Source organism: Streptomyces mabaensis (genome assembly GCF_053763515.1).
Map to the genome: position 1 here is coordinate 1 of NZ_JBSOPZ010000009.1, position 57,671 is coordinate 57,671.

General features: G+C 71.3%; 42 protein-coding genes, 3 tRNA genes and 3 pseudogenes (1 of these 48 running past the window's edge). 23 read left to right on the forward strand and 25 right to left on the reverse strand.

From position 1 onward, the window contains the following. Positions 1–86: 86 nt before the first annotated feature. The 4 genes from ACWV17_RS09820 to ACWV17_RS09835 all read right to left on the reverse strand — a co-directional run bounded on the left by ACWV17_RS09820 (position 87) and on the right by ACWV17_RS09835 (position 3,272). A complete protein-coding gene (locus tag ACWV17_RS09820; RefSeq protein ID WP_455357339.1) occupies positions 87–524 on the reverse strand; it encodes a Fur family transcriptional regulator in 438 nt (145 codons plus the stop codon). A gap of 62 nt (positions 525–586) precedes the next feature. Continuing rightward, the gene (locus ACWV17_RS09825) at positions 587–1,471 is read right to left on the reverse strand and encodes a metal ABC transporter permease (RefSeq protein ID WP_455359328.1); all 885 of its coding nucleotides are present in this window, start codon (positions 1,469–1,471) and stop codon (positions 587–589) included. Beyond that, the gene (locus ACWV17_RS09830) at positions 1,471–2,247 is read right to left on the reverse strand and encodes a metal ABC transporter ATP-binding protein (RefSeq protein WP_455359329.1); all 777 of its coding nucleotides are present in this window, start codon (positions 2,245–2,247) and stop codon (positions 1,471–1,473) included. The genes ACWV17_RS09825 and ACWV17_RS09830 overlap by 1 nt, the downstream gene beginning before the upstream one ends. 41 nt (positions 2,248–2,288) lie before the next feature. Continuing rightward, entirely contained in the window at positions 2,289–3,272 is a 984-nt protein-coding gene (locus ACWV17_RS09835) for a metal ABC transporter substrate-binding protein (protein WP_455359330.1), read from the reverse strand. A gap of 154 nt (positions 3,273–3,426) precedes the next feature. Here ACWV17_RS09835 and ACWV17_RS09840 point away from each other — a divergent pair, with 154 nt between their 5' ends. From ACWV17_RS09840 to ACWV17_RS09850, 3 genes are all read left to right on the forward strand, one after another. Beyond that, entirely contained in the window at positions 3,427–4,809 is a 1,383-nt protein-coding gene (locus tag ACWV17_RS09840; protein ID WP_455357343.1) for a glycine--tRNA ligase, read from the forward strand. A 180-nt stretch (positions 4,810–4,989) separates the two neighbouring features. After that, positions 4,990–5,190 carry a hypothetical protein gene (locus ACWV17_RS09845; RefSeq protein WP_455357344.1) on the forward strand — a complete coding sequence of 67 codons (201 nt, stop codon included), beginning with the start codon at positions 4,990–4,992 and terminating at the stop codon, positions 5,188–5,190. A gap of 145 nt (positions 5,191–5,335) precedes the next feature. Beyond that, complete coding sequence (locus ACWV17_RS09850; protein WP_455357345.1) at positions 5,336–5,542, forward strand: DUF6243 family protein; 207 nt, start codon at positions 5,336–5,338, stop codon at positions 5,540–5,542. Positions 5,543–5,661: 119 nt separating this feature from the next. Here the strand turns inward: ACWV17_RS09850 and ACWV17_RS09855 are convergent, their stop codons facing one another. After that, positions 5,662–7,128, reverse strand: a complete 1,467-nt coding sequence (locus ACWV17_RS09855; RefSeq protein ID WP_455359331.1) for an MFS transporter — start codon at positions 7,126–7,128, stop codon at positions 5,662–5,664. 52 nt (positions 7,129–7,180) lie between these two features. Here ACWV17_RS09855 and dusB point away from each other — a divergent pair, with 52 nt between their 5' ends. The 3 genes from dusB to ACWV17_RS09870 all read left to right on the forward strand — a co-directional run bounded on the left by dusB (position 7,181) and on the right by ACWV17_RS09870 (position 12,867). Further along, a complete protein-coding gene (gene dusB, locus ACWV17_RS09860) occupies positions 7,181–8,332 on the forward strand; it encodes a tRNA dihydrouridine synthase DusB (RefSeq protein WP_455357347.1) in 1,152 nt (383 codons plus the stop codon). A 389-nt stretch (positions 8,333–8,721) separates the two neighbouring features. After that, positions 8,722–11,457 (forward strand): pyruvate, phosphate dikinase, encoded by a 2,736-nt coding sequence (gene ppdK, locus ACWV17_RS09865; RefSeq protein WP_455359332.1) that lies wholly within the window; start codon positions 8,722–8,724, stop codon positions 11,455–11,457. A 429-nt stretch (positions 11,458–11,886) separates the two neighbouring features. Continuing rightward, a complete protein-coding gene (locus tag ACWV17_RS09870) occupies positions 11,887–12,867 on the forward strand; it encodes an ArsR/SmtB family transcription factor (protein ID WP_455359333.1) in 981 nt (326 codons plus the stop codon). A gap of 10 nt (positions 12,868–12,877) precedes the next feature. Here the strand turns inward: ACWV17_RS09870 and ACWV17_RS09875 are convergent, their stop codons facing one another. After that, positions 12,878–14,032, reverse strand: a complete 1,155-nt coding sequence (locus ACWV17_RS09875) for an alkaline phosphatase PhoX (protein ID WP_455359334.1) — start codon at positions 14,030–14,032, stop codon at positions 12,878–12,880. 1,165 nt (positions 14,033–15,197) lie between these two features. Between ACWV17_RS09875 and ACWV17_RS09880 the strand changes: the two genes are divergently transcribed. Next, complete coding sequence (locus ACWV17_RS09880) at positions 15,198–15,608, forward strand: VOC family protein (RefSeq protein ID WP_455359335.1); 411 nt, start codon at positions 15,198–15,200, stop codon at positions 15,606–15,608. A gap of 85 nt (positions 15,609–15,693) precedes the next feature. On the opposite strand, the gene nirD is transcribed toward ACWV17_RS09880, so the two are convergent. From nirD to ACWV17_RS09895, 3 genes are read right to left on the reverse strand one after another with little or no spacing between them, the layout of a single operon-like run. Beyond that, positions 15,694–16,023, reverse strand: coding sequence for a nitrite reductase small subunit NirD (gene nirD / locus ACWV17_RS09885; protein ID WP_455357352.1), 330 nt, complete (start codon positions 16,021–16,023; stop codon positions 15,694–15,696). Beyond that, the gene (nirB, locus tag ACWV17_RS09890) at positions 16,020–18,734 is read right to left on the reverse strand and encodes a nitrite reductase large subunit NirB (protein ID WP_455359336.1); all 2,715 of its coding nucleotides are present in this window, start codon (positions 18,732–18,734) and stop codon (positions 16,020–16,022) included. The genes nirD and nirB overlap by 4 nt, the downstream gene beginning before the upstream one ends. Then, positions 18,734–20,002: an NAD(P)/FAD-dependent oxidoreductase gene (locus ACWV17_RS09895; RefSeq protein ID WP_455357354.1), complete on the reverse strand. Its 1,269-nt coding sequence runs from the start codon at positions 20,000–20,002 to the stop codon at positions 18,734–18,736. The genes nirB and ACWV17_RS09895 overlap by 1 nt, the downstream gene beginning before the upstream one ends. 211 nt (positions 20,003–20,213) lie before the next feature. Here ACWV17_RS09895 and ACWV17_RS09900 point away from each other — a divergent pair, with 211 nt between their 5' ends. Next, the gene (locus ACWV17_RS09900) at positions 20,214–20,993 is read left to right on the forward strand and encodes a sulfite exporter TauE/SafE family protein (protein ID WP_455357355.1); all 780 of its coding nucleotides are present in this window, start codon (positions 20,214–20,216) and stop codon (positions 20,991–20,993) included. A 140-nt stretch (positions 20,994–21,133) separates the two neighbouring features. On the opposite strand, the gene ACWV17_RS09905 is transcribed toward ACWV17_RS09900, so the two are convergent. After that, positions 21,134–21,271, reverse strand: a complete 138-nt coding sequence (locus tag ACWV17_RS09905) for a hypothetical protein (RefSeq protein ID WP_455357356.1) — start codon at positions 21,269–21,271, stop codon at positions 21,134–21,136. Positions 21,272–21,617: 346 nt separating this feature from the next. Here ACWV17_RS09905 and cutA point away from each other — a divergent pair, with 346 nt between their 5' ends. Next, positions 21,618–21,923, forward strand: a complete 306-nt coding sequence (cutA, locus tag ACWV17_RS09910; RefSeq protein ID WP_455357361.1) for a divalent-cation tolerance protein CutA — start codon at positions 21,618–21,620, stop codon at positions 21,921–21,923. Beyond that, positions 21,899–22,357: pseudogene (locus ACWV17_RS09915) on the forward strand (gamma-glutamylcyclotransferase family protein); the annotation flags it as partial. The gene cutA and the pseudogene ACWV17_RS09915, both read left to right, overlap by 25 nt. Here the strand turns inward: ACWV17_RS09915 and ACWV17_RS09920 are convergent. The 3 genes from ACWV17_RS09920 to ACWV17_RS09930 all read right to left on the reverse strand — a co-directional run bounded on the left by ACWV17_RS09920 (position 22,347) and on the right by ACWV17_RS09930 (position 26,343). Further along, positions 22,347–24,596, reverse strand: coding sequence for a molybdopterin oxidoreductase family protein (locus ACWV17_RS09920; protein WP_455359337.1), 2,250 nt, complete (start codon positions 24,594–24,596; stop codon positions 22,347–22,349). The pseudogene ACWV17_RS09915 and the gene ACWV17_RS09920 sit on opposite strands and share 11 nt — an antisense overlap. Positions 24,597–24,739: 143 nt before the next feature. Continuing rightward, on the reverse strand, positions 24,740–25,510 hold the full coding sequence (locus ACWV17_RS09925; protein ID WP_455357359.1) for a glucose 1-dehydrogenase: 771 nt from the start codon (positions 25,508–25,510) through the stop codon (positions 24,740–24,742). A 107-nt stretch (positions 25,511–25,617) separates the two neighbouring features. Next, positions 25,618–26,343, reverse strand: a complete 726-nt coding sequence (locus ACWV17_RS09930; RefSeq protein WP_455359338.1) for a SanA/YdcF family protein — start codon at positions 26,341–26,343, stop codon at positions 25,618–25,620. Between the two features lie 1,523 nt (positions 26,344–27,866). Between ACWV17_RS09930 and ACWV17_RS09935 the strand changes: the two genes are divergently transcribed. Both ACWV17_RS09935 and ACWV17_RS09940 read left to right on the forward strand, forming a co-directional pair. After that, positions 27,867–28,763: a sirohydrochlorin chelatase gene (locus tag ACWV17_RS09935; protein ID WP_455359339.1), complete on the forward strand. Its 897-nt coding sequence runs from the start codon at positions 27,867–27,869 to the stop codon at positions 28,761–28,763. A gap of 37 nt (positions 28,764–28,800) precedes the next feature. Continuing rightward, complete coding sequence (locus tag ACWV17_RS09940) at positions 28,801–30,108, forward strand: deoxyguanosinetriphosphate triphosphohydrolase (protein ID WP_455359340.1); 1,308 nt, start codon at positions 28,801–28,803, stop codon at positions 30,106–30,108. Here ACWV17_RS09940 and ACWV17_RS09945 read toward each other — a convergent pair. After that, positions 30,065–31,051 carry an ArsR/SmtB family transcription factor gene (locus tag ACWV17_RS09945; RefSeq protein ID WP_455359341.1) on the reverse strand — a complete coding sequence of 329 codons (987 nt, stop codon included), beginning with the start codon at positions 31,049–31,051 and terminating at the stop codon, positions 30,065–30,067. The genes ACWV17_RS09940 and ACWV17_RS09945 overlap by 44 nt on opposite strands. A 374-nt stretch (positions 31,052–31,425) precedes the next feature. On the opposite strand from ACWV17_RS09945, the gene ACWV17_RS09950 reads away from it, so the two are divergent. From ACWV17_RS09950 to ACWV17_RS09960, 3 genes are all read left to right on the forward strand, one after another. Continuing rightward, positions 31,426–32,688: an NAD(P)/FAD-dependent oxidoreductase gene (locus ACWV17_RS09950; protein WP_455359342.1), complete on the forward strand. Its 1,263-nt coding sequence runs from the start codon at positions 31,426–31,428 to the stop codon at positions 32,686–32,688. A gap of 43 nt (positions 32,689–32,731) precedes the next feature. After that, a complete protein-coding gene (dnaG, locus tag ACWV17_RS09955; RefSeq protein WP_455359343.1) occupies positions 32,732–34,633 on the forward strand; it encodes a DNA primase in 1,902 nt (633 codons plus the stop codon). 98 nt (positions 34,634–34,731) lie between these two features. Continuing rightward, entirely contained in the window at positions 34,732–35,919 is a 1,188-nt protein-coding gene (locus tag ACWV17_RS09960) for a sigma-70 family RNA polymerase sigma factor (RefSeq protein ID WP_455359344.1), read from the forward strand. A 28-nt stretch (positions 35,920–35,947) separates the two neighbouring features. Here ACWV17_RS09960 and ACWV17_RS09965 read toward each other — a convergent pair whose 3' ends face one another. Then, on the reverse strand, positions 35,948–36,862 hold the full coding sequence (locus ACWV17_RS09965; protein WP_455359345.1) for a hypothetical protein: 915 nt from the start codon (positions 36,860–36,862) through the stop codon (positions 35,948–35,950). A 298-nt stretch (positions 36,863–37,160) separates the two neighbouring features. Beyond that, complete coding sequence (locus ACWV17_RS09970; protein WP_455359346.1) at positions 37,161–38,285, reverse strand: S1 family peptidase; 1,125 nt, start codon at positions 38,283–38,285, stop codon at positions 37,161–37,163. 403 nt (positions 38,286–38,688) lie between these two features. Between ACWV17_RS09970 and ACWV17_RS09975 the strand changes: the two are divergent. Further along, positions 38,689–39,146: pseudogene (locus ACWV17_RS09975) on the forward strand (cupin domain-containing protein); the annotation flags it as partial. Positions 39,147–39,419: 273 nt separating this feature from the next. On the opposite strand, the gene ACWV17_RS09980 reads toward ACWV17_RS09975, so the two are convergent. After that, entirely contained in the window at positions 39,420–40,376 is a 957-nt protein-coding gene (locus ACWV17_RS09980) for an XRE family transcriptional regulator (RefSeq protein ID WP_455359347.1), read from the reverse strand. On the opposite strand from ACWV17_RS09980, the gene ACWV17_RS09985 reads away from it, so the two are divergent. Then, positions 40,329–40,550: a DUF7848 domain-containing protein gene (locus ACWV17_RS09985; RefSeq protein ID WP_455359348.1), complete on the forward strand. Its 222-nt coding sequence runs from the start codon at positions 40,329–40,331 to the stop codon at positions 40,548–40,550. The two genes, ACWV17_RS09980 and ACWV17_RS09985, sit on opposite strands and share 48 nt — an antisense overlap. Positions 40,551–40,772: 222 nt before the next feature. Here the strand turns inward: ACWV17_RS09985 and ACWV17_RS09990 are convergent, their stop codons facing one another. From ACWV17_RS09990 to ACWV17_RS10005, 4 genes are all read right to left on the reverse strand, one after another. Then, entirely contained in the window at positions 40,773–42,728 is a 1,956-nt protein-coding gene (locus tag ACWV17_RS09990; RefSeq protein ID WP_455359349.1) for an ABC transporter ATP-binding protein, read from the reverse strand. Then, positions 42,725–44,458, reverse strand: coding sequence for an ABC transporter ATP-binding protein (locus ACWV17_RS09995; RefSeq protein ID WP_455359350.1), 1,734 nt, complete (start codon positions 44,456–44,458; stop codon positions 42,725–42,727). The genes ACWV17_RS09990 and ACWV17_RS09995 overlap by 4 nt, the downstream gene beginning before the upstream one ends. Before the next feature lie 131 nt (positions 44,459–44,589). Next, complete coding sequence (locus ACWV17_RS10000; protein WP_455359351.1) at positions 44,590–46,044, reverse strand: FGGY family carbohydrate kinase; 1,455 nt, start codon at positions 46,042–46,044, stop codon at positions 44,590–44,592. A gap of 46 nt (positions 46,045–46,090) precedes the next feature. Beyond that, the gene (locus ACWV17_RS10005; protein WP_455356234.1) at positions 46,091–46,390 is read right to left on the reverse strand and encodes a YtxH domain-containing protein; all 300 of its coding nucleotides are present in this window, start codon (positions 46,388–46,390) and stop codon (positions 46,091–46,093) included. 173 nt (positions 46,391–46,563) lie between these two features. Here ACWV17_RS10005 and ACWV17_RS10010 point away from each other — a divergent pair. The 4 genes from ACWV17_RS10010 (at position 46,564) to ACWV17_RS10025 (ending at position 47,657) form a co-directional block, all read left to right on the forward strand. Then, positions 46,564–46,636, forward strand: a tRNA-Asn gene (locus ACWV17_RS10010). 5 nt (positions 46,637–46,641) lie between these two features. Next, a tRNA-Asn gene (locus ACWV17_RS10015) sits at positions 46,642–46,714 on the forward strand. Between the two features lie 222 nt (positions 46,715–46,936). Then, positions 46,937–47,010, forward strand: a tRNA-Ile gene (locus ACWV17_RS10020). A gap of 140 nt (positions 47,011–47,150) precedes the next feature. Further along, on the forward strand, positions 47,151–47,657 hold the full coding sequence (locus ACWV17_RS10025; protein ID WP_455359352.1) for an N-acetyltransferase family protein: 507 nt from the start codon (positions 47,151–47,153) through the stop codon (positions 47,655–47,657). 23 nt (positions 47,658–47,680) lie between these two features. Here the strand turns inward: ACWV17_RS10025 and ACWV17_RS10030 are convergent, their stop codons facing one another. The 4 genes from ACWV17_RS10030 to ACWV17_RS10045 all read right to left on the reverse strand — a co-directional run bounded on the left by ACWV17_RS10030 (position 47,681) and on the right by ACWV17_RS10045 (position 55,717). Next, a complete protein-coding gene (locus ACWV17_RS10030) occupies positions 47,681–48,550 on the reverse strand; it encodes a serine peptidase (protein ID WP_455359353.1) in 870 nt (289 codons plus the stop codon). Positions 48,551–48,598: 48 nt separating this feature from the next. Continuing rightward, the gene (locus ACWV17_RS10035; RefSeq protein WP_455359354.1) at positions 48,599–53,902 is read right to left on the reverse strand and encodes an AAA family ATPase; all 5,304 of its coding nucleotides are present in this window, start codon (positions 53,900–53,902) and stop codon (positions 48,599–48,601) included. 159 nt (positions 53,903–54,061) lie between these two features. Continuing rightward, a complete protein-coding gene (locus ACWV17_RS10040) occupies positions 54,062–55,456 on the reverse strand; it encodes a S1 family peptidase (protein ID WP_455359355.1) in 1,395 nt (464 codons plus the stop codon). 108 nt (positions 55,457–55,564) lie between these two features. After that, positions 55,565–55,717 carry a hypothetical protein gene (locus ACWV17_RS10045; protein WP_455356239.1) on the reverse strand — a complete coding sequence of 51 codons (153 nt, stop codon included), beginning with the start codon at positions 55,715–55,717 and terminating at the stop codon, positions 55,565–55,567. Positions 55,718–55,901: 184 nt separating this feature from the next. On the opposite strand from ACWV17_RS10045, the gene ACWV17_RS10050 reads away from it, so the two are divergent. After that, positions 55,902–56,780, forward strand: coding sequence for a lytic polysaccharide monooxygenase auxiliary activity family 9 protein (locus ACWV17_RS10050; protein ID WP_455359356.1), 879 nt, complete (start codon positions 55,902–55,904; stop codon positions 56,778–56,780). 120 nt (positions 56,781–56,900) lie between these two features. Next, a pseudogene (locus ACWV17_RS10055) lies at positions 56,901–57,671 on the forward strand (pyridoxal phosphate-dependent aminotransferase) (its annotated part continues 324 nt past the right edge of the window); the annotation flags it as partial.

Genomic DNA, 57,671 nt, shown 5'->3' on the forward strand with positions numbered 1-57,671 from the left:
CCCCCCCCCCCCCCCCCCCCCCCCCCCCCCCCCCCCCCCCCCCCCCCCCCCCCCCCCCCCCCCCCCCCCGGGCCCGTCGCGTGTGGTCAGTTCTTCGCGGCCGCCGCCGCGCAGTCCGCGCAGGTGCCGAAGACCTCCACCGTGTGCGCGACGTTCACGAAGCCGTGGTCCGCCGCAATCGCCTCGGCCCAACTCTCCACCGCGGGGCCCTCGACCTCGACCGCCTTGCCGCACATCCGGCACACCAGGTGGTGATGGTGCTCACCCGACGAGCAGCGCCGGTAGACGGCCTCGCCGTCGCTGGTGCGCAGTACGTCGACCTCGCCCGCGTCGGCGAGGGACTGGAGCGTCCGGTAGACCGTGGTCAGGCCCACCGAGTCGCCGCGGTGCTTGAGCATGTCGTGCAGCTCCTGGGCACTGCGGAACTCGTCCACCTCGTCGAGCGCCGCCGCCACAGCGGCACGCTGCCGGGTCGATCGTCCTCGTACTGGCGCTGTGTTCATTTCGCCAGGCGCAGTCGCCACAGGTGCCTCCTCACATCAGCTGTCGGGTCATTGTGCCAGGCGGCACGGACCCGATGCCGTGCTCAGACCCTCACATCGTCGTGCGGACGACGTGAACCGGGCATGTCCAGGGTGCATTCCGCCTCCGCGGCCCGGGCGCGTTTTCCGGCCAGCGGCGCCGCGGCCACCGACAGCACCAGGAAGACACCGATGGCCATCAGCACGATGGCGGCGCCGGACGGGGCGTCCACGTAGAACGTCGTCACCGTTCCGCTCACGGCGACGGCGACGCCGATCCCCATGGAGAGGCCGAGTGTCGCGGCGAAGCCGCGGGTGACCCGCTGGGCCGCCGCGACCGGTATCACCATCATCGCGCTGACCAGCAGCAGACCCACAATGCGCATCGCGACGGTGACCGTCACCGCGGCGGTCACGGCCATGAGCAGATTGAGCAGCCGGACCGGCAGACCGGTGACCCGGGCGAACTCCTCGTCCTGGCAGACGGCGAACAGCTGCTTGCGCAGCCCGAGCGTGACGGCGATCACGAACACGGCGAGGACGACCACGGCCGTGAGGTCCTCCTGCGACACCGTGGTGATCGAACCGAAGAGGTAGCTGGTGAGGTTCGCGGTGGAGCCGCCCGGTGCCAGGTTGATGATCATGACGCCGCCGGCCAGGCCGCCGTAGAAGAGCATGGCGAGCGCGATGTCACCGCTGGTCTTCCCGCGTGAGCGGATGACCTCCATGCCGACCGCGCCGAGCACGGCGACCAGCGTGGCCATCCACACCGGGCTGGTGCTCAGCAGGAAGCCGAGGGCGACACCGGTCATCGCGACATGGCCGATTCCGTCGCCCATGACCGCCTGGCGGCGCTGGACGAGATACGTGCCGATGGCGGGGGCGGTGAGGCCGACCAGCAGGGCGGCGAGCAGCGCCCGCTGCATGAAGTCGTAGGTCAGGATGTCCATCAGGTCAGCAGCCCCGTCCGGATCGGCTCGGCGTGGTGCGCCTCGTGCGGGTGTACGTGGTCGTGGCCGGGCAGCGCGTGCTGGCCGACGGCCTCCGGGGGCGGCCCGTCATGGACGACGCAGCCGTCCCGCAGCACCACCGCGCGGTCGATGAGCGGTTCGAGCGCACCGAGCTCGTGCAGCACGAGCAACACGGTGACGCCGGCCGCGACCTGCTCGCGCAGGGTGCCCGCGAGCACCTCCTGGCTGGCCAGGTCGACTCCCGCCATCGGCTCGTCCATGATCAGCAGCTCGGGCTCGACCGCGAGCGCCCGGGCTATCAGCACCCGCTGGTGCTGCCCGCCGGAGAGGGCGTTCACGGAGTCCCGGGCGCGGTCCTGCATGCCGACCAGAACCAGCGCCCGGTCGACGGCGGCCCGGTCGGCCTTCCGCAGGAACCCGAGCTTCGTCCGGGCGAGCCGCCCGGCGGAGACGACCTCGCGCACGGTCGCGGGCACGCCGCTCGCGGCGGTGGTGCGCTGCGGTACGTAACCGATGCGCGACCAGTCCCGGAAGCGCCGGTGATCCGTACCGAAGAGGGACAGCTCGCCGCCGGAGAGCGGGACCTGGCCGACCACGGCGCGTACGGCGGTGGACTTGCCGGAGCCGTTGGCGCCGAGCAGCGCGACGACCTCGCCCTGGCGCACGGTGAGGTCGACCCCGCGCAGCACGGGACGCGAGCCGAGCGAGGCGGTGGCCTCGCGCAGGGATATGACGGGCTGGTCCTCGGGACTCATGGCTGCCATCGTTCGCGCCTCCGCTGCTGCTGTCACTGAACTCACTTCGCGCCGAGCGCCTTCTGCAGGTTCTTCAGGTTGGCCCGCATGACTTCGAAGTAGTCATCGCCCTGGGACTTGTCGGTAATTCCCTCGAGGGGGTCGAGCACGTCCGTCTTCAGGCCGGTGTCCGTGGCGAGCGTCCGGGCCGTCTTGTCGCTGGCGAGGGTCTCGAAGAAGACCGTGCTGACCTTCTCCTGCTTCGCGATCTTCTGGAGCTCCTTCATCCGGGCCGGGCTCGGCTCGGACTCGGGGTCGAGACCGGAGATTCCCTCCTGGTCCAGCCCGTAGCGCTCGGCGAGGTAGCCAAAGGCGGAGTGGGTGGTGATGAAGGTCTTCGTGGTGGTGTTCTTCAGGCCGTCCTTGAACTCGGTGTCCAGGGCGGTGAGCTTGCCGACCAGCGCGTCGGTGTTCTTCTTGTAGTCCGCGGCGTGGTCCGGGTCGGCCTTCTCCATGGCCTTGCCGACGCCCTGGGCGACCTCGGCGTACTTCGCCGGGTCCAGCCAGATGTGCGGGTCGCCGCCGGCCTCCTCGTGCCCGTGGCCGTCGTCCTCGGCGTGCTCCTCCTCGGAGTGGCCCTCCTCCGCGTGCCCGGCGCCGGGCTCTTCGAGCTTCGTGAGCGTCACGGCGTCGAGAGTGTTCTTCACTGCGGCCTGGCCGACGGCCTTGTCGACCGCGGGCTGGAGACCCTTCAGGTAGAGGACCATGTCGGCCTCGCCGAGCTGCGCGGTCTGCTGCGGGGTGATCTCGAGGTCGTGCGGCTCGACACCCGGCTTGGTGAGGCTGCTCACCGCGACATGGTCACCGCCGATCTCCTCGGCCAGGAACTGCATCGGGTAGAACGACGTCACGACGTCGAACTTGCCGCTGTCCTTGCCCGTCGCGCCGCCCGTCGCGCTGGAGGAGGAGCAGGCGGAGAGGGCCACCAGGCCGAGGGTCACGGAACCGGCGAGGGCGGAGGCGGGTATCAGACGGCGTACGTTCATGACACTCATTTTCAACAAAACTGGAAACGATTGTCAACAAACGCCCGACTCGGCACCGCCCCTGCGGCCCGGAGGCGGACCGATTTGATAAGGGGGGTGCGGGCGCCGGTAATCTGAAGCATTCGCCGTTCGCCGTCGTTATGAAGAGAGCACCGTGGCCGCCGACAAGATCGAGACCATCGTCAGCCTGAGCAAGCGCCGTGGCTTCGTCTACCCGTGCAGCGAGATCTACGGCGGTCAGCGTGCCGCCTGGGACTACGGACCGCTGGGTGTAGAGCTCAAGGAGAACATCAAGCGCCAGTGGTGGCGTGCCATGGTCACGTCGCGCGAGGACGTGGTCGGTCTTGACTCGTCGGTGATCCTGGCTCCCGAGGTGTGGGAGGCCTCCGGCCACGTCGCGACCTTCTCGGACCCGCTGACGGAGTGCACCGCGTGCCACAAGCGCCACCGCGCGGACCACCTGATCGAGGCGTACGAGGCCAAGCACGGCCGGGAGCCCGCCAACGGCCTCGCCGACATCAACTGCCCGCACTGCGGCACCAAGGGCCAGTTCACCGAGCCCAAGCAGTTCTCCGGCATGCTCGAGACGCACCTCGGCCCGACCCAGGACACCGGTTCCAAGGCGTACCTGCGTCCCGAGACCGCGCAGGGCATCTTCACCAACTTCGCCGCCGTGCAGCAGACTTCGCGCAAGAAGCCGCCGTTCGGTATCGCGCAGATGGGCAAGTCCTTCCGGAACGAGATCACGCCCGGCAACTTCATCTTCCGTACTCGCGAGTTCGAGCAGATGGAGATGGAGTTCTTCGTCAAGCCCGGCGAGGACGAGCAGTGGCACGAGTACTGGATGGAGCAGCGCTGGAACTGGTACCGCGACCTCGGCATCCGCGAGGAGAACATCCGCTGGTACGAGCACCCGAAGGAGAAGCTCTCCCACTACTCGAAGCGCACCGCCGACATCGAGTACCGCTTCAACTTCGGCGGCAGTGAGTTCTCCGAGCTCGAAGGTGTGGCCAACCGCACCGACTTCGACCTCAAGGCGCACTCCGCCGCGTCCGGCCAGGACCTGTCGTACTTCGACCAGGAGGCCGGCGAGCGCTGGACCCCGTACGTCATCGAGCCGGCGGCCGGCGTGAACCGCGCCATGCTCGCCTTCATGCTCGACGCGTACATCGAGGACGAGGCGCCCAACGCCAAGGGCGTCATGGAGAAGCGCACCGTGATGCGCCTCGATCCGCGGCTGGCCCCGGTCAAGGTCGCGGTCCTGCCGTTGTCCCGGAACCCGCAGCTGTCTCCGAAGGCCAAGGGCCTGGCGACCGACCTGCGCAAGAACTGGAACATCGAGTTCGACGACGCGGGCGCCATCGGCCGCCGCTACCGCCGCCAGGACGAGATCGGCACGCCGTTCTGCGTCACCGTCGACTTCGACACCCTCGACGACGACGCGGTGACCGTGCGTGAGCGCGACACCATGAAGCAGGAGCGCGTCTCGCTGGACCAGATCCAGTCCTACCTGGGCGGCCGCCTCCTCGGCTGCTGACGCCGGTTCTCTTCGACTCTGCCGGCTCTTCCGGCCGACTCTTCCGGGCAAAGCCCCCGGTTCCGTGAACGATGCGGAGCCGGGGGCTTTCGCCTTCCGGAAACGGCTGAGACGCGGTCGGGCCGTGCAGCACACTGGGCGCCATCCTCTCCGGGAGGCACGGATGTCCAGGAGGCACAGATGCCGTCCATGACCACCAGCAAGGTCAGCAGATGGGACCAGCACGGCCGGGAGCATGTCGTACAGGTGCGGAAAGCAGGCATCCAGAAGGCGCTGACCTGCGGCACCTGCGGCTGGCGCAAGAGCGCGCAGTTCCTGCCCTGGCTCAAGGCGGAGGAGCACCTCGTGGAAGCGCACCAGGCCACGGTGGACCCTCGGTAGTCATAAATCCGTTGAATCGCACACCCTGCGCGGTGGTAGCGTCACGGGCATGTTCTTCCAGATCTACGAGTGAGAGCGCGGCGGTCACGGTCCGCCCCCCACCAGACGAATCCGCAGATCACTTCTCAACACTTCGGGAGAACCCGTGGCAAAGAGCCGCAACAACCTTCTCGGCGTCGGCGGGCAGCGCAAGAAGCTGTCCCGCGCCGACCAGCAGGGCAACGGTCCGGCGCGTACGGCCGACCGCAAGGCCGCCGCCGACCACAAGCAGGAGCTGCTGCGCAAGATGCGCGAGCGGGCCGAGGCGAAGCAGGACGACGCGGCCGACGAGAGCGCCGCGACGCAGGACTGACGCAGACAGGGCCGGGACACGGCCGATGCAGGGCAGGGCCCGGACCGCCTCCCAGGCGGTCCGGGCCCTTCGCGTCGCCCTGTGCCAGGCCGGCGCTGTGGGCGGCCGGCCGCGTCGCCCTACGCGCGGGTCGAGGACGGCGCCCGGCCGTCGGCCGACGGCTCCAGCCGCCGGGCCGTGCGGCGCGCGGTCTCCTGCGCCCAGGGCCCGCTGGTCAGCGCCCCCACCAGCAGGACGGCCAGACCGCAGCCGGTGATGATCCACCAGGCGGGCCGGCTCGCCTCGACGAACCCCTCCGTGTACGACGACGCGCTGCGCACCCCCACCGCCAGCACCGCGCCGATCACGGCGACGCCCAGCGTGCCGCCGATCTGCCGGCTGGTCGAGGCGACGGCCGCCGCGACCCCGGCCTGGGCGCGGGGCATCCCGGAGACCGCGGTGTTGGTGATCGGCGCGTTCACCATGCCGAAGCCGATGCCGAACAGCACGTACCCGGCGAACATCAGCGCATCGCCGCTCTCCGCCCCGAACGCGCCGAAGGCCGCGAAGGGCAGTCCGCTCGCGGCCATCGCCACCCCGGCCAGCACCAGGGAGAGCCGGGGCCCGCGGCTGCCGACCAGCCGGCCCGACAGCGGCGCGCAGACGAACGTGACAGCTGCCATCGGCAGCATGTACAGCCCGGCGCGCAGCGCCGACAGCCCGCGCACGTCCTGGAGGTAGAGGGTGTTCAGGAAGAGGAAACCGCTCAGCGCGGCGAACGCGGACACCGCGATGACCGTGGCGCCGCTGAACTCCGCGCTGCGGAAGAAGCGCAGGTCGATCAGCGGTTCGGCGCGCCTCGGCTCGTACAGCAGCAGCCCGGCGAGTGCCAGTACGGTGAGCGCCGCGCAGCCGAGGATCAGCGGCGACGTCCAGCCGGCCGAGGGCACCGCGATGATCGCGTACGTCAGTGCGCCGAGCAGGGCCATGATCAGCAGCTGCCCGACCGGGTCGGGGCGACGCGGCTTCGGTGCGCGCGACTCCGGTACGTACCGGATGGTGAGCAGCAGCGCGGCCAGCCCCACCGGGAGGTTGATCCAGAAGATCGAGCGCCAGCCGACGGTGTCCACCAGAAGCCCGCCGATCACGGGGCCCGCGGCCATGGAGATGCCGACGACCCCGCCCCACACGCCGATGGCGCGGGCGCGTTCGCGCGGGTCGGTGAAGATGTTGATGATGATCGACATCGCCACCGGGTTGAGCATCGAGCCGCCGGCCGCCTGCACCATGCGGAAGGCGACGAGCGATCCGAGGTTCGGCGCGAGCGAGCAGAGCAGTGAGCCGAGGGTGAAGAGGACGAGCCCGGCCTTGAAGACCCGGCGGCGGCCGATCCGGTCGGCGGTCGAGCCGGCCAGCATCAGCAGCGAGGCGAGGACCAGGGTGTACGCGTCGATGGTCCACTGCATGCCCGCGACGCTCGCGCCCAGCTCGTCGCGCATCGACGGCAGCGCGACGTTGAGGACGGTGTTGTCGAGGCTGACGATCAGCAGGCTCATACAGCAGATCGCCAGCACCAGCCATCGCCTGTGCGGACCTGTCTCGGCCATGCGTGCATAGTACGTTTAACTAACGACTCCTGCCGTGCGCGACAATGGGCGAATGACCACCCCGTCGACGATCCCCTCCACGATGCTTTCGATCGGCCCGCACACGGTGCAGCCCCCCGTGGTGCTCGCTCCCATGGCCGGCATCACCAATGCGCCGTTCCGCACCCTCTGCCGCGAGTTCTCGGGCGGCAAGGGGCTGTTCGTGAGCGAGATGATCACGACCCGGGCGCTGGTCGAGCGCAACGAGAAGACCATGCAGCTGGTGCACTTCGACGAGAGCGAGAAGCCGCGCTCGATTCAGCTGTACGGGGTCGACCCGGTCACCGTCGGCAAGGCCGCCCGCATGATCGTGGACGAGGACCTGGCCGACCACATCGACCTGAACTTCGGCTGCCCGGTGCCCAAGGTCACCCGCAAGGGCGGCGGCTCGGCCCTTCCGTACAAGCGGAACCTGCTGCGCTCGATCCTGCGCGAGGCCGTCGCGGGCGCCGGGGACCTGCCGGTGACGATGAAGATGCGCAAGGGCATCGACGACGACCACATCACCTTCCTCGACGCGGGCCGGATCGCGGTCGAGGAGGGCGTCACGGCGATCGCGCTGCACGGGCGCACCGCCGCCCAGCACTACGGCGGTACGGCGGACTGGGACGCCATCGCGCGGCTCAAGGAGCACGTCCCGGAGATCCCGGTGCTCGGCAACGGCGACATCTGGTCGGCGGACGACGCGCTGCGGATGATGCGTGAGACGGGCTGTGACGGGGTGGTCGTGGGACGCGGCTGCCTGGGCCGGCCGTGGCTCTTCGGGGACCTGGTGGCGGCCTTCGAGGGCACCGGGACGTACGCGACGCCGACCCTGAAGGAGGTCGCGGTCGTCATGCGGCGGCACGCGGAGCTGCTGGGGGAGTGGATCGGGGACGAGGCGCGCGGAGTGATCGACTTCCGGAAGCACGTGGCCTGGTACCTCAAGGGGTTCTCGGTCGGCTCGGAGATGCGCAAGAAGCTGGCGATCACCTCGTCGCTCGCCGAGATGGACGCTCATCTGAGCGAACTGGATCTTGATCAGCCCTGGCCCGCGGGGGCGGACGGCCCGCGCGGCCGTACCTCGGGCAACAACCGGGTCGTCCTGCCGGACGGCTGGCTGAAGGATCCGTACGACTGCGCGGGCGTCAGCCCGGACGCTGAGCTGGACACCTCGGGTGGTTAAGGGGCGGTTTCGCGGTCCGAATCGTGGAATCCGGACGTCGGCTGCGGCGTGATTCTCGCCACCCCTGATAGGGGGAGCGCTCAGATGAGCACTTCGGGCCCGATTGCACCTCCAGAAGGGGTGGCACTCAGTGCCACCCCTTCAGTGTTCATATGATCGATCATTTACTCACTGTCTGTAGTGAAGAACCGAACTACAGTTGCTTCTTGTGGTGATGGATTCAAGACTTGAAAGCGCTCAGGTGAGCGAACTACTCGCCGGTCACTTTCGATCTGCTGGCGCACGAGTGGTTACAGCCGTATGACGGCCAAGTGGACGTACCCAGGCGCCTTCGATCTGGGTATGTTCCTCGCCGTCAGGGCAGCCGTAGCTCGAGGAGTCGAGATCCCGTGTCGGAAAACAAAGATCCCCACGTATCCCAGCCCGAGCCCCAGAAGTTCGTCTACGACTTCACCGAGGGCAACAGGGACCTCAAGGACCTCCTCGGCGGGAAGGGTGCGAACCTCGCCGAGATGACCAACCTCGGTCTGCCGGTCCCTCCCGGCTTCACCATCACCACCGAGGCCTGCAAGGTCTACCTGGACAGCGGGGACGAGCCGGCCGCACTGCGCGACGAGGTCAGTGCGCACCTCGACGCCCTCGAGCAGAAGATGGGCAAGAAGCTCGGCCAGGCCGACGACCCGCTGCTCGTCTCCGTCCGCTCCGGTGCCAAGTTCTCGATGCCCGGCATGATGGACACGGTCCTCAACATCGGCCTCTCCGACGAGTCCGTCGGCGGCCTCGCCACCCAGGCCGGCGACGAGCGCTTCGCCTGGGACTCGTACCGCCGCCTCATCCAGATGTTCGGCAAGACCGTGCTCGGCGTCGACGGCGAACTCTTCGAGGACGCGCTCGAAGAGGCCAAGCAGGCCAAGGGCGTCACCAGTGACGTGGACCTGGAGGCCGCCGACCTCAAGAAGCTGGTCAAGAACTTCAAGAAGACGGTCTCCCGCGAGGCAGGCCGCGACTTCCCGCAGGACCCGCGCGAGCAGATGGACCTCGCCGTCCGCGCGGTCTTCGACTCGTGGAACACCGACCGCGCCAAGCTCTACCGCCGCCAGGAGCGCATCCCCGGCGATCTCGGCACCGCGGTCAACATCTGCTCCATGGTCTTCGGCAACCTCGGCCCCGACTCCGGTACGGGCGTCGCCTTCACCCGCGACCCCGCCAGCGGCCACCAGGGCGTGTACGGCGACTACCTGCAGAACGCGCAGGGTGAGGACGTCGTCGCCGGTATCCGCAACACCGTCCCGCTCGCCGAGCTGGAGTCGATCGACAAGGCGTCGTACGACCAGCTGATGCAGATCATGGAAACCCTCGAGACGCACTACAAGGACCTGTGCGACATCGAGTTCACCATCGAGCGCGGCCAGCTGTGGATGCTGCAGACCCGCGTCGGCAAGCGCACCGCCGGTGCCGCCTTCCGGATCGCCACGCAGCTCGTCGACCAGGGCCTCATCGACGAGGCCGAGGCGCTCCAGCGGGTCAACGGCGCGCAGCTCGCGCAGCTGATGTTCCCGCGCTTCGACGAGAACGCCAAGACCGAGAAGCTCGGCCGCGGCATCGCCGCCTCGCCGGGCGCCGCGGTCGGCAAGGCCGTCTTCGACTCGTACACCGCGGTCAAGTGGTCCCGCTCCGGCGAGAAGGTCATCCTCATCCGCCGCGAGACCAACCCCGACGACCTCAACGGCATGATCGCCGCCGAGGGCATCCTGACCTCGCGCGGCGGCAAGACCTCGCACGCCGCCGTCGTCGCCCGCGGCATGGGCAAGACCTGTGTCTGCGGCGCCGAGGAGCTCGAGGTCGACACCAAGCGGCGCCGGATGACGGCTCCCGGCGGGATCGTGATCGAGGAGGGCGACGTCGTCTCCATCGACGGCTCCACCGGCAAGGTGTACGTCGGTGAGGTACCGGTCGTGCCGTCCCCGGTCGTGGAGTACTTCGAGGGCCGCATGCACGCGGGCGCCGACGACGCCGACGAGCTGGTCGCCGCCGTGCACCGGATCATGGCGTACGCGGACCGGGTGCGCCGGCTGCGCGTACGGGCCAACGCCGACAACGCCGAGGACGCCCTGCGCGCACGGCGGTTCGGGGCCCAGGGCATCGGCCTGTGCCGCACCGAGCACATGTTCCTCGGTGAGCGCCGCGAGATGGTCGAGCGGCTGATCCTGGCCGACACGGACGACGAGCGCGAGCAGGCCCTCGGCGCCCTGCTGCCGCTGCAGAAGAAGGACTTCATCGAGCTGTTCGAGGCGATGGACGGGCTGCCCGTCACCGTCCGGCTGCTCGACCCGCCGCTGCACGAGTTCCTGCCCGACATCACCGAGCTGTCGGTCCGCGTCGCCCTCGCCGAGTCCCGCAAGGACGCCAACGAGAACGACCTGCGCCTCCTCCAGGCCGTACACAAGCTGCACGAGCAGAACCCGATGCTGGGCCTGCGCGGTGTGCGCCTCGGTCTGGTCATCCCCGGCCTGTTCGCCATGCAGGTACGGGCGATCGCCGAGGCCGCGGCCGAGCGCAAGAACGCCAAGGGCGACCCGCGTGCGGAGATCATGATTCCGCTGGTGGGCACCGTCCAGGAGCTGGAGATCGTCCGCGAGGAGGCCGACCAGGTCATCGCCGAGGTCGAGGCCGCCACCGGCACCGCGCTCAAGCTGACCATCGGCACGATGATCGAGCTGCCGCGTGCCGCGCTGACCGCCGGTCAGATCGCCGAGGCCGCCGAGTTCTTCTCGTTCGGTACGAACGACCTCACCCAGACCGTGTGGGGCTTCTCCCGCGACGACGTCGAGGCGAGCTTCTTCACCGCGTACCTGGAGAAGGGCATCTTCGGGGTCTCCCCGTTCGAGACGATCGACAAGGACGGCGTCGGCTCGCTCGTACGCAACGCTGCCCAGGCCGGCCGGGCCACCCGTCCCGACCTCAAGCTCGGCGTCTGCGGTGAGCACGGCGGCGACCCGGAGTCGGTGCACTTCTTCCACGAGGTGGGCCTGGACTACGTCTCCTGCTCGCCGTTCCGCATCCCGGTGGCCCGCCTGGAGGCCGGGCGCGCGGCCGCGGAGTCGAAGGGCAGCGACAGCCGCTGACCCTGCGGTCCACCACAGAGAAGGGGCGGCACCTTGTGCGGGGTGCCGCCCCTTCGGCATGCCGGTCGGCCGGTCTTTATCCGCCGTCCACCGGAAAGCCCTTTCGTCTTACAGAACTCGAAATGTTGAATTCTGCAGGAATTCTGCAGGAGGCGGCGTGCGGATCCCCACCCACCCGCCGCCTCCTGTCACGCTGCCGGACACGCCCAGCGCTTCCAAAGCGTCCGCCGCCATGCTCCGCAAAGCCCCCCACGGCCTTCGCGGTGCGTTTCCGAACGCTCTGGCGTGTGCCCGGCCGAGGTACAGCATTCCGTCGCCCGGAGTACGCCGCGAGGCGTTTCAACTGTGGCCGAAAGGACGTGGTGACGGCCTGTGATGACATGCATACTGAACGGCGAGACGATTGCGGTTGCAACAGGTGGGGGTTCGGTGCTGCGCATCCATTTCACAGGAGTGGACCTGGCACGGGTGCGGATGGCCGGCAGACCCGACGCCTTGTGGGAGACCATTCTCAGTTTTCACCGAATAAGAGACCGCCGTGGCGCGATGGTCTTCGGTGAATGGCGCCGGGAAACACGCGCCCGGTTGAATGGTGAAACACGGCTGCTCGCCGCGCTGATACCGGCCCGGGGCTATTTCCCGGACTTTCTGACCCCCACCGAAGGCCTGCACGGCGTGGACACCGCTCTGGAGGCGGTGCGCGGGACGTCCCGCGAGCGGCTGCGCTCCGAACTGTCCCTGCTGGCCGCGGGCCGCCATCTGCCGGGGTGGCTACGGGCCCTCTCCGAGGGCGGCGCCCAGCCGCTCGGCCGGCTGCTCACCGCGCTGCGCAACTACCACCGGGCGGCCATCGAGCCGTACTGGACGCATATCCAGACCCAGGTGGAGGCGGAGCGGGCGGTGCGTGGCCGGTCGCTGCTGGACGGCGGCGCGGACGAGCTGCTGGCCTCGCTGCCGCCGATGGTGCGCTGGCGGGCGCCGGTGCTGGAGGTGGACTACCCGGTCGACCGGGACCTGCGGCTGGACGGCCGGGGGCTGCTGCTGCAGCCGTCGTTCTTCTGCCGCCGGACCGCGGTGACCCTGCACGATCCGGAGCTGCCGCCGGTCCTCGTCTATCCGGCGCAGCACACCTCGGCGCCCGACCACGCCGATCCCGGACAGTCGCTCGGCAAGCTGGTCGGCCACACCCGCTCGGCGGTCCTGCGGGCCATCGGCAACGGCGCCACCACCAGCGAGCTCGCCCGCCGGGCCGAGGTGTCGCTCGCCTCGGCCAGCCAGCACGCGTGCGTGCTGCGCGAGGCGGGCCTGGTCGCCACGCTGCGGCACGGCAACTCAGTCCTGCACACGGTGACGCCGTTGGGCGCCGCCCTGCTGAAGGGCGGCGCCTCGATGGGGACTTGTGCCGGCTAGGTGCTAGGTGCTAGGCGCGGAAGGGGCCCGTCACCTCGTAGGTGATGCCGCCGGACGAGCTTCCGCTCGTACCGCGCTGGCTGGAGAAGTACAGGCGCGAGCCGTTGGGGGAGAAGGCCGGGCCGCAGATCTCCGAGCCGGACTGGCCGGTGATGCGCAGGAACGGCGCGACGATGTCGTTCGGCGTGATGACGCAGATCTCCATGTTGCCGCCGTCCTCGGCGACGAACAGGTCACCGGAGGAGGAGCCGGTGATGTTGTCGACGCCGGTGAGCGGGGCGGTTCCGCTGACCAGCGAGTCGTCGTAGGCCAGCTCGTAGGTGCTGTTCAGCAGGTTGAGCTGCCAGACGCGGTTGTCGCCCTTGGTGGTGAACCAGACGGTGTCGTCGGCGTAGTGGCAGCCTTCGCCGCCGTTGAACCGCTTCGCGCCGGAGACCTGGTCGCGGGTGACGGTCGGGGAGCCGTCACGGTCGGGCACGGTGGCCCAGGTGAACGAGCCGGACGTGGCGGTGCCGGCCTTGAGGACCTGGAGGGTGCCGGAGGAGAGGTTGCCCCAGGTGGTCGGGATGAACCGGTAGAAGCAGCCGTTGCTCTCGTCCTCGGTCATGTAGATGACCTTGCGTACGGGGTCGGCGGCGGCCGCCTCGTGCTTGAACCGGCCCATGGCGTCGCGGCGGGTGCTGGTGCCGCCCCAGGGGTTGGTCTCGTAGACGTAGCCGAGCGAGACCTCCTCGCAGGACAGCCAGGTGTTCCACGGGGTGGCGCCGCCGGCGCAGTTCTGCCGGGTGTTGGAGAGGATCCGGTAGGCGCTGGTGACAGTGCCGGAGGAGTTGAACTTCACCGCGCTCGCGCCGCCGCCGGGGTTGATCTCCGAGTTGGACACGTAGATCCAGCCGCTGCCGTCCGCGAAGCAGGCGCCGCCGTCGGGGGCGTTGTGCCAGGTGTAGGAGGTGCCGGGCACGGTCTGCCCGGAACGGGCGATCACCCGGCTGGTGAACCCGCTGGGCAGCTGGATGCCGTTGGCATCCGCCGCGCCCAGCGATCCGTACGGGCTGGGGCCGGGCTGGGCGGGCGCCGCGTAGGCCGCGCCGTGGGAGAGCGTGCCGCCGAAGACGGCAGCCGAGGTGCCGATGACTGCTGCGCGCAGGAGGCTGCGACGTTCCATGGTCACTCCAGAGGTGGAGGCGCCCCGCGTGCCGGACAGCGGCGGGGTCACGCGCTACGGGAACCTAGAAGTGGCGAATTTACGCCGCTTCAACGGAAGTTGAAGCGGAGACGTCTGGGCGGGTGACTCTGGCCGGGGGGGGCGGGGGGTGCCTGTGCCCGGGGCGGGAAGTGGGCCAAAACCCGGGGCCGCCCGGTTTGTGAGTATGGCGGGCCACGCCTGCCTGTAAAGGGCGCTCCCTTCGGTCGCGTCGCTGCGCGATGGCCTTCGGCCACCCTTGACAAGCAGCCGCGTCCCGCTGCTTGCGCTTTGTTGTCGGGCGGCCCCGGGAGCGGGGCCCCACCTGAGCCCCGGGAGTGGCGTGCGTTGCACGGTGGCCTCAGCCCGGCAGATGGGGCAAGACACGCGGCCACTTCGGGGGCTGCGCGGCTCGCTAAGCGGCCGACGGCCGTCTGTTGTGCTGGAACAACGCCCAATCCGAGGTGGATTGACACCAAGCAGCCGAGAGGACCCGCAGGCGGGTCATAAACCCCGGCAAATCGGGCACAATTGAGGCTCGGCGGACCCAGCGTGGCGACTGATGTAGTCATACCTCGGCCAGACCGGCCCGACGACCGCATAGCCGGGGCCAAGCCCCTCCCGGCCTGCCGCGCGCGGCCACAGACCCACCGGCCTGCGGCCGCTGAGCCGGTCGGACCCCTCCCGATGCGACTGCGCACCACCTGCCGCTGCCCGCTGAGCCGGGGCCGGGCCCATCCCGGCCTGCCGCACGCGGCAATCACCCACCGGCCTGCGGCCGGGGGCGGACCGCAAGCGGGGCACCAGCAGCCCCGGGGCCCCGCTCCGGGGGCCGCCCCCTCAACAAGCAGTAGCGGTGGAGGGACGGGAGTCAAGGGTGGCCGTAGGCCATCGCGCAGCGACGCGACGAAGGAGCGCCCTTGACGCCCGGCCCGGAGCCGCCAAAATCACCGGCCGGGCGGCCCCCCACCCGCACGAACTCGCTCCCGGGCGCTGATGACCGCCCCCCGGCCGGCAGCGTCCGCTCCGCCGAAACTTTTTCTCCCGCGACCGATGAGTTCCGTGGAGACCCCCGGTCTACCCCTCGACAGCAAGTACGTACCCGGCACCAGAGGCCGGCGCGCCCACGACAGAAGAGAGACAGCTCATGCCTACGATGATCTTCGTCAACCTCCCGGTCAAGAACCTCGAGACCACCAAGGGCTTCTGGAGCAAGCTCGGCTACTCCTTCAACGACCAGTTCAGTGACGAGAACTGTGCCTGTCTGGTGATCAGCGACACGATCTACGCCATGCTCCTCACCGAGCCGCGCTTCAAGGACTTCACGAAGAAGGAGATCGCCGACTCCTCGAAGAGCACCGAGGTCATCCTCTGCCTCAGCGCCGAGAGCCGCGCGAAGGTCGACGAGCTGGCGGACGGTGCTCTCGGAGCCGGCGGCTTCGAGGCGAGCGAGCCCCAGGATCACGGCTTCATGTACGGCCGTTCCTTCCAGGACCCGGACGGCCACATCTGGGAGGTCATGTGGATGGACCCGTCCGCCGTCGCACAGCAGGCCTGACCGCCGGCCGCCTGGTGTAGGCGGCCACCCTCCGTGAGCTGCTCCGAGCCCCGCCGCCCGAGGCGGCGGGGCCAGCACACAGCGTTCAGGCTGTTGCCTGACGGCAGGTGAAGACCTGCACCGACTGCGACTCGTCGTCCAGGCACTGCCCCGACTCCAGGTCGAAGCGCTGCTTCAGCAGCGGCGAGGCGACGAACGGGCGGCCGTCCCGCGAGCCCAGCAGCCCGCGCGACAGGACCTGCGCGCCCGTGAACGGGTCGCGGTTGGCGATGGCGTACGTGCGCCCCGACCGGTCCAGGAACAGCGCGGCCTGGCTGCCGTCCGGCAGCAGCGCCGCGACCCCGCGCCCCGGGGTGAGCGCGGACAGCTCGCAGACCGCGAACCAGTCGTCCTGCAGCATGAGTTCGAGAGTCATCGTGCCGTGGTCCCTTCAAGCGAGCGGTCAAGCGGGCCTTCAAGCGAATCGTCGAGCGAGCCCTCGATCGGCCCCCCGAGCGAGCGGTCCAGCTGCCCGTCCAGCGAGCCGTCGACGGCCCCCCCAAGCGCGCGCACCGGAATCACCGGCCCCGACAGGACCGTCAGGTCCGGCTTGACCTGGTCGCGCTCCGGCACGAACCGCACTGACGGATCCGGCGCGTCCGGCGCGTTGACGAAGGAGACGAAGCGGCTCAGCCGGTCCGGGTCGTTGATCGTCTCGGCCCATTCGTCACGGTAGTGGGCGACATGGTCGGCCATCAGGGCCTCCAGCTCGTCGCACAGCCCGAGCGAGTCGTGCACGATCACGTCCCGGAGGTGGTCGAGCCCGCCCTCCAGGCGCTCCAGCCACGCCGCCGTGCGCTCCAGCCGGTCCGCGGTACGGATGTAGAACATCAGGAACCGGTCGATGAGCCGGATCAACTCCGCATCGGACAGGTCCTGCGCGATCAGATCCGCGTGCCGCGGCGTGGCGCCGCCGTTGCCGCCGACGTACAGGTTCCAGCCGCTCGACGTCGCGATCACCCCGAAGTCCTTGCTCTGCGCCTCCGCGCACTCCCGCGCGCAGCCCGAGACGGCCGACTTCAGCTTGTGCGGCGCCCGCAGCCCCCGGTAGCGCAGCTCCAGGTCGATCGCCATGCGTACGGAGTCCTGGACGCCGTACCGGCACCAGGTCTGCCCCACGCAGGACTTCACCGTGCGCAGCGCCTTGCCGTACGCGTGCCCCGACTCGAAGCCTGCGTCCACCAGCCGTGACCAGATCAGCGGCAGCTGCTCGACGCGGGCGCCGAACAGGTCGATCCGCTGGCCGCCGGTGATCTTCGTGTAGAGCCCGAAGTCGCGGGCGACCTCGCCGATCACGATCAGCTTGTCCGGGGTGATCTCACCGCCCGGGATCCGCGGCACGACCGAGTACGAGCCGTTGCGCTGCATGTTCGCCAGGAAGTGGTCGTTGGTGTCCTGGAGCGCGGCCTGCTCGCCGGCCAGCACATACCCGTCCGCGCCGATCGTCGGGGCGAGCGAGGCGATAACCGAGCCGACGGTCGGCTTGCAGACCTCGCAGCCCTCGCCGCCGCGGGCCTCCTCACGGCCGTGGCTGTCGAGCAGCTGGGCGAACGAGGTCACCCGCAGGGTGCGGACGATCTCGTACAGCTCGGAGCGCGTGTAGGCGAAGCAGCCGCACAGCCCCTTGTCGACCGTCACGCCCTGGTTCTCCAGCTCGTCGTTGACGAGCGTGGTGAGGACCTTGACGCAACTGCCGCACCCGGTACCGGCCTTGGTGCACTTCTTCACCTCGGGCACGGTCGTGCACGCGTGCTCGGTGACCGCGCCGCGGATCGCGCCCTTGGTGACGTTGTGGCAGGAGCAGATCACGGCCTCGTCCGGCAGCGCCGACGGGCCGAGCGCCGCCGGGGCGCCGATCCCCGCGGGCAGCACCAGCTGTTCCGGCGCGGCCGGCGGTACGGAGCCCGTGAGCGGGCGCAGCATGCCGTACGAGTCGGCGTCGCCGACCAGCACGCCGCCCAGCAGCGTCCCGTCCGCGCCCACCACGAGCTTCTTGTAGACGCCCGAGCGGGAGTCGGAGTAGACGACGTCCAGGCAGCCCTCGGCGGTGCCGTGCGCGTCACCGAAGGACGCGACGTCCACGCCGAGCAGCTTCAGCTTCGTCGACAGGTCGGCGCCGGTGAAGGAACCCGCCGATCCGGCGAGGGCGCCGGCGACCGTCTCCGCCATCTCGTAACCGGGCGCGACCAGTCCGTACACCCGGCCGTCGGCGGCGAGCGCGCACTCGCCGATCGCGTACACGTCCGGGTCGGAGGTCAGGCACTGCTCGTCGACGACGATGCCGCCGCGCTCGCCGACCGCCAGGCCGCAGTCGCGGGCCAGCTGGTCGCGGGGCCGTACGCCGGCCGAGAAGACGACGAGGTCCGTCGCGACCGTCGAACCGTCCGACAGCCGCATCCCGGTGACCGAGCCCCTCTCCGGGTCGGCCAGCACCTCCTGCGTACCGACGCCCGTGTGGACCGCGAGACCCATCGACTCGATCGTGCGCAGCAGCGCCGCGCCGCCGCCCTCGTCGACCTGCACCGGCATCAGCCGGGGCGCGAACTCCACGATGTGCGTGGCCAGTCCGAGCCCCTTCAGCGCACCGGCCGCCTCCAGGCCGAGGAGCCCGCCGCCCACCACCGCGCCGGTGGTGCTCGTCTTGGCGTACTCCTCGATCGCGAGGAGGTCCTCGATGGTCCGGTAGACGAAACAGCCCGTCGCGTCCTTGCCGGGCACGGGCGGTACGAACGGGTACGAGCCGGTGGCCAGCACCAGCGTGTCGTACGCGAAGATGAGCCCGGCGCGCGAGGTGACCGTGCGCGCCGCGCGGTCGATGGTCTGCGCCGGGTCGCCCAGGTGCAGTTCGATGCCGTGCCGCGCCATGAAGCCGCCCTCGACGAGGGACAGGTCGTCCGGCGTGCGGCCGGAGAAGTACGAGGTCAGCTGGACCCGGTCGTACGCGGGCCGCGGCTCCTCGCAGAGCACCACGATGCGGGCGCGCTCGGTCACCCCCCGGTCGGCGAGCGCCTCGAGGAAGCGCTGGCCGACCATTCCGTGGCCGACCAGGACGATCGTCGGAGCGGACTGGTTGGACTGGGCGGACATCAGGAGCCTCCATCGTTGGTGAGCAGGTGGAGCAGCGGATTCGCCGGGGAATCCAGGAGCGGCTCGTCGCCCTCCCAGGTACGGGCGAGGGCACCGACGGTGCCGAGGTCGCCGAGCAGTACGCCGCCGACGAGACGGTCGCCGCGGACGACGACCTTGCGGTACGTGCTGCGGGTGGCGTCGGCGAGGTGCAGGACGTCGTCACCGGGGAGGGGGGTCGTCTCGCCGAACGCGGCCAGGTCGAGCGGGCCGGGGCCGCCGCCCGCGAGGGTGAGGCGGGTCAGGGCGCGGGTGCCGGAGTACCCGCCGCCGGTCGCCGGGCCGGCGGTCAGCAGCCGGGCCAGGGCGTCGGCCTGTTCCAGCGCCGGGCCGGCCAGGCCGTAGAGCATGCCGGCGTGCTCGGCGCAGTCGCCGATGGCGCGGATGTGCGGATCGGACGTGCGCAGCTCGTCGTCGACGACGATGCCGCGCCGTACGTCGAGCCCGGCGGCCAGCGCGAGCCCGGTCCGCGGCCGCACCCCGCAGGCGAGTACGACGAGCTCGGCGTCCAGCGCGTACCCGTCGGCAAGCTCGACAGCGGTGACGACGCCGGCCCCCGCACCGGACCCGTCGCCCGCCGCCGAAGGGGGTGGCGCGCAGCGGAGGCCGCGGACTCGGCATTCCGTGTGGACCTCCACGCCCAGCGCTTCCAGGTGGGTGCGCAGGAGCGCCGAGGCCGTGCGGTCCAGTTGGCGTTCCATGAGGTGCTCGCCCTGCTGGGCCAGCACCACCTGCGCTCCGCGTTCCGCCAGCGCCCGCGCCGCCGATACGCCGAGCAGCCCGCCGCCGATGACGACCGCGCGGGTGCCGGGGCCCGCCGCGGCGGACAGGGCGACGCAGTCGTCCATCGTGCGGAACGGGTGGACCCCGGCCGGCAGATCGCGGCCGAGGCCGCGCAGCGGCGGCAGGACGGGGTTCGACCCGGTGGCGAGGACTAGCGTGTCGTACCCGACGACGCTGCCGTCGTCGCACTGCACCACGCGGTCGGCGCGGTCGACCCGGACCGCCCGCACCCCGCGCCGGAGCGCCGGGCCGGGGGAGGGCAGGGCGATGACCTCGGGTCCGTACCGCCCCGCGAGGACCTCGGCGAGCAGCACCCGGTTGTACGGCGTGTGCGACTCCTCGCCCAGGACGGTGACCGCCATGCCGGGAGCCGGCGCGAGCTGCTGGGCCAGCCGCGCGCCCGCCATCCCGCCGCCGATCACCACGACACGTGTTTGCGAAGTCATGTCCGAAGCTTGCGCTGCGGCTGTTTCCCTTCCGCATCCCCATTGTTTCCCTCGGGGAACGCTGCCCTCAGCACGAGGCGGTCAGGAGTGTGAGGGCAGGTGGCCGCCGGGAAGCACACGGCCACGCGCCCCGCCGCCGCAAGCTCAGATGTCGCTCAAGTCTCCCGGGTTCGATGGACGCCACACGTAATCCGTCCATAGGCTCGTGATCATGCCCGACATATCGCTCACCATGATCGTCGTCCTCTGCCTCGCCGCCGCCGCGGCCGGCTGGATCGACGCCGTGGTCGGCGGTGGCGGGCTGCTGCTTCTGCCCGCGCTACTGCTGGGCCTGCCGAACGTCCCCGCCGCGCACATCCTGGGCACCAACAAGGCGGTGGCGATCGTCGGCACGTCCGGGGCGGCGGTCACGTACGTCCGCAAAGCCCCCGTCGACGTCAAGATCGCGGTACGGATCGGGCTCGCCGCCCTCGCCGGCTCGATGACCGGTGCCTTCTTCGCTGCCGGGATCAACAGCGAGGTGCTGCGGCCCGTCATCATGGTCGTCCTGCTCGGCGTCGCTGCGTTCGTCATGCTCAGGCCCGCCTTCGGCACCGCCCCGGCCGCCGGCCCCGCCACCCGTCGGCGGATCGTGGCCGCGATCCTGCTCGCGGGCGTCGGAATCGGTTTCTACGACGGGCTGTTCGGGCCCGGTACGGGCACGTTCCTGGTCCTCGCGCTGACCGCCGTCCTGCACATGGACCTGGTGACGGCCTCGGCGACCGCGAAGATCGTGAACGTCTGCACCAACGCCGGCGCGCTCGCGATGTTCGCCTACCAGGGCACGGTGCTGTGGAAGCTGGCCGCCCTGATGGCGCTCTTCAACCTGCTCGGTGGCACGGTCGGTGCCCGCATGGCGCTCAAGAAGGGCAGCGAGTTCGTCCGCGGGGTGCTGCTGGTGGTCGTCTTCTCGCTGATCGCGAAGCTGGCGTTCGACCAGTGGGCCGGCTGACGACCATGGGGCCGGCTGACGACGATTGGGCCGGCTGACCCGGGCCCGCCCCGCGTCGCCCGCGTCGACCTGCCTCCGGAAGCGTGAAGCTTCCGGAGGCAGGGACGGGGCGGTACCGCTGGACAGCGGAGGGCGTCCGGTCAGCTTCGCGTGCCGCTCGCCCGGCAACGCAGAAGCCAGGTACCGCCGGCGGCGGCTGCGGCCAGTACGGCCACGCCCGCCGCGACCTTGGTGGTGCCCGTGACCGCCGTCGTACCGTCACCGACGCCGGTCTCCATGCTCCTTATCTCTGAGGAAACGGGCGACACGCCGAGAGCGCGCGCTGATACACCATCAGATCAGGGTCGGACCGCCTGCGTGTCTCGCCACGCGGAACGTGTACCAGCAGGTCAGCGCGCTGGCGGACACCGAGTCGGCCGATGGCCCCCGGTTCGCCGAACGGGTGACGCCTGGCGGTACGGACTGGCGGTACAACTGCCTTGCGTACGGTGTGCGTGCGCGCAGCGCGGGGTATCGCCCCAGCGTCCGAAGGAGGCAGCAGTGACACCGGCCGAAGGGTTCACGCCGCATCCGGAACCGGCCGCGCCGGCCGCTTCCGGGGCGCATACCGCGCTCGCGACCGTACTGACCGTGCTGACCACGACCGACAGTGCCGCGAAGGCGTCGGCGCTCGCGCACGGCGCGGTGGAGGCGCGGCTCGCGGCCTGCGCGCAGATCGTCGGGCCGGTCACGTCCGTCTACCGCTGGGAAGGGGCGATCGAGACGGCACACGAGTGGCAGGTCCTGTTCAAGACGACGGCCGCCCGCTACGGGGTCCTGGAGGCCCACCTCAAGGCGGTCCACGACTACGACACCCCGGAGATCATCGCGACACCGGTGGTGCGCGGCAGTGAGGAGTACCTGGCGTGGGTGGCGGAGGAGACGCATTGACCCCTCCTGAGCTTCCGTTTGAGCTTCCGTTCTTCGTCTACGGAACCCTGCGCCCCGGCCAGTACAACCACGATCTGTTCCTGCGCGGCCGCACGGCGGCGGAGGAGCCGGCGAGGCTGGCGGGCGCGCTGCTCTACGACGGGCCCGGCTTCCCGTACGTGGTCGAGGAACGGACGGGTGGGGGAGCGGTCGTGGGCGACCTCGTCACCGCCGCGCCCGCCGAGTACGGCGAGGTGCTCTCCGTACTCGACACGCTGGAGGAGTTCTACGGGTCCGGTCACCCGCTCAATGTGTACGACCGGGTGGCGCGGGACGCCGTACGCCCGGACGGCACGGCTGTACGCGCCTGGGTGTACGTCGCGGCGCCGCGGGTGGAGCGCGAGCTGCGCCGCAGCGGGGCCGCCATCCCGGGCGGCGACTGGCTCAACCGAGGCCGCGGCCCCGGTCGGGAGTCCGGTCGGGAGTCCGGTCGGGAGTCCGGTCGGGAGTCCGGTCCGGAGTCCGGTCCGGAGTCCGGTCCTCGTCCCGGGCAGGTTCGAGGCGGACCGCGCACACTTTGAACTCGGGCATGCGCGAGGTCGGGTCCAGGGCGGGGTTGGTGAGCGTGTTCGCCCGGCCCGCGCCTGGCCAGTGGAACGGCATGAACACGGTGTCCGGCCTGATCGCCGACGTGATCCGGGCCGGGGCGACCGCCCGGCCGCGGCGGGAGACCACCGCGACCGGGTCCCCCTCGGCCACCCCCGTCCGGTCCGCGAGCCGCGGATGCAGCTCGACGAACGGCCCCGGAGCGGCCGCGTTCAGCTCGGCCACTCGGCGGGTCTGCGCGCCGGACTGGTACTGGGCGACGACCCGCCCGGTCGTCAGCAGCACCGGGTACTCGGCGTCCGTCTCCTCGGCGGCGGGCCGGTGCCCGACGGCGGTGAACCGGGCCCGCCCGTCATCGGTGGCGAACCGCTCCAGGAAGAGCCGGGGAGTACCCGGGTGCGGTGCGGGTGTACCCGCGTGCGGGCCGGGGCCCTGCGTGTCCGGGCACGGCCAGAACACGCCGTCCTCGTCCGCGATCCGGCGGTAGGTGATGCCCGAGTAGTCCGCGGGCCCGCCCGCCGACGCCCGGCGCAGCTCCTCGAACACCTCCTCGGGGTCCGTCGGGAAGCCCTTCTCCCAGCCGAGCCGCCCGGCCAGCGCGTGCAGCACCTCCAGGTCGCTGCGCACCCCGGCGGGCGCCGTGATCGCCTGCCTCCGCAGCAGGACCCGCCCCTCCAGACTGGTCGTCGTGCCCGTCTCCTCCGCCCACTGCGTCACCGGCAGTACGACATCGGCGAGCGCGGCGGTCTCGGAGAGGACGACATCCGCGACCGCGAGGAAGTCCAGGGAGCGCAGCCGCTCCTCGATGTGCGCGGCGCGCGGCGCCGACACCACCGGATTCGACCCCATGAGCAGCAGCGCCTTCACGTCACCGCCGAGCGCGTCGAGGAGTTCGTACGCGCTGCGCCCGGGGCCCGGCAGCGTGTCCGGGTCCACGCCCCACACCTCGGCGACATGCGCCCGCGCCGCGGGGTCGGTGAGCTTGCGGTAGCCGGGCAGCTGGTCGGCCTTCTGGCCGTGCTCGCGTCCGCCCTGGCCGTTGCCCTGGCCGGTCAGGCAGCCGTAACCGGACAGTGGCCGGCCCGCCCGGCCCGTCGCCAGGCAGAGGTTGATCCAGGCGCCGACCGTGTCCGTGCCCTTCGACTGCTGCTCCGGGCCGCGCGCGGTGAGCACCATCGCCGCCTCCGGCTCGCAGAACATCCGGACGGCCTCACGGAGCTGGGGGAGGGGGACACCGGTGGTGCGCTCGACGAGCTCGGGCCAGTGGGCCATCGCGTTCGCCCTGGCCTCGTCCCAGCCGCTCGTACGCTCCCGGATGAACTCCTCGTCCGTACGCCCCTCTGCGATCACCAGGTGCAGCATGCCGAGTGCGAGCGCGAGATCGGTGCCGGGCCGCGGGGCGAGGTGCAGATCCGCCTGCTCGGCGGTGCGTGTGCGGCGCGGATCGATGACGATCAGCTTGCCGCCGTTCTCCTTCAGCTCCGTGAGGTAGCGCAGCGCGGGCGGCATGGTCTCGGCGAGGTTGGATCCGACGAGGATCACGCACCCGGTGCGCGGGATGTCCTCCAGCGGGAAGGGCAGGCCGCGGTCCAGGCCGAAGGCCTTGCCGTGAGCCGCGGCGGCGGAGGACATGCAGAAGCGCCCGTTGTAGTCGATCTGGGAGGTGCCGAGCACCAGCCGGGCGAACTTCCCGAGCGTGTACGCCTTCTCGTTGGTGAGCCCGCCACCGCCGAAGACGCCGACCGCGTCCGGACCGTACGTCTGCCGCGTGCCCGACAGCCCGTCGGCGATCCGCGCGAGGGCCTCCTCCCAGGTGGCCGGTTCGAGCCTGCCCGTGGCATGGGTGCGGACCAGGGGTTCGGTCAGCCGTACCTGGGAGGAGAGCACCGCGGGTGCCGTACGCCCCTTGCCGCAGAGGGCGCCACGGTTGACCGGGAAGTCCGTCCGCTCCACCACCTCGACCACGGACACCGGGTCGGGGCGCAGTCCCATGCCGCACTGCAGGGCGCAGTACGGGCAGTGGGTCTGGGTCGTGGCCGGGGTCCGGGGTGGGGTGGGGGCCGGGGCGGCGGAGTTCGGTGCGAGCATGCTCCCCAGCGTGCGACGGGTGTGTTACGGCGACGGGCGTACCGGGTTACGGGCCCGGTACGCCGCGCTCCTGGGGAGTCCCACTGGCCGGTGAGGTGGGTGAGGTGGGGGTCACTGGGCGCGTGAGGTACGTGTCATACGTGTCACTGGCCGGTGAGGTACTTGACGGTGAGGCCGGCCGTCCAGCCGCCGTCCACCGCCAGCTCGGCCCCGGTCATGTACCCCGCCGCGTCGGACAGCAGGAACGCGACGGCGGCGGCTATCTCCTCGGGGACGCCGACCCGGCCCATCGGCGCGCCGGGGTAGTTGCCCTCGCCCGCGTGGATGCCGATGGGGGCGGTCATCGGCGTGAGGGTCATGCCCGGGTGTACGGAATTGACCCGGATCCTGTCCTCGGCGAGCTCCACCGCGCCGACCTTCGACATGCCGCGCACGGCCCACTTGGACGCGCCGTAGCCCGCGGTCATGGCGAGGCCGGTCAGGCCGGCGGCGGAGGAGATGTTGACGATCGAGCCGCCGCCGTTGGCGCGGAGGAGGGGGATCGCGGTCTTGATGCCGATGAACACTCCGGTCAGGTTGATCTCGATCACCTGGCGGAAGTGCTCGACGGTCTCGTGTTCGAGGGGCTGATTGGACGAGATGCCGGCGTTGTTGACGAGGCCGTCTATGCGGCCGAATTCGGCGACGGCGAAGTCCAGGGCCGCCTGCCAGTCGCTCTCGCTGGTGACGTCGTGGCGGATGAAGCGCGCCGCGTCCCCCAGTTTGGCGGCGGTCGCTGCGCCGTCCTCCTCCAGTACGTCGGTGATCACTGCCCGTCCGCCGCCGTCCACGACGGCTTGGGCGGCGGCGGCGCCGAGGCCGCGGGCTCCACCGGTGATGACGACGACCTTGCCACTCAGATCCACAACAGCCACGACTCACACCTCTTACGGAAAGGGATATGCCTATTCGGCATACGCTGCTGGCTGCGTCAGTCTGCCAGAGGTGCGCCTTCCTGTCAGGTGCGTGTTCCTGTCGGCTCTCAGCGTCCGTGCATGGCCAGGGCCTCGGTCACGCCGGGTTCCTTGGGGCCCAGGAAGCGGGGGTCGGGCTTGAGTGCCGCGTCCAGCGCCGCTTTGCCGGCTGCGAAGACCTCGCGGGCGCCGCCGTAGTACCAGGTCGCGTCGTGCACGGCCGCGACGCCGATTCCGTACGACTCGACGCCCGCGGCCCGGCAGAGTGCGAGGGCGCGGCGGATGTGGAAGCCCTGGCTGATGAGGACCGCCCGCTCGACGCCGAAGATCTTCTTGGCCCGGACGCACGAGTCCCAGGTGTCGAACCCGGCGTAGTCGCTGACGATCTGCCCGTCCGGCACGCCGCGCTCGGTGAGGTACGCGCGCATCGCGTCCGGCTCGTCGTACTCCACGCGGCCGTTGTCCCCGGTGACGAGTACGACCTTGACCTTGCCGGCCCGGTACAGCTCGGCGGCGGCGTCGAGCCGGTGGGCGAGGTACGGGGTCGGTCTGCCGTTCCACAGCCCGGCCCCGAAGACCACGGCGACGTCGGTGGCGGGGGTGGTGGCGGTGCTGTGCATGCGGTCGGCGGCGACGACGTGCGTCCAGGTGGACGGCAGCAACGCGATCACACACCCGAGCATGACGGCCTGCACGGTGCGGCGCCGCGCGCGGGTGGTCGTGGGCAGGCGTGGCCGGAGGCGTGGGCGGACACGTCGTCCGAAGTGCACGCGTGGCAACCGCGGCTTGCGCATGGATGTCTCCGTCTCGCTGGTGCTGTGAGCGGCCTTGGGGCTTTGCGGCCTTGCAGCCTTGCTCCCGAAATGATCAGACGCTGATCGGTCTGGATCGGTTCGGCGGGGGCCGGTGTCCGGCTTGGCCGGAAGCGAGCAGTGCGGGTGGGGGGCCGCCCGGCCGGTGATGATGGCGGTTGCGGGCCGGGTGTCAAGGGCGCTCCCTGCGGTCGCGTCGCTGCGCGATGGCCTTCGGCCACCCTGGACTCCCGTCCCTCCACCGCTGACTGATGAGTGGGGGGCGGCCCCCGGGGCGGGGCCCCGGGATCTACCGGCTGTTGGTCCGGGTCGGTCCCCGGCCGCAGGCCGGTGGGTGGCGACAAGATGCGCGGCAGGTCCGGGATGGGCCCGGCCCCGGCTCAGCGACTGCTGGGCGGTGGGCGGGGAGGCGTCATCGTGCCCGGGGGTGGGTGGTGCGGGTGGGGGGCCGCCCGGTTGGTGATGATGGCGGTTCCGGGTCGGGCGTCAAGGGCGCTCCCTGCGGTCGCGTCGCTGCGCGATGGGCTGCGCCCACCCTTGACCCCCGTCCCTCCACCGCTACTGCTTGTTGAGGGGGCGGCCCCCGGAGCGGGCCCCGGGGCTGCTGGTCGATTGGCCCGGGCCCGCCCCCGGCTGCAGGCCGGTGGGCGATTGCTGGGCGCGGTCTCTCCGGGATGGGCCCGGCTCCGGCTCAGCGGCCACCGGGTGGTGGATGGTGCGCGATCGCCTCGGTATGGGCGCGGGCCCGGCTCAGCGGCCACCGGGTGGTGGGTGGCCAGGCGGCGCGACAGGCCCGGGATGGGCCCGGCCCCGGCCAAACGGCCACAGGCCGGTGGGCAGGACGCCATCTTCTCGCGTGGGCCCGGCCACGGCCAAGCGGCCGCAGGCCGGTGGGGCGTTGGCGAGTGTGGCAGGCTCGGAAGTGCCCGGACAGGGCTCTGGGCGGCTGTCAGGCCGTTGGAGCCGAGGTGTGGCGACGTCAGTCCGCATGCGGGGTCCGCCGAGCTTCAATCCTGTCCGATTTGCCGGGGTTTGTGGCCCGCCTGCGGGCCCCCTCGGCCGCTTGGTGTCAATCCACCTCGGATTGGGCGTTGTCGTAGGCCAACAGGCGGCCGTCGGCCGCTATGCCGGGGCCTGCAGCCCCCGAACCTGGTGCGGGTCTTGCCCCGCCTGCCGGGCTGAGGTCACCGACGAGAGCGCAGCCAGCGTCCCGGCTCGGGTGGGGCCCCGCTCCCCGGGGCCGCCCGACACTCATCTGCACCAGCGGGACGCGGCTGCTTGTCAAGGGTGGCCGCAGGCCATCGCGCAGCGACGCGACGAAGGAGCGCCCTTTACAGGCAGACGCGTCCCGCCATACTCACAAACCGGGCGGCCCCGGTTCCCGTCCACGCCTCGCCCCCGGGCACAGTCACCCCCGGCACCCGCACCCCCAACCGTGAGGTGCTGGAAAAGACCCGTCACCCTCGCGCAATCACCCGGCAATCTGCGGCCGTCAGGATCGGTTCATGACGGAGCCGGTACACCTTCGTGAGTCCCCGCACCCGGAGTCCCCGCACCCGGACGGTCCCCTCGACAGCACCGCGCAACTGCTCAGCCGGATCACCGTCCAGCTCGGCAGCCAGCTCAGCCACGTCCATTTGAACGGAACCCGTAGGCCCATGAACTCGCCCACCCTGGTCGCCGTCGCGCACGGCAGTCGCGATCCGCAGGCGCTTCGCACGGTCACCGCGCTCCTCGAGCGCGTCCGCGAGCTGCGGCCGCGGCTCGCGGTACGCCTCGGGCACATCGAGCTCAACGAGCCGCTGCTGCCGGACACCCTCGCCGCGCTCGGCACCGGCCGCGCCGTGCTCGTACCGCTCCTGCTCAGCCGTGGCTACCACGTCAAGCAGGACCTTCCGCAGGCCGCGGCCGACGCGCCGCGCCTGCACATCCGGACCGCCGCGCCGCTCGGCCCCCACCCGCTGCTCGTCGAAGCGCTGCACGACAGGCTCGTCCAGGCCGGCTGGCGGGACCGGCAGCGGGGGCGGAACGGGGCCGGCGTCGTGCTGGCCGCCGCCGGCTCCCGCGACCCGGAGTCCGCCGCCGACACCCGCCGTACGGCCGAGATGCTCAGCGAGCGCCTCGGCGGAATACCCGTGCTGCCGGCCTACGCCTCCGCCGCCTCGCCCACCGTCCCCGAGGCGCTGCGCGCGCTCACCGCCCGCGGCCGTCACCGGGTGGCCGTCGCCTCGTACTTCACAGCACCCGGACGCTTCGCCACCCAGTGCGCCGAGCACGCACCGTGGATCGCCTCCGCCCCGCTCGGCGCGCACCCGGCGCTCGCGCGGCTGCTGCTGCACCGGTACGACCAGGCGCTCGACGGGGCCGTACTGGAGAACCGGCGCGAACTGGCGACCGCCTGACCGTCCAAATGTCGGTGCCTGCGGTTAACGTCGGGGCATGGAAGGCACCGTTTACGACCCGTCCGCCACCGAACGCTGGGCTGCCGAGCCCGACAAACGACCCGGCCGCACCGCCTTCCAGCGCGACCGCGCCCGCGTCCTGCACTCCGCCGCGCTGCGCCGCCTGGCCGGCAAGACCCAGGTCGTCACCCCCGGGGTCAGCCACCAGGACTGGGACGCCAGCCCGCGCACCCGGCTGACGCACTCGCTGGAGTGCGCCCAGGTGGGCCGGGAGCTCGGCGCGGCCCTCGGCTGCGACCCCGACCTGGTCGAGACGGCCTGCCTCTCCCACGACATGGGCCACCCGCCCTTCGGGCACAACGGCGAGCAGGCGCTCAACGACTTCGCCAAGGACTGCGGCGGCTTCGAGGGCAACGCCCAGTCGCTGCGCCTGCTGACCCGCATCGAGCCCAAGCGGTTCGTACGCTCCGAGCAGTCCGGCGAGCTGGTCAGCGTCGGGCTCAACCTCACCCGCGCCGCCCTGGACGCCGCCACCAAGTACCCCTGGCCGCGCGGCGGCCACCCCACCGAGCCGCACTCGGTGAAGTTCGGGGTGTACGAGGACGACGTGCCGGTGTTCGAGTGGTTCCGGCAGGGCGCGCCCGGGGACCGCAAGTGCTTCGAGGCGCAGGTCATGGACTGGTCGGACGACGTCGCGTACTCCGTGCACGACTTCGAGGACGGCCTGCACGCCGGCCACCTCGACCCCAACCTCCTCTTCGCCGAGCCCGAGCGCTGGGAGATCTACGCCGTCGCGATCGGCCGGTACGTACCGGAGGACACCGATCCGGAAGAGCTGCGCGAGGCACTCGACCGGCTCATGGAACAGGAGTGGTGGCCGCACGGGTACGACGGATCGGCCGTCGCCCAGGCCCGGCTGAAGGACGCGGCGAGCCAGCTCATCGGCCGGTTCTGCCTGGCGGCGGAGGGGGCGACCCGCGAGGCGTACGGCTCCGGCCGGCTCACCCGGTACGCCGCCGAGCTCGTCGTCCCCCGCTCGGCCCGCAACGAGTGCGCGGTCCTCAAGGCCGTCGCCGACCGCTACGTCATGCAGCGCGACGAGCAGGAGCGGCTACGCGCCGACCAGCGGATCGTCCTCGCCGAACTGGCCGAGGCGCTGACCGCCTGCGCCCCCGAGGGCCTGGACCCGCAGTTCCGCGCGCTGTTCGACGACGCGCCCGACGACCGGGCCCGCAAGCGCGTGGTCGTCGACCAGATCTCCGTACTGACGGACGCCTCGGCCCGCTCCCTGCACGCCAGGCTCACAGCACGCCGTCCATCAGGGCGTCGCCCAGACTCGTCCTGACGTGCACCACGGAATTGCCGCGGCGCGCGGACGCGACGAGACCGGCCTCCCGCAGAACGGTCGCGTGCCGGCTCGCGGTCGACAGCGTGAGCCGCAGCGCCTGGGCCAACTGTCCGGTGGTCCGTGGATGTTCCAGCGCCTCCAGTACGTGCGCCCGGGTCGCCCCGATCAGCTGCCCGACCGGGCGCTCGGCCGGCCCGGCGGCGTACCGCTCCAGCCAGCCGGGCTCCGGCGCCAGGGGATGCACCAGCACGGGCGGCAGCTCCTCGTCGGCGAGCGCCACCGGACGGCGGACGCAGAAGAACGACGGGATCAGGGTGAGCGAGCGGCCGCGCAGCTTCAGCTCCCGCTTCACCGGATACGACGACTCCAGCACCCCGTCGCGCCACGTCAGCTGCGGCTGGTAGCTCTCCAGCAGTCCGTCCGGCCCCGCCTCCAGCGCGGCCTCCGCCCGCACCGGCCGGTCGGCGGCCATGGCCGCGCGGATCGCCGGCAGGTACGGCTCGACGGCCACGGCGTAGTACCGCCGCAGCGCCCCCGCGAGCCAGTCCAGTGCCCGCGGGTCGCCCGCGGCGAGCCGGCGCGCTCCCAGCGGGACCGGCCCCTTGGTGAACACCAGCGCGAGCTCGTCCGCCAGCCGGCGCTTCGGTGTGGCCGCGATCAGGTCGAGCCCGGTCTCCAGCTCGGCGGTGCCACGGCCCGGCGTGAGGAAGTCCGGAAAGTACACGGCGCTCGGCGCGATCCGCATCAGCGCGGCGGCCGTCCGGGTCAGCCGCGCGGCGGCGAGCGCCGCCCGTACCTCGCGACGCCACGGATCGAAGGTCAGCGCGCTCTCCCGGTTCTGCAGGAGGTGCAGGCTCAGGACGGTCTCCCAGAGCGGGTCGGGCTCCGTGGCCACCCGCAACCGGTTCAGGTCCTCGGTGCTGAAGTGAATCCGTAACACAAGCTCCCCGGCCGCTCCACAACCCCGGCTGCTGCCAGGTTCCACCGTAATCAGCCATCCACGGAGGCAATGCTTCCCTTTGCGTTGTGCACGAAATCCCCGTCAACCGTCCATATTCCAGGGACTCTTGTGCTCCGGTGGCCTGCGGGCGCTCCACGGGGGAGGGTGCCCTCAGGCCATCGCCGCGCCCGCCGCTTCCCCGCCGCTCTCGAACACCTGCCGCCACCACGTGTGACCTGATCGGTCCACTCCCCCTTCCCGCATCACGCTCCGTGCGGGACGCTCGCATGTGGCGGCAAGGCAGTGTTCGTCCGGGGACCTTTGTATGAGCGGCTGACGCCGCGGGTCTCCGGACCCCGGCGAGGAGGCATCACGTGGTCGACGCACATCGGACATTCGTCATCGTCGGCGGGGGGCTCGCCGGAGCCAAGGCCGCCGAGACCCTGCGGGCCGAAGGCTTCACCGGCCGGGTGATCCTCATCAGTGACGAGCGCGACCACCCGTACGAGCGCCCGCCGCTGTCCAAGGGCTACCTCGCGGGCAAGGAGGAGCGCGACAGCGTCTTCGTCCACGAGCCGTCCTGGTACGCGCGCTCCGAGGTCGAGCTGCACCTCGGTCTGCCGGCCGTCCACCTCGACCGCGCCACCAGGTCCGTCCGCCTCGGCGACGGCACCTCCCTCCACTACGACAAGTTGCTGCTGGCCACCGGCGCGGAACCGCGCCGCCTGGACATCCCCGGCACCGGCCTCGCCGGGGTCCACCATCTGCGCCGGCTCGCGCACGCCGAGCGGCTGCGCGGCGTACTGACGACCCTGGGCCGCGAGAACGGCCACCTCGTCATCGCGGGAGCCGGCTGGATCGGCCTGGAGGTCGCGGCCACCGCCCGCGGGTACGGGGCCGAGGTCACCGTCGTCGAGCCGGAACCCACACCGCTGCACGCCGTGCTCGGCCCCGAGCTGGGCCAGCTCTTCAGCGATCTGCACCGCGAGCACGGGGTCCGCTTCCACTTCGGCGCCCGCCTCACCGAGATCATCGGCCAGGACGGCATGGTCCTTGCGGTCCGTACCGACGACGGCGAGGAGCACCCCGCGCACCACGTCCTCGCCGCCATCGGCGCCGCGCCCCGCACGGCCCTCGCCGAGGCCGCCGGTCTCGCCCTCGTCGACCGGGCGCACGGCGGCGGCGTCGCCGTGGACGCGAGCCTGCGCACCTCCGACCCGGACATCTTCGCGGCCGGTGACGTCGCCGCGGCCCACCACCCGCTGCTCGACGTGCGGCTGCGCGTCGAGCACTGGGCCAACGCCCTGAACGGCGGCCCGGCAGCCGCCCGCGCGATGCTGGGCCAGGAGGTCGCGTACGACCGGATCCCGTACTTCTTCTCGGACCAGTACGACGTGGGCCTGGAGTACTCCGGGTACGCGCCCCCCGGTACCTACGACCAGGTCCTGCTGCGCGGCGACGTCGGAAAACGGCAGTTCATCGCCTTCTGGCTGAAGGACCGCCGGGTGCTTGCCGGGCTCAACGTCAACATCTGGGACGTCGCCGAATCCATCCAGCGGCTGATCCGCTCCGGTGGGCAGATCGACCCCGACGCGCTCGCCGATCCGGCCGTACCGCTGGCGTCGCTCGGCGGCTGACGACGCGGACAGGGGTGTCGGTGCCCGGCCGTACACTTCTGGCGTGGCAGGCAGGATCAACGACGACGACGTGAAGGCGGTCCGGGACGCGGTCCCGATCGACGCCGTGGTGTCGGAGTACCTCCAGCTGCGCAACGCGGGGGGCGGCAACCTCAAGGGCCTCTGCCCGTTCCACGACGAGAAGTCCTCCTCCTTCCAGGTCAGCCCCAGCAAGGGGCTGTACCACTGCTTCGGCTGCCAGGCGGGCGGCGACACCCTCGACTTCGTCATGAAGATCGACCACCTCTCCTTCTCGGAGGCGGTCGAGCGGCTGGCCGGCACGGCCGGCATCACCCTGCGGTACGAAGAGGGCGGGTACAACCCCGGCAGCCAGCGCGGCGAGCGCATCCGGCTGGTCGAGGCGCACCGGGCCGCCGCCCAGTTCTACATCGAGCAGCTCGACAGCGCCGAGGCCGAGACAGGTCGCAAGTTCCTGGCCGGGCGCGGCTTCGACCAGGCCGCTGCCACACACTTCGGTGTCGGCTACAGCCCGGCCGGCTGGGACCACCTCACCCGCTTCCTGCGCGGCAAGGGCTTCAGCGACAAGGAGCTGATCCTCTCCGGCCTCGCCCAGGACAGCCGCAGCGGAAAGCCCATCGACCGCTTCCGCGGCCGGCTGATGTGGCCGATCCGCGACATCACAGGCGAGGTCGTCGGCTTCGGCGCGCGCAAGCTCCGCGACGACGACAACGGGCCGAAGTACCTCAACACCCCCGAGACCGCGATCTACAAGAAGTCCCAGGTCCTGTACGGCATCGACCTGGCCAAGAAGGACATCGCCAAGACCAGCAGAGCCGTCGTCGTCGAGGGCTACACCGACGTCATGGCCTGCCACCTGGCCGGCGTCACCACCGCCATCGCCACCTGCGGCACGTCCTTCGGCGGCGACCACATCAAGATCCTGCGCCGGCTCCTGATGGACAACTCCGGTGCCGAGGTCGTCTTCACCTTCGACGGCGACGCGGCCGGCCAGAAGGCGGCCCTGCGCGCCTTCGAGGACGACCAGAAGTTCGCCGCCGAGACCTCCATCGCGATCACGCCCGGCGGCATGGACCCCTGCGACCTGCGCCTCGCCGAGGGTGACGTGGCGGTCGCGAAGCTGGTGGAGTCACGCACCCCGCTGTTCGAGTTCGCCATCCGCCACGTCGTGGACCGGCACAACCTGGAGACGCCGGCCGGCCGGGCCGCCGCCCTCGACGAGGCCGCGCCGATCGTCGCCCACATCAAGAACATCGCCATCCAGCACGAGTCCGCCGTACAGCTCGCGGGCATGCTCGGCATCCTCGACACCCAGTTCGTCGTCAAGCGGGTGGCCCAGCTGGCCCGCTGGGCGCGGGACCGCGGCGGACGCGGCCCGGCCGCGCCGCCCGCCTCCCAGCGCGGCCCGCAGGGGTACGAGCAGCAGCGGCCAGCAGCGCCCGGCGGCCCCGCGCTGAACCTGCGCAGTCCCGCCCACCGCACCGAGCGCGAGCTGCTCAAGCTCGCCCTCCAGCGCCCGGAGCTGGTCTCCCCGGCGTTCGACGCGTACGGCATCGACGAGTTCACCGCCCCGCCGTACGCCGCGGTCCGCCAGTGCATCGAGGAGGCGGGCGGCGCCGCCCAGGGCAGCGAGGACTACCTGGCCCGGGTCCGGGAGGCGGCGCCGAACGACACCGTGCGCGCCATGGTCACCGAGCTCGCGGTCGAGGCGATCCACTCCAAGCACGTGGACGAGGCGTACGCGGGCGTCCAGCTGGTCCAGGTCCGGCTGCGCGCGGTGGACCGCCGCGTCCGCGACGTCCAGGGCAGCCTGGCCCGCCTCGGCGGACACGGCGACCCCGGGCAGCTGGCCGCCGTACAGAACGAGCTGTGGGTGCTCCAGCAGTACGGCCAGTCCCTGCGCAACCGCGGCGCCGACGCGCTCTGACGGCGGGTCCCGCGTATCCGCCCGGTCACGGGCCGGTCTCAAAAAGTCACCGCACGCCCCTCGTGGCGGTGATGTGTCGTACCCCACACTGGGTTGCGGTGCCTGAGTCCTCGGAGCGCGGACGGTCGCCGGAACAGGGACCGGATCTTCCCGCGGATCCGCTCAACACGTACGGGACGGATGGCGGCCCGGCCGCACCCGTCCCGCTGCCGCACGCCCCCGAACCGGCAGCGATCACCCTGGAGGTCGCCCCCGTGCAGACCCAGACCCTGAGCGACGTCACCCCGGCAGTCCCGCCGCAGGAGCCGGTGCAGGAGCGGGCGGAGGAACGGCTGGAGCGGCCCGAGCCGCGCGGCCGCGCCGCCGACACCGGAGGGCCCTCCTCCGACCTCTTCCGCCAGTACCTGCGCGAGATCGGCCGCATCCCGCTGCTCACCGCCGCAGAGGAGGTGGACCTCGCCCGCCGGGTCGAGGCCGGACTCTTCGCCGAGGAGAAGCTGAGCAGCACCCCCGACCTCGACTCCCAGCTCGCCGTCGACCTGGACCGCCTGGTCGTCATGGGCCGGGTGGCCAAGCGCCGCCTGATCGAGGCGAACCTGCGCCTCGTCGTCTCCGTCGCCAAGCGGTACGTCGGCCGCGGCCTGACCATGCTCGACCTGGTCCAGGAAGGCAACCTGGGCCTGATCAGGGCGGTGGAGAAGTTCGACTACGCCCGCGGCTACAAGTTCTCGACGTACGCGACCTGGTGGATCCGCCAGGCGATGTCCCGCGCCCTCGCCGACCAGGCCCGCACGATCCGCGTCCCGGTCCATGTGGTCGAGCTGATCAACCGGGTCGTACGGGTGCAGCGCCGGATGCTCCAGGAGCGCGGGTACGAGCCCACGCCCGAGGAGGTCGCCGGTCAGCTCGACCTCTCCGGCGAGCGGGTCAGCGAAGTCCTGCGCCTGGCCCAGGAACCGGTGTCCCTGCACGCCCCCGTCGGCGAGGAGGACGATGTCGCGCTCGGGGACCTGATCGAGGACGGCGACGCCGCGTCCCCGGTCGAGTCCGCCGCGTTCCTGCTGCTGCGCGAACACCTGGAGGCCGTGCTCTCCACCCTCGGCGAACGCGAACGCAAGGTGGTACAGCTGCGGTACGGCCTGGCGGACGGCCGGCCCCGCACCCTGGAGGAGATCGGCCGGATCTTCGGGGTGACCCGCGAACGCATCCGGCAGATCGAGTCCAAGACCCTCAGCAAGCTGCGCGACCACGCGTTCGCGGACCAGCTCCGCGGCTACCTGGACTGAGCAGCCGGTGCCCTACTGAACATGCTCGTCACCGAGGGCCCGTTCGACTCCCGTGCGGCACCGGCCGGCCCGTGAACGCGTCCAGAAGGACCCGGTCGCCGACCGGCCGGTCCAGCTTCACCGTCACCTTCTCGCGGCTCAGCGCTCCGGGGCAGGGACCGTCCTTCGTCCCGACGACAGATGCGGACAGCACCACGCTGCCGCCCGTCTCCAGCACATCAACGGCGGGGCCGTCGTCGCAGGACCCGTGGTTGGCCACCACAGTGACGGACCGGCCGTCCCCGGCCACCTCGACCAGCCCTCCGAGCGGCGCCAACTCGCTGGTGGACACCTCCTGGGCCGGCTTGATCGGTGGCTCGGGGGGCTTCGAGGGGCTGACGGCGACCCGCTTGAGCGGGGTGCCGTAGCCCTCCAGGGTGAACAGCCAAGCCGGGACGGTCGCCGGGCCACGGCTGGTGGCCAGGGTCATCTCGCCCAGCTTCGCCCCGGTCACGGTCAGGTGCGGTCCGTCGTTGCTGCCGCGGGCCAGGGTCTCGTACGCCTTCCGCGCCCCCATCAGCGGCGACGTGAGCGAGCCTCCGCTCTCCCACTTCACCTGCCCGTCCTTGGGCGGGCTGGCCGGAAGTTCGCCGCGCAGGACGAAGTTCTGGGTGTCGTAGGCGCGTTTGTCGGCTTCGTTGCGGAAGGCGGTCTCGGGCAGCTGGACCGCCTCGCCCATCGGGTAGTAGCCCTTGCGCCATACCTCGGCGGCCTTGGAGCCGTCCCAGGCGTCGGCGACCTGGCGGGCGCGGGCCTCCCTCTTCGGCGCCGGGTCGGTGCCGCGGACCTCCGCGCCGGGGCCGCCGGCCTTCTCGCTGCCGCAGCCGGCGACGGCACCGGATCCGGCGGTGAACAGGGCCAGTATGACGAGCAGATGGACGGTGCGGCTGGTGTTCGTACGCATGGGTCCTCCAGGAACTGACGGTGACGAGTGGAGGCTGTGCGGTGAGGGGTGAAGTCCGGACCGTCCCTGTGACGCGCCGACCCCGGCCCGGGTTCGGTCCATTCCGTCTTCCGGTCGCGTTTGTTGTTGCATCGTGACCAGAGTCCTGGCCGCGGGATGCAGGCGGCGCCGTGCAGACCTGCACCGAGTGACATCGGTGCAGGTCCATTCCCGTCCACTGCCGGAATGCAGTGGATGCTCCGGGCACTCGTTCGCATTGGGCCCTCTACGGAGCGATCACCGCGCGGTGGATCCGGGTTCAGTAGACGCTGAGGTTCTCTTTGAGGAGCACCTCTTGCACCGGCTGATAGTAGGTCGTGCGGTCGGGTTGCGCGTCTGTGTCGCCGCAGGGCTGGTCGGCGTAGTTGCCACCGGACGTGATGCCCAGGGCGGTCGTCCCCGTGAACAGGGGGCCTCCGCTGTCGCCATGCACATTGCAGAGGCTAGTCTCGATCATGTCGTAGAGCGTGGCCCCGTCGTCGTAGTTGACGGTCATGCTCGGTCGGAGCACCATGCCGACCAGGTCCTGGGTTTTGGTACCGACACGCTTCACCTTCTCCCCGTCCACAACCCACCGAGAGTCCGTGATCTGCGACGCCGTGCCGTCCTTGTACTGGATCATCCCGTATGCGACGACATCGGAGTTGCGGTATTCGATGATGCCCCAGTCCCCGGGTTCGTATTCGAAGCGGACCTGCCGGCCGAGGTAGATGCCGCCGTTATACCGGTACCAGTCGTAGTTGCCACCGATCATGCAGTGCCCAGCGGTGAGCAGAAACCTCTTACCGGAGGAGTTGGTGACGTTGAATCCTGCGCTGCAAAGCAAGGAGTCAGAGTAGATTCCGATGCCACCGCGCGTTACATAGGCGGTTCTCTCCAGCTTGCCCGAGCGCGCCTCGATGCGCACCGCGTCTCCGTGGGCCGCGGCGGCCCTTTCAATCCGGGCCCGATCGGCGGCGGACACCCCGTCGTAGATCTCGACGGACACTTGGTTACTGCTCGGGTCGACGCCCCACGAGGTGTTGGGGATACCCGCCAACTGGTCCAAATCGGCGTGGACAGAGGCAAGCGCGGCCGCACTGTGGGGGACGATCTTCGCCGTCCCACCCGCGTTCCGAACCGATCCTGCGGCGGCCTGGTCGGTGACCGCGATGATGGGGCGCCCGTCGTCGTAGTAGACGCCACCGGTGCGGTCGTCGCCGAGCTTGGCGGCCAGCGCTGCCGCCTGACCAGGATCGGTGAGCGGCGCCGGCCCCGCCTGGGCGGCGGGCGAGACGAGCACCGCGAGCAAGCCGCCAACCGCCACCGCAGTTCCCGCGCGATGTATTCGACGTCTTTGCATCTGTTCCCCCCAATAGGCGAAGAGCACGTCGTCGTTGATCAACGTGCCCGGAGCAGCATGTCGACAGTTGGTTGCCGATGGGCGAATGGGAACGTTCTGGTGACTGACAACTCGTTTGAAGCGAGGGGACGTTGACGCCACCGACTAGACCTTCGGTACGTGTGGCACTCATATTCGTCCACGCGGCTAACGAGCTCGTGCATGGTTGGCGGTGGCGCGTCGAGGCCGTGATCGTTGATCATGGTCCGTGTGGTGGGGAACCGGGCTCGTGTAGCGATCATTCGAAGTCAGCGGATCACGGGCCTGTCGCCCGATGTGATTGCTGGACTCATCGCTGAGATCGGCCCGTTGTGGCATGAGCGACACCAGGCCGCGCTCACAGCGCGTCCCCGTCGACGGGCCGTTGGTGCCGGGGCCAAACGCAAACCGGTCTTCGTCGACCGCCGTGCTCGGCGTGTACGAGGAGGTCGGCGCCGTCGGCCAGCGCCTGCTCGACGTGCTGCCGCCACTGCTGGTCGTGTCCGACGACACGTGGGACTCGACGCTCATCCCAGTGCTCGCCGGCGAGGTCACCAAACAGGGGCCGGCCCAGGGCGTCGTACTCGACCGCCTGCTCGACCTGTTGCTCATTTCGGTGCTGCGGGTGTGGTTCGACCGACCCGAGACCGAGGCCCCGGCCTGGTACCGGGCCCACACCCACCCGGTGGCCGGCGAGGCGCTGCGACTGACCGAGTGGCGCCTGGCCTTGGCAGCCGACCTGCTGCGCCAATCCGACGCCACGCTGAACACCGTCGCCCGGCAGGTCGGCTACGGCAGCGGGTCGCCCTCAGCCCGGCGTTCAAGCGGGTGTACGGCATCAGCCCGCAGGAGCATCGCAACGCCCCGCCGGCGCATGCGCCGTGACGGGACCTGCCCCAGCGGTACGGGCTCTGGCAGAGGGTGTACGAACGCTTCGCTCCTCCCGCAACCGTTCGATCCGCTCCCGAGCAGCCGACTCCCTCGCCTCCAACAGACCCAGCACCGATGCCACCGAAACTCCCCGCACGTTCATGAGGCAACAGGACGGCCCATTGCCTGCCTCGCCGGAGGGGAGTCCGCTCCCACCAACGGAAACAGAGCGATCATGTTCGGTAGGACAACGGCTTCTTGTAAGGTCCTGCGGGTTCGGAGTCTGGATCACGAGCGGATCTCGTCCATCAGCATCCGCAGGGTCAGCGAATGCTTCTCGGGGGGCAGTGCGTCCATGGCGGCCTGGGCGTAGGCGACTCCGCCCGCCCGGTCCCCCGCGCGCGCCAGCATGAGCCCCCGGTGCAACTCAAGGTGCGTGGCGAACCTGGGCAAACTCGCAGGCAACTCCCGGCGAGCCTGATCCTGGGCCTCCACCGCCCCCTTCTCGTCGCCCAGGCGTGCGAGTAGCAGCGACCGGAAGACGTTCACGCGCCACCACGGGACGGCGTAGTCCGATGTCTGCTCGTACGACCCAGCCTGATCGAAGACCCGCTGCCCCTGCTCTGCCAGCTTCAGCGCCGTGGCCCGGTCGCCACGGAGGGCAGCAGCATGCGCCTTGCCGTAGATTGCGTTCAGCAGTCCCAGCGAAGGCATGTCGCTGATGGCCATGGCCTGGTCGGCCAGCACGTCGGCAACGCCCAGGGACGCCCCCTCGTAGCCGAGGGCGATGGCGGCTCGGCCGCGCACCCATACCCTCGCCTCGTTGTCGCCGGACTGGTCGGCCGACTGGGCAGCCATGCGGTACCAGTGGACAGCCTTCGAGCCGTCGCTGCCGGGGAATGTCTTCGCGTACAGCGTCATCAGCCGGCCTGCGACCGACCACAGACGCGGATCATCCAACTGTTGCTGGACTGCCACCAGTTCACGCGACACTCGGCGCTGAATGTCGGCGGCCCCCATGGACATGTAGTCGTTACCGTAGGTCGCCAGCTTCGCCGAACCGTCGGGTGTACCCGGCTGCGCCGAGTGCCTGTCCATCGGCGTACGCAAGGCCAACGCACGGTCGCGCGGCAACTTCAGCGAGGCATCCGACGCGATCGTGGCCCTGAAGACCCACCTTGCCGAGGAGCACGGGTGATGATCCGGGCGGCGTACCGCTACGTCCTGCACCGCATCACCGATCATCCGGACACTGACACGACCTATGAGGTTGAGTGTCTCTGGTGCGAGTGGAAGGCGACGCCCTCAGAGGACTCGGCGGCGGTCGACGTCGACTGTATGAGTCACACCGGCCACAGCGGACACAAGGGCTTCCGCCGCATCCGGACATCCTTCGCGCTGGTGGTGCGGGTTGAGTAGACAACCCGCCCCGCTGTGACTGCGGCGGTGCAGGGCAGCGGGATCGGGACCCCAGGGTGCGCTCGCATAGATCAACTCGCGCTCCGAAGAGGGAGGCGTAGCCTGAACTGTTACGCAAGCGCTTGCCAGGCCCGTTTCTCGGAGGGCCCATCCGTACTCCGCGGCTGACTGGACTGACCGTCCGGGCCCGCCGGCCTCCGTCGGCGGGACCCGAGCCCCGGATCAGTCCACCTCGGCGACCGCCTGGGCGAACTGGGCCGCGTACAGCCGCGCGTACGCGCCCCGCGCCGCCAGCAGCTCGTCGTGCGTGCCCTGTTCGACGATCGAGCCGTTCTCCATCACCAGGATCACGTCCGCGTCGCGGATGGTGGACAGCCGGTGGGCGATCACGAAGCTCGTCCGCCCGTGGGCCAGCCTCGCCATCGCCTTCTGGATCAGCACCTCGGTCCGGGTGTCGACCGAGCTGGTCGCCTCGTCGAGGACCAGGATCACCGGGTCGGACAGGAACGCCCGCGCGATGGTGATCAGCTGCTTCTCGCCGGCGCTCACACCGGTGCCCTCGTCGTCGATCACCGTGTCGTACCCGTCGGGCAGCGTCCGGATGAAGCGGTCGGCGTGGGCGGCGCGGGCGGCCTCCTCGACCTCCGCCCGGGTGACCTCGCGGGACGCCGCCCCGTAGGCGATGTTCTCGGCGATCGTGCCCCCGAACAGCCAGGTGTCCTGGAGCACCATGCCGATCCCGGAGCGCAGTTCCTCCCGGGACATCCGCGCGATGTCCACCCCGTCGAGCGCGATGCGGCCGCCTGTCACCTCGTAGAACCGCATCAGCAGATTGACCAGGGTCGTCTTGCCCGCGCCCGTCGGGCCGACGATCGCGACCGTGTGGCCCGGCTTCACGTCCAGGGACAGGTTCTCGATGAGCGGCTTCTCCGGCTCGTACCGGAAGGCCACCTTCTCCAGCGTCACCCGCCCGCCGAGTCCGCTCGGGCCGCCCGGCCCGCTCGCCCCGTCCGGCTGCCGCTCCGCCGCCACCGCGTCCGGCTGCTGCTCCTCGGCGTCCAGCAGTTCGAAGATCCGCTCGGCGGACGCGACGCCCGACTGCACCAGGTTCGCCATCGACGCGACCTGGGTGAGCGGCATCGAGAACTGCCGCGAGTACTGGATGAAGGCCTGCACATCACCGATCGACAGCGAGCCCGAGGCGACCCGCAGACCGCCGACCACCGCCACCAGGACGTAGTTGAGGTTGGAGATGAAGAACATCAGCGGCTGCATCATCCCGCTGACGAACTGCGCCCTGAAGCTCGCCCGGTACAGCGCCTCGTTCTGCTCCCGGAAGGCCTCCGCCGACTCCGTCTGCCGCCCGAACACCTTCACCAGCGCATGTCCGGAGTACATCTCCTCCACGTGCGCGTTCAGCTTGCCCGTCGACTTCCACTGCTCCACGAACTGCGGCTGCGACCGCTTGCCGACCCGCGTCGCCACCAACACCGAGACCGGCACCGTCACCAGCGCGACCAGCGCCAGCAGCGGCGAGATCCAGAACATCATCGCGAGCACGCCGATGATCGTCAGCAGCGAGTTGATGAGCTGGCCCATCGTCTGGTTCAGGGTCTGCGCGATGTTGTCGATGTCGTTGGTGGCCCGGCTCAGCACCTCGCCGCGCTTGGCCCGGTCGAAGTAAGACAGCGGCAGCCGCGAAAGCTTCGCCTGGATCTCCTCGCGCATCCGGAACATGGTGCCGTTGATGGCACGGTTCGACAGCCGCGTCGCGACCAGCATCAGCAGCCCGGCCGCCGTGAAGGCGATCAGCGCGGTCAGCAGGACCGTACCGACCCGGTCGAAGTCGATGCCCTGCCCCGGGGTGAAGGCCGTCCCCGAGAGCATGTCGGCCGTCCCGCCGTCGCCCCGGTCACGCAGGCCCTGCAGGGCCTGCTCCTTGGTCAGGCCCTCGGGCATCTGCCGCCCGACGATCCCGGCGAAGACCAGGTCGGTGGCCTGCCCGAGGATCTTGGGACCGACCACGGAGAGCGCGACGCCGCCGACGACGGCGACGAGCATCCCCCAGAGCGTGGCCCGCTGGACCGCGAGCTGCCGCAGCAGCCGTTGGCCCGACCCCTTGAAGTCCATGGACCGCTGCGCGGGTCCCATCATCATGCGTCCCCCGGGCCCGCTCATGCGGCCTCCGCCTCCGTCAGCTGGGAGAGCACGATCTCCCGGTAGGTCTCGTTGTCCTCCATCAGTTCGTGATGGCGTCCCACGCCCACGACCTGCCCCTCGTCCAGGACCACGATCCGGTCCGCGTCACGGATGGTCGCCACCCGCTGGGCGACGATCACGACGGTCGCCTCCGCCGTCTCGCGCGCGAGCGCGGCCCGCAGCGCGGCGTCCGTCGCGTAGTCCAGCGCGGAGAAGGAGTCGTCGAAGAGATAGATCTCCGGCCGCTGCACCAGCGTCCGCGCGATCGCGAGCCGCTGCCGCTGGCCGCCCGAGACATTCGTACCGCCCTGCGCGATCGGCGCGTCGAGCCCGCCGTCCAGCCGTTCCACGAACTCCCGCGCCTGCGCGACCTCCAGTGCCTGCCACAGCTCGGCGTCGCTCGCGCCCGGCCGTCCGTACCGCAGATTGGTCGCCACCGTCCCCGAGAAGAGGTACGGCTTCTGCGGCACCATCCCCACGGTCCTCGCCAGCAGTACGGGATCGATGCGCCGTACGTCCTCCCCGTCCACCAGCACCTCGCCGCCCGTCGCGTCGAAGAGCCTCGGCACCAGCCCCAGCAGGGTCGACTTCCCGCTGCCCGTCGACCCGATCACGGCCGTCGTCTCGCCCGGCCGTGCCACCAGATCCACCGCACGCAGGACGGGCACCTCGGCACCCGGATAGCGGAAGTCCGCGCCCCGCAGTTCCAGATGCCCCTGCCGGCGCAGCTCCCGCACCGGCTCCACCGGCGGTACGACACTGGACTCGGTGCCCAGCACCTCCTGGATGCGCTCGGCGCACACCTCGGCGCGCGGCACCATCATGAACATGAAGGTGGCCATCATCACGGCCATCACGATCTGCATCAGGTACGCGAGGAACGCGGTCAGCGCACCGATCTCCATCGCGCCACTGTCGATCCGCAGCGCACCGAACCAGACCACCGCGATGCTGGAGACGTTCACAACGGTCATCACGGTCGGGAACATCAGCGCCAGCAGCCGCCCGGTGGACAGCGAGACGTCCGTGAGTTCGGTGTTGGCGGCCTTGAACCGCTCCTTCTCGTACGCGTCCCGGACGAACGCGCGGATCACCCGGTTGCCGGCGATCTGCTCGCGCAGCACCCGGTTCACCGTGTCGAGCCGCTCCTGCATGAGGCGGAACAGCGGCCGCGTCCGCATCACGATCAGCGAGACGGCGATGCCCAGGACCGGCACGACCGCCAGCAGCACGCCGGACAGCTGCACGTCCAGGCCGAGCGCCAGCACGATGCCGCCGACGCACATGATCGGCGCCGAGACCACCAGGGTGAACGCCATGAGCACGAGCATCTGGACCTGCTGGACGTCGTTGGTGGTACGGGTGATCAGCGTCGGCGCCCCGAACTGTCCCAGCTCGCGGGCCGAGAAGCTCTGCACCCGGTCGAAGACTGCGGCCCGGACGTCCCGGCCGAGCGCCGCCGCGGTCCGCGCGCCGAAGTACACCGCGCCGATGTTGCACACCACCTGGACGAGACTGACGCCGATCATCAGGCCGCCGAAGGCGAGGATGTAACCCCCGTCCCCCTCCACCACCCCGTTGTCGATGATGTCCGCGTTGAGGGTCGGCAGATAGAGGGTGGCACTGGTCTGGAGCAGCTGAAGCAGCACCAGCAGGCCGATGGGTTTCTGGTACGGACCGAGGTGGGTCCGCAGGAGTCGTATGAGCACGCGCAGGCTCTCCGGTAGGCAAGATGGGGCGGTCGTCCCATCTTCCGCCCACCCGCCCCCGCAACCTCAAGCGATTAAGCCGAGGGCGTGTCAGGACACGGCCCGCCAGGCAGCGGCTGTCAGGCAGCCTGTCAGGAAGAGGCGGGGCCGAACGCTCCCGGGTGGAGCTGCTCCCGCGTCGCGATGTACTGCTGCCGCACCGCCTGACCCACCGCCAGTTCCTCGCCCGGCTCGAAGACCTGCGCCGCGGCGCCCTGCCAGGCCGGCGGGGTGTGCGGGGCGAGCGTCCCCTGCGCGACGCCCAGCGCCCAGGCCGCCTGCCGCGCCGCGCCCAGCGCCGCGTAGTCCGCGGGCTGCGGTACGACGACCTGCGTGCCGAACAGCATCGGCGCCGCGGCCTGCACCGCCGGCAGCTCGGCGGCCTGCCCGAGCAGGAACACCCGCCGGACCTCCACCCCGCGGCCCCGCAGGACGTCCATCGCGTCCGCGAGCGCGCACAGCATGCCCTCGAAGGCGGCCCGCGCCAGGTGCTCGGGCTTCATCGAGTCGCGCCGAAGACCGCTCAGGGACCCTGCGGTGTGCGGCAGTTGGGGAGTCCGCTCGCCCTCCAGATAGGGAAGCAGTACGAGCCCGTACGCCCCCGGGGTCGACTTCAGCGCCAGAGCCGACAGCCCGTCGAGGTCCACCCCCAGCAGCTCGGCGGTCCCGCGCAGCGCCCGAACGGCGTTGAGCGTGTGCACCACCGGCAGGTGCATCCCGGTTGCGTCGGCGAAGGAGGTGATCAGTCCCTGCGGGTCGGCCAGCGCCTCGTGGTGCACGGCCATCACCGAGCCGGAAGCCCCCAGCGACACCACCGCGTCGCCCGGCCCGAGCCCGAGCCCGAGCGCCGCGGCCATCGTCTCGCCGGTGCCGGCGGAGATCAGCAGCCCCTCGGGGGTGGTGCCGGCGGAATCGGCGGGTCCGAGTACCTCGGGCAGCAGCACCTGGTGTCCGAGGGCCAGCTCTACGAGGTCCGGCCGGTAGGACCCGGTCGCCGCCGACCAGTACCCCGTACCGGAGGCGGCCCCGCGGTCGGTGGTCCGGCGGGCGGGCCGGCCGAGTAGCTGCCAGACCAGCCAGTCGTGCGGCTGCATGACCACGGCCGTGCGCCGGGCCGCCTCGGGTTCGTTCTTCGCCAGCCAGCGGAGCTTCGCCACCGGCTGGGCGGACTGGGGTACACACCCCACGGCCTCGGCCCAGGCCTGCCGCCCGCCGAGCGCGTCGATAAGATCGGCGGCGGCGACCTGCGCCCGCTTGTCGTTGCCGAGCAGGGCAGGGCGTACCAGAGAGCCCTGCGCGTCCAGCGGCAGCAGACCGTGCTGCTGCGCCGAGACGCCGATGGCCTGGACCCCCTCCAGCAGCCCCCCGGTGGCGGCCTCACCCAGGGAGAGCAGCCAGGTCTGCGGGTCGACCTCGGTCGGCTTGCCCTCCGGCGCGGCCTGCGGGTGCGGTGCGTACCCCTGTCGCAGCACGGCACCCGTGTCCGTGTCGCAGACGACGATGCGTGTGAAGGCGGAAGAGCTGTCCAGCCCGGCGACTATCCCCATGGTTCAAGATTCTGCCGCACCGCCGGACCGGGCAGCGCCACGGCGACTACGTATTGGTGGTTCCCCAGTCGTCCTCGACGGTCCCGTTGCGCTCCCGCAGCGAGCGCACCCGGTGCGCGACCGATTCGGGCATCCGGTCCCCCATCTTGTCGCTGACGGTCGCGAACGCCTTCCCGGCCACCTCGCGGCTGCTCTGCGCCGCCGACTCGGCCGCGTTGCGCACGGCGGGGTTCTGCGAGACCTGCCGAGCGGACTTCTTCAGCTGTTCGTAGCGTTCGCGCCCGGCCCGTGTGCCGAGCACGTATCCAAGGACCAGTCCGGCGACGAACGTGAGCCTGTACCGCATGGCTGCCACCCTTCCCTTGCGTCGGTGCTGGCCGCCTACCCGTCGGGGCCCTTGATTACCCAGGGGCGAACCGATTGGCGGAGCACCCCCCTGCTTGCGCTAATGTATGTGTCGCAGCGAGCACGCGCCGCCCGGCAGAGCCGGAGGGGGGTGCGTTCGAGGCAACGCAGCAATCCCCTGTAGCTCAATTGGCAGAGCAGCCGGCTGTTAACCGGCAGGTTACTGGTTCGAGTCCAGTCGGGGGAGCGCGATCCCCTGTAGCTCAATTGGCAGAGCATTCGGCTGTTAACCGGAGGGTTGCTGGTTCGAGTCCAGCCGGGGGAGCAGAACGGAAACAGGACCCCTTGAGGGTCCTTTTTCGTGCCCTTCCGCGCCTCTGCCCTGCCACTTCCGGGGATCTTTCGCGTCTGTTCCGCGTCTCCTGGAACCGGGCAGGGCGCAGCGCAGTCCTCATGGTCAGGCGTTGCCGACCATCCGAGGCAGGAGATCGTATGAGCGGCTATGCTGCGGCAGACGGCGCGCACAAATGTGCGCGACGCGCCGTTAGGGGCGGTAGCTCAGCCGGTTAGAGCAGCGGACTCATAATCCGTCGGCCGTGGGTTCGAGTCCCACCCGCCCCACACCATGCCGCAGGTGAAGAATCGTTTTCACCTGCGGCCTTTGCTTTCTCCGGAGGGTAGTGCCCGGCGGGCCCGGGGCCCGTCCGACGCGCCAGGGCCCGGCCCGGGGGAGATGGTTCGACATGTGTCAACATAGACGCATGTCGAACAACGAGGTGGTCGTCGGGGCGCTCACGGCCGGCCACGCCGAGCAGGTTCTGGCGATCTATCAGGCAGGGATCGACGAGGGCAACGCCACGTTCGAGACGGCCGCTCCCACGTGGGAGGCGTTCGACGCGGCGAAGCTCACGGAGCACCGCCTCGTCGCCCTCGCCGCCGGCAGCGAGCGGGTGCTCGGCTGGACCGCGGTCACCGGGGTCTCCGACCGGTGCGTGTACACGGGAGTGGTCGAGCATTCGGTGTTCGTCGCCCCCGGGGCCCGGGGGCAGGGCGTGGGCCGCCTGCTGCTCGACGCCCTGGCCGCGTCGACCGAAGCGGCCGGGATCTGGACGATCCAGTCGGGCATCTTCCCGGAGAACAGCGCCAGTCTGGCCCTGCACCGGCGCGCCGGGTTCCGGACCATCGGCACACGCGAGCGGGTCGGGCGCCATCACGGCGTGTGGCGCGACGTCCTGCTCGTCGAGCGCCGCAGCCCGGTCATCGGCTGAGCGGCGCGCCGGGCGACGCCCGGTCAGCCGGCCTCGGCCGCGTACGGAGCGATGGCGACCGCGGTCAGGCCCTCGGCGAGATAGCTCCCCAGCGTGTGGAAGTCGACCCGCCCGATGACCGGTTCGTCGTGGTGGTCGACGGGGAACCGGTTGCCCAGCAGCCTCGGGACCGCCACCAGATCCCCAGGGTCGGCCAGGTTGTACCAGCGGCCGACGCCCGGCGGCCTGGTGCCCCGGCCGCCGGCCGGCCCCGGTTCCAGTACGTCGAACACCGCGCTCGGCAGTCCCAGGGGCGAGCCGAGGGTGACGAAGAGGTCCACGCTCAGGTCGGGATGGGCGTGCAGCGCCTCGTACGCCACCACCGAGCCCAGCGAGTGGGCGAGCAGCACGCGCGGCCGCGCCGCCCGGACGGCGTCGGCCACGGCGGCGCGCGCCTTGCGGCGGCGTTCGGGATGGCTGAGGTAGCAGTGGACCTCCCGGACGAACGCCACGACGGCCCGGGTCAGTACCTCCACCGGCGTACTGCGCTTCCCCGCGAGCCAGCCCAGCGCCTGGCGCAGCGGTGCCGTGGCCCAGCCCTGCTCCTCGTCCTCCACCGCTGGGTCGGGGACGCCCGCGGAGCGCAACAGCGTCCAGGCCAGGGCCGCTTCCTCCTCGGACAGATCCGCCAGGTCCATGGCGTCGTCGTACTGCGCGTCCTCGTCGGCCAGCAGATCCGCGTAGTACGCGACGCCGAGGCGGGGCACCGGGAGATGGATCAGACCGCCGGAGCGGTAGCCGCGGGCCAGTCGCGGCTGCCATTCGCGGGCCAGGAACGCGGCCGCCTCGGTCGGGCTGAGGCCCGTCTGGTAGTTGCCGATGCCGTGGACCGCGATCACGGGTACGTCGCTCACTGGCTCTCCACTCTCCGTTCGTCGTTTCTCACGTGTCTTCAGCCGTCTTCAGTCGTCTTCGGACGAGGGCCACAGGACGAAAGCGGCGTCCGAGCCGAAACCGGCGAGGAAGCCCGAGGCGCAGGCCTCCACGACGTGCACCGGTTCGGGCAGGAACACCTCCGTCACCGGGCGGCCGGGAGCGGTCAGGTCCCACAGACGGACGAGTCCGGTGCCGCCGTGCGTCAGCAGGTGCGGGCGCCCGGCAATCCACGCCGTCGCCATGCCCACGGTTCCGCCGGCCCGCTGGTCGACGGCGTGGTCGAGTACGGCCGTGAGACTGCCGTCCCGCAGGTCCCACAGCTTCGCTCCGCCCGCGGCCGGGCCGGAGGTCAGCGCGCAGGGGCGGCCGGCGACCTCGGTGACCAGGGCGGTCACCCGGCCGCGACCGTGCCGCAGGGTGCAGCGCAGCGCCCCGTCGGCGAGGTTCCAGACGCGTACGAGCCCTTCCTTCTGCTCACCGGCGCTCAGGGTGAGCAGATGCGGACGGCCGTCGATGTCCGCCGGCACCACCCGTACGGCGCCCGCGTCGCTGTGCCGCAGAGCCGCCCGGTGCGATCCGTCGGCCAGGCCCCAGACCCGGAGCGCGCCGCTCGCCGCGCCGTCGCGGGCGGAGGTGAGCAGGTAGTGCCGGTCCGCTCCTCCCGTCGTCCTGATCATCCGGGGCTGGGCGGGGTGCGGCAGGCTGTGCAGCAGGGCTCCGGTGGCCGGGTCCCACACCTTGACCGTCCGGTTGTCGGACCCGTGATTGACCGTCAGGGCCCGGGGCCCGTACGGGGTGTGCGCGACCATCGCCTCGACCCGCCCGGTGCCCGGGTGGGGGAGGGTGTGCCGCAGCTGTCCGTCGGTCAGGTCCCAGACCCGGACCAGGGCTTCGTCGCCGACGGTGAGGGCGTACGGCCGGCCCGGGTCCTCGGTCGCGAGCAGGTCCAGCCACAGGCCGGTGTGGTGGAAGGTGTGCCGCAGCGCACCGCTGCGCAGCTCCCACAGCCGTACGATCCCGCTGCCGTCGTCACCGGTGGTGAGCGCACAGAGGTCGCCCGCGACGTTCACGGTGACGATGTCCACCCGCCCGGTGGTGTCGTGGGCGAAGTGGCGCAGACGGGTGCCGTCGCGCAGGGACCACAGCTCGACCCTGGTCTCGTCGGTGTGCCGGCTGGTGGTGAGGGCGCACAGCTCGCCGTCGATCCGGTGGACGGCGGCCACCTCCGCTCCCGCGCCCAGCCGCAGCGTCCAGCGCCGGGCCCCCTCGGCCAGGTCCCACCACTGGAGCGTGCTGTACGGGTCCGGTTCGGCCGGGTTCCCCTTGCGGTCGCTGACCACGAGAGCGCACGGTGCCCGGTCCGACTCGACGAGGGTGATGTCCGCCCAGTCGTCGGCGATCGGTTCGGGCCGCGCGGTGCGGCCGGTGAGGTCCCACAGGCGCAGCTCGCCCACCGGACTGGCGTTCAGGGTGAGGGCGTGGGGGAGTCCGTCGACGTGGGTCACCGATGCCGAGGTGAATCCGTCGTGGCGCAGTTCGTGCCGCTGTTCGGCGGTGACGAGGTCCCACACGTGCAGCAGGCTGCTCCCGCGGCTGCTGGTGACGGCATGGGGGCGGCTGTCGATGGTGGTGAGGTCAAGCACCGTGGTCCACGGTCCGTACTGCGGATCGTGCCGCAGTACGGACCGCCTGACGCCGTCGTTAAGATCACAGACCGACACGTCGACGTCCCTCGTGCCGACCGTGAGCGCGTGCGGACGGCCGTCGATCGCGACGACGACCGGCCGCACCCGGCTGCCGTACTGCAGCGTGTGGCGCTTCTCGCCGGTGCTGAGGTCCCACGTCCAGATCCGGCCGTCCGTCTGTGAGCCGCTGGTGAGTGCGTGCGGACGGTCCTCGATGTGAACCACCTGCGGCGCTTTCAGGCCGAGATGGTGCTCCAGCCCGTGGAGCGGCCTGCCCTCGGCCAGGTCCCACACCACCACCAGGTTCGGGTGAGCGGTGAACGCCAGCGGACCGTCGGGGAGGTCCACGAGGCGGGGCGTGAACTGGTGGCTGGTGATGCCCATGTCCTTGAGCCGGCCACTGTTGCCCATGGTGTGCCGGAGACTGCCGTCGGCCAGGTCCCAGAGCCTCATCTGCCGGCCGCCGGAGGTGAGCAGGTGCGGGCGTCCGCCGATGCGCGTCAGGGCCAGCTCCGGACCGATTCTGTCCTGGTCCAGGATGTGCAGCAGAGCGCCGTCGCTCGCGTCCCACACCGCCACATAACTGCTGTAGGCGTCGGAGGTGAGGAGCAGCGCCCGGCCGTCCGCCGTGATCAGACGTGCCGACGGAGCCGGTGCGCCGTGGTCGACCGTCGCGCGGAGCGTGCCGTCCGTCAGGTCCCACACCCGTACGTCCCCGTCGGAGCGATGGGTGGTGAGGGCGTACGGCCGGCCGCCGGTCTCCGCGACCCGGACCCGGATACCGGGTTCCCCCGGCCGGTGGGACAGCGCGTGCCAGGGCGTACCGTCGGCGAGGTCCCAGACGCGCACCACGTCGTCGGCACGCGGGTCGGCGGTGAGGGCCAGGACGCGGCCGTCGGGCAGCCGCGCCGACGCGAGCATCCGGCTGTGGTCGCCGTGCCGCAGGGAATGACGCAACCGGGCGGCCAGCACGTCCCAGACGTGGGTGACGCCGTGACTGCCCGAGGTCAGCATGTGGGGGCGCCCGCCCAGCTCGAACGTCCGGGGCACGGCGTCCTCGTGGAGCGGTTCGCCGAGTGCGAGGGTGGTGCGCAGGGCGGGCTGGATCGCCGAGTTGGTGGCCCACCGGGTGGTGGTCCGGGCCCCGCCGGGCCCGCCCGCCCCGGCGGCCGAGGTTTCGAGCGCGCGGGCGAGCGGCTGGTTCCCCCAGCGGACGGCGTCCACGGCGAGCAGTTGGCGGCGCGTCTCCGGCTGGTCCCAGCGCGGCTGGCGGTCGGACGCCGACAGGTAGATCGCCGCATGGACACGCGCCTGCGGGCTTTCGGCGCTGTGCAGATGCGCGGTGAGCGTGGCCGGTTCGGCCTGGACGAGGAATCCGGGGTCGAGCAGGAGGTCGTCCACCGAGGTGAGCGCCGCGTGGTCGATGGCGTGGCGGCGCAGGTACGGCAGCGCCAGCCGCCACAGCCGGGCGCCCGGCCGGCCGGGCACGCCGGCGAGGAGCCCCGCGGCGATGCGCCGGGCCGGCTCGACGGGGTCCTCACCGCCGGCGCCCGGCGAGGCGTCGCTGCGCAGGGCATGGCCGCGCAGGTACTCGGTCAGGCTGTTGTGGAAGAAGCGGTACAGCTGCCGGCCGTCGGTCTCGGCCGTCGTCCGCAGGTAGAACGCGGCTTCCGTCAACGCGCGCCGGGTGTCCTCCGGCACGGGCGCGGCGGCCGTGTCCTCGCTCTCACCGGCCGCCGTGAGCGCGAGCGCGGCCCGGTGGACGAGGTCCAGGGGCATGCCGTCGCCGAACGCGTGGGCCACCGCGGCGAGTACCGGCCGCAGCCAGGGGTCGTCGGCGGCCAGCGAGGACAGATGGAGCTCCATCATGCCGGGCAGGTCCTTGGGCAGCCGGGCGACGGCCGCCGAGGCGGTCAGCGGTTCCGGCAGCTGCGCCAGGTAGTCGGCGAACAGGGAGGCGAGGAGGAAGCCGCCGCCCTGTCCGACCTTCAGCAGGCCGGCCGCCACCGACTCGGCGACGCCGCGCCGGGCCGCGCTGTCCGCGCCGTACTCCGGGGCGTTCCACAGCAGTTCGTCGAGGTAGCCGGACAGGTCCCGGGTCACCTCCGGCTGCGGCACGGCGTCCAGGTCCAGCATCTGCCCGAAGGCGGACACGGCCTCGCGGAGCGCGGCGAAACGGTCCCACCACGGGCGCGTGCCGATCAGCACCCGGCACAGCGGTGCGTCCTTGCCGGACTCGTCCGGCGATCCCGGACGCCGGGCGGCGGCGAGCGGCAGCAGCACGTCGGTCAGCAGATTCTCGGGCTTGGCCGCCTCGTCGAGCGCGTCGACCACGAGCACCGCCGGTTCGGGCCAGGTCGTGAGCTGTCCGAGCACGGCCTCCACGGTCCACTGTTCCGGTACGGACTCCGGTACGGAATCCGGTTCCAGACCGAGCTGCCCGGCCAGGGACGCCAGGACCTGCCGGCCACTGCGGCCGCGCGCGTGCACGGCGGCGAGCCGGGGGTTCTCGGCAGGCCGTTCCGCCACCGGGATGCGGGTACGTATCGCGCCCGCCACCTCGCGCAGTTGCGGATGGGCGAGGCACACCTGAAGCCCGAGTAGGGCGGACTTGCCGATGCCGGGGCTTCCGGTCAGTACGAACAGCGGTGGCTCGCCGCCATCGGTGTTCTCCAGCCAGCGGGTGAGCCGGGCCCGTTGGGACCGCCGGCCGGTGAACAGACAGCCGTGGGCGAGCCGTTCCGGATGCTGGGTGCCGCTGGCCCGGCTGAGGAAGTGCACCGGGTCGAGCATGGGGTCGGCCTCGGCGGCGAACTCCCACAGCGCCGCGTCCACGCGCCCGCGGAACCGGTCGGCCGGGCCGTGCGCATGAGCGGGATTGACGAAGAACGGCGGCGGCGTGAGAGACGCCTCCAGCCGCGGGGTCGCCACCACGCTCTGGTCGTACGTCCGCGCTTCCCGGGCGACGAGCGCGGCCAGTTCCCGGTCGATCTCGGCGGCCAGGGTTTCCACCGGTACGTGCGTCAGGGCGGGGGAGACGTCGAGCCTGCCCTCCCGCAGGCGCCGCAGGACCGCGACGGCGGCCCGGGTGAACCGGGCTCCGTACGCCTTCTCGTCGGGCGTGCAGGCGGCGATGACCCACGCCTTGCGGTCGTCACCGCTCAGCTTGTGCATCAGCTGATGGAGGGCGGCACGGCCGCCGCCGCACACGTCGATCAGGAAGAGGGTGGGCGGCGCGCCCGGTGTGTGCTCGATCTCCTCCAGCCACTGATGCACCCGCACCGTGGTTCCGGGCAGCCGCCGGCGCTCGCTGCCGTGCACGGGTATGTACAGGGACGTACGGTCGTCGCCACCGGGGGCCGGCAGCCCGTGCCCCGCGAGGTGGACGACCAGCGCATCGCCGTCCGCCTCCGCCACGGCGCAGCGCCAGGCGCTCTCGGCGCCGGCCAGGTCGGGATGCAGAACGGGACCGCCGCCGCTGACGCTCACATCCGTCAGCCGGGCCAGCGCCCGAGCCAGTTCCTCGACCGCCGGAGCGACGGACTTCAGCGGACGGAACCCGTGGCTCGGCGACCGGCCCGGGTCGAACTCTCCCCCACGGCCGGCCTTGAACTCACCCGCCCCGATGACCAGCGCCTTCGTCACGCCGCTCGGTTCCCCCACCCTGCCCGGGCACCCCGGGGACGCTCACCCGCCCGCCGTCCGCGCCCTGCCCCACGGGAACGCGTGGGTACGTCGTACCCCGCTGCCGGGCCGGTTACGCGGTCGGATGCGCGGCCCGTGATGGGGGACGGCGGGCTGTCCTCAGCCCCAGCTCCCGGCGTAGCGGCTGCGGTAGAGCCTGCGCTCCCGGGCCGACCGGAACAGGCGGCCGGCCATCAGCCCGAGAAGACTGAGGGTGATGACCACCAGGCCCGGTGCGATCGTCCGGGGGCTGAGGATGCCGGTGAGTGTCGCCAATGCGTCCGGCGCTTCCGGTACGAGTGGGGTAACGGCCCCGGGGGCGACCGGTGATGAGCCTGCGGGTCCGGGAGGGGCGGGTGCCCCGGGGGCCGGCGCCCCGGGGGCCGGTGCCGCGCCGCCACCGGCTCCGGAGGCGGTGCCGCCGTCGGCCATCCGCACCCCGAGCGCCGCCAGCGCCTTGGTCACCGGCTGGAAGTACGTGAGCCCCCCGGTGGTGCAGTCGCCGTTGCCGCCCGAGGTCACGCCGAGCGCCGTACCCTGCGCGAACAGCGGGCCCCCACTGTCCCCCGGCTCGGCGCAGACCGTCGTCTCGATCAGGCCGGTGACCGTGCCGCCCGGGTAGTTGACCGTCGCGTTCAGCGCGGTCACCTTGCCCGAGCGCAGGCCGGTGGTGCTGCCGCTGCGGAAGACCTGCTGGCCCACGACGGGATCGCCGGCCGCGGTGATCCGCACGCCCTGGCCGCCGCCGATGTTCACGACGTTGGTTCCGTTGGGGGCGTCGTCGTCCCGGTACTGGACGAGAGCGAAGTCCCCACCGGGGAAGTTGCTGGCGATCGTGCTGCCGACCTGATCGTTGTCCTGCGAGTCCTCGAACCAGGTGGTGCCGACGGGCCCGCAGTGCCCGGCCGTGAGGACGAAGGTCTGCCGGCCGTCGGTCACGTTGAAGCCCGCGGAGCACCGGCCGGTGCGGGCGACGATCGGTTCGGCGCCGTTGAGCCGGGGCGTGAGTGAGCCGGCGGTCCGGTGCATCTCCACGAAGCCGCCGATCTCGGCGGCGAGGCCGGACATGCGGGACCAGTCGGCGGACGAGACCGTGCTGTCGGCGCGCACCAGGACCTTGTTGGACGCGTAGTCCACCACCCAGGCCGTGCCCGGCACCCGGGGGGCCGCGCGCAGGGTGTCGGTGGCCGAGCGGAGTTGGCGCATGCTGTGGCGGACGACCTCGGGGCGGGCCCCCGCCCGCCGGACCTCCGCCGCAGCCTCCGTGTCGGTCACCGCGACGACCGGGCGCCCGTCGGAGCCCATCCAGCTGCCCGCGGTACGGGAGGTGCCGAGCCGGGAGACGAGACGCGCGCCCAGGTCGTCGTACGGGGCGGCGCTGGTTCGGGCGGTGCCGGTTCTCGGGGTGGAGGGCTCACCGGCCGTGGCGTTCGCCGTCATCAGCCCGCCGCAGAGCAGTCCGGCGACGGACGCCAGCTGCGCGATCCGCTGCAGCCTGCGTCGTGCGTGCCTCATCCGTGGCCCCCAAGTCGTTCCGGCAACTCGTCACCCGAGCCGGGGCCCGTGTGGGAGGAGCCCTCCTTCCATACGGGCGAAGTCGCCGTCCGGTTCAGGGGCGCCGGATCACGGCGGGCTTTCGAGGCCCTTCTCCTTCAGCCCGGCTTCCCGGCCGGCGTCGTACACGCGCTGGACGAAGTCGGCGGCGGTCGACTGGTCGAGATCGTCGGTCAGGCGCATGAGCTCGTTGGTGAACTGGATCAGGGGATGGTCTGCCATGACTCCAGGAGACCGCGGGAACGACGAAACCGCAGCAGAAACCCGCGACCGGGTGACTGCGGGCGGAGCCGGCCGCCGCTCCCGTTGAACGGCCGGCCCGGCCGGGCCGTAGTACACGGCAGGCTGCCGGGCCCGCCACGGCCCGCCAAGTCCCACCAGGGCCCACCAAGGAGGTCTGCCACGGATGACCGCCCATCGCACCGCCACCGCCGCGCTCGCCGGTGCCGTACCGCTGCTGCTCACGGGACTGGCGGCCGGGCCCGCGTCCGCGCACGGGGCGCCCACCGATCCCGTCAGCCGGGTCTCCGCGTGCGGCCCCGAGGGGGAGTACCAGGAGACGGCGGCCTGCCGCGCGGCCGTCGTGGCGAACGGGGGGCGGGGCTTCGACGCCTGGGACAACCTGCGGGTGGCGGGAGTCGGCGGCCGCGACCGCGAGGCCGTGCCCGACGGGAAACTGTGCAGCGCGGGCATTGACGCGTACCGGGGGCTGGACCTCGCGCGGGCCGACTGGCCCGCGACCGAGCTGACCGCCGGGGGCCGTTTCACGCTCACGTACCGGTCGACGATCGCGCACCGGGGGACGTTCAGCCTCTACCTCACCGAGGAGGGCCACGATCCGGCCAGGCCGCTGCGGTGGGCGGATCTGACGGCGGAGCCGTTCGCCACGGCCACCGATCCGGAGCTTGCGGATGGTGCGTACCGGATCACCGGCATCCTCCCGGAGGGGCTGACGGGCCGCCATGTGCTGTACACGGTGTGGCGGAACACGGACACCCCGGACACCTACTACTCGTGCTCCGACGTGGTCTTCCCGGAGGCGGCCGGCGCGGGAAGCGCATCGCGGCCGGCGCCGCCGACTCCTGCCCCGACCCCGCCGCCGGCGCCTGCCCCGACCCCGCCGCCCGGGGCCGGGCAGCCGCCGTCGGGCGAGCCCCGTACCGAGCCGGCGGCCGCCGCCGGTTCGCCGCGCGTCGCCCTCGTCCCGCTGCTCGCAGGCGGTGCGGTGGTACTGGTCGGCGCCGCGGTGGGCGCGGCCCTGTTGCTCCGGCGCCGCCCGCGCTGAGCACCGAAGCCCCGACCGTAAGGCCGCCGACCGCAAGACCGTAAGACGGCAAGTAAGACCGTAAGGAGACCTCCCGCCGTGTCCCAGCTGCACAGCACCGCGCACAGTCCGTCCTGGGCCATGCTCAACCGCCTCGTTCCGGGGCCCGAGTCGCCCCAGTCCGACCGGCAGGACCCGTACCGGGTGGCCGAACCGCCCGTCGACCGGGTCGACTTCTGCATCCCCTGCAACCCCTACTTCCCCACCCCCGAGATGTTCGCCCGGATGCAGGGGTCGCTGGAGTCGATCCTGAAGTACTACCCGAGCGACGCGGACACCGTCACCGCCGAGCTGTGCGCCGTACTCGGGCTGAATCCGCAGACCGTCGCCATGGGCAACGGCTCCACCGAGCTGATCACCTGGATCGACCACCTTCTGGTCCGCGAGAGTCTCGCGGTTCCCGTCCCCACCTTCGGCCGCTGGACCGACCAGCCCCTGGAGACCGGCAAGCGCGTGGACATGTTCCCGCTGCACGAGGAGCACGACTTCGCCCTCGATCCCCAGGACTACGTCCGGTTCATCCGCCGCCGCGGCTCCCGGGTGGCCGTCATCTGCAACCCGAACAATCCCGACGGGGGCTTTCTCCGCCGCCATCAGGTGCTGTGGCTGCTCGACGAGCTGGCCGACCTCGATCTGGTGGTGGTCGACGAGTCGTTCATCGACTTCGTGGACGGCGAGCGCGCCCCGTCCGTCGCCGACGAGGCCGCCCTCCGTCCCAACGTCATCGTCCTGAAGAGCCTCGGCAAGAACTTCGGTCTCCACGGCATCAGATTCGGCTACCTCGTGGCCAACCCCGCCCTCGCCGCGACCGTCCGCCGGGCCCTGCCCAAGTGGAACCTCAACTCCTTTGCC

Coding starts and splice junctions, on each gene's coding strand:
- ACWV17_RS09825 (WP_455359328.1), bottom strand. CDS start 1,471: ATGGACATCCTGACCTACGACTTCATGCAGCGGGCGCTGCTCGCCGCC.
- ACWV17_RS09830 (WP_455359329.1), bottom strand. CDS start 2,247: ATGAGTCCCGAGGACCAGCCCGTCATATCCCTGCGCGAGGCCACCGCC.
- ACWV17_RS09835 (WP_455359330.1), bottom strand. CDS start 3,272: ATGAACGTACGCCGTCTGATACCCGCCTCCGCCCTCGCCGGTTCCGTG.
- ACWV17_RS09845 (WP_455357344.1), top strand. CDS start 4,990: ATGCCGTCCATGACCACCAGCAAGGTCAGCAGATGGGACCAGCACGGC.
- ACWV17_RS09855 (WP_455359331.1), bottom strand. CDS start 7,128: ATGGCCGAGACAGGTCCGCACAGGCGATGGCTGGTGCTGGCGATCTGC.
- dusB (WP_455357347.1), top strand. CDS start 7,181: ATGACCACCCCGTCGACGATCCCCTCCACGATGCTTTCGATCGGCCCG.
- ACWV17_RS09875 (WP_455359334.1), bottom strand. CDS start 14,032: ATGGAACGTCGCAGCCTCCTGCGCGCAGCAGTCATCGGCACCTCGGCT.
- ACWV17_RS09880 (WP_455359335.1), top strand. CDS start 15,198: ATGCCTACGATGATCTTCGTCAACCTCCCGGTCAAGAACCTCGAGACC.
- nirD (WP_455357352.1), bottom strand. CDS start 16,023: ATGACTCTCGAACTCATGCTGCAGGACGACTGGTTCGCGGTCTGCGAG.
- nirB (WP_455359336.1), bottom strand. CDS start 18,734: ATGTCCGCCCAGTCCAACCAGTCCGCTCCGACGATCGTCCTGGTCGGC.
- ACWV17_RS09895 (WP_455357354.1), bottom strand. CDS start 20,002: ATGACTTCGCAAACACGTGTCGTGGTGATCGGCGGCGGGATGGCGGGC.
- ACWV17_RS09900 (WP_455357355.1), top strand. CDS start 20,214: ATGCCCGACATATCGCTCACCATGATCGTCGTCCTCTGCCTCGCCGCC.
- ACWV17_RS09905 (WP_455357356.1), bottom strand. CDS start 21,271: ATGGAGACCGGCGTCGGTGACGGTACGACGGCGGTCACGGGCACCACC.
- ACWV17_RS09920 (WP_455359337.1), bottom strand. CDS start 24,596: ATGCTCGCACCGAACTCCGCCGCCCCGGCCCCCACCCCACCCCGGACC.
- ACWV17_RS09930 (WP_455359338.1), bottom strand. CDS start 26,343: ATGCGCAAGCCGCGGTTGCCACGCGTGCACTTCGGACGACGTGTCCGC.
- ACWV17_RS09935 (WP_455359339.1), top strand. CDS start 27,867: ATGACGGAGCCGGTACACCTTCGTGAGTCCCCGCACCCGGAGTCCCCG.
- ACWV17_RS09940 (WP_455359340.1), top strand. CDS start 28,801: ATGGAAGGCACCGTTTACGACCCGTCCGCCACCGAACGCTGGGCTGCC.
- ACWV17_RS09965 (WP_455359345.1), bottom strand. CDS start 36,862: ATGCGTACGAACACCAGCCGCACCGTCCATCTGCTCGTCATACTGGCC.
- ACWV17_RS09985 (WP_455359348.1), top strand. CDS start 40,329: ATGATCCGGGCGGCGTACCGCTACGTCCTGCACCGCATCACCGATCAT.
- ACWV17_RS09980 (WP_455359347.1), bottom strand. CDS start 40,376: ATGATCGGTGATGCGGTGCAGGACGTAGCGGTACGCCGCCCGGATCAT.
- ACWV17_RS09990 (WP_455359349.1), bottom strand. CDS start 42,728: ATGAGCGGGCCCGGGGGACGCATGATGATGGGACCCGCGCAGCGGTCC.
- ACWV17_RS10000 (WP_455359351.1), bottom strand. CDS start 46,044: ATGGGGATAGTCGCCGGGCTGGACAGCTCTTCCGCCTTCACACGCATC.
- ACWV17_RS10005 (WP_455356234.1), bottom strand. CDS start 46,390: ATGCGGTACAGGCTCACGTTCGTCGCCGGACTGGTCCTTGGATACGTG.
- ACWV17_RS10025 (WP_455359352.1), top strand. CDS start 47,151: ATGTCGAACAACGAGGTGGTCGTCGGGGCGCTCACGGCCGGCCACGCC.
- ACWV17_RS10040 (WP_455359355.1), bottom strand. CDS start 55,456: ATGAGGCACGCACGACGCAGGCTGCAGCGGATCGCGCAGCTGGCGTCC.
- ACWV17_RS10045 (WP_455356239.1), bottom strand. CDS start 55,717: ATGGCAGACCATCCCCTGATCCAGTTCACCAACGAGCTCATGCGCCTG.
- ACWV17_RS10050 (WP_455359356.1), top strand. CDS start 55,902: ATGACCGCCCATCGCACCGCCACCGCCGCGCTCGCCGGTGCCGTACCG.